This is a genomic window from Variovorax sp. FG153, assembly GCF_057809595.1.
This window is the reverse complement of record NZ_JBMDKG010000042.1, coordinates 1-54419: the sequence shown is the minus strand read 5'-3', so window position 1 is coordinate 54419 and position 54419 is coordinate 1. Positions and strand designations below refer to the sequence as shown.

Below are 54419 nucleotides of genomic sequence, written 5' to 3'. Positions count from 1 at the left end.
GTGCTGAGCCTGGGCCTCGTGGGCCAGACCGCGCCGAGCATCACGATGCTGCCCGAGATGTTCCCGAAGGCGGTGCGCGCCAGCGGCATGTCGCTGGTCTACAGCGTGGGCGTGGCGCTGTTCGGCGGTTTCGCGCCCTTCATCAGCACCTGGCTGCTCGATGCCACCGGCAGCAAGCTCGCGCCGGCCTGGTACCTGGTCGCGATGACCGCGGTCTCCTTGCTGGGGCTGATCTGGCTGCGCGACCATACGGGCCGCGACATCGACGCGGCCGGTGCGCACGCCTGAAAACACTCGCCTCTTCTTCGAAGCTTTCCATGACCATCTCCCATCACGGCAGCGCCGCCACGCGGCATTTCTCGGGCACCTACGTCGAGGCCCGCGCCAAGTTCCTCGAGGCCGCGCACGCTCGCGGCGCTTCGATCGAATCCTTCGTCAATGAAGCCCATCGCGGCGCGCTCGGCGAGGAACTCGCGACCGACGTCGCGCTGCTGGGCACCATCGACGCCAAGAAGCTGCTGCTCGTGACTTCGGGAACGCACGGCCCCGAGGGCTTCTGCGGCTCGGGCACGCAGGTCGCGACCCTGCATGACGACGACCTGCTCGCGCGCCTGCAGCAGGCCGGCGTGGCGCTGCTGCTGGTGCATGCCGTCAATCCGCACGGCTTCTCGCACCTGCACCGCACCAACGAGGACAACATCGACCTCAACCGCAACCACATCGACTTCGGCGCGCCGCTGCCGGTGAACGCCGAGTACACCGACGTCGAACCGCTGGTGCTGCCCGCGAGCTGGCCGCCGACGCCGGCCGACGAGGCGGCCGTGGCCGCCTACATCGACAAGCACGGCATGCGCGCCTTCCGCGCCGCCGTCACCAAGGGCCAGTACGTCTCGCCCGACGGCCTGTTCTACGGCGGCACCGCGCCCTCGTGGAGCAACAGGACCATCCGTTCGATCCTGCGCAAGTACGCGGCCTCGGCCACCCACATCGGCTGGATCGACGTGCACACGGGCCTGGGCCCCTATGGCCATGGCGAGAAGGTATACCCGGGCCGCAACGCGCCCGAGGACCTCGCGCTCGCGCGCGCCTGGTGGGGTGCCGACGTCTTCGCGCTGTTCGGCGAGGACTCCGTGTCCGCGCATGTGTCGGGGCCGGTGGTTTCCGCCGCCTACGACGAATGCCCACGGGCGCGCATCGCGCCCATGGGCCTCGAGTTCGGCACCATCCCCGTCGACGACATGCTGTTGCGGTTGAGCGCCGATACCTGGCTGCGCCGCCATCCGGAAGCGCCCGAGTCGCAGCGGCGCGAGATCCGCCAGCAGCTGCGCGATGCCTTCTACTGCGACAACGACGAGTGGAAGGGCATGGTGCTTGGGCAGACGCGCGTGGTGCTGCTGCAGACCTTGCAGGGCTTGCGCGAGGCCTGACCGTTCAGGCCGTCCGCAGCCGCTCCAGGTCGGCGATCAACGCCGGCCCCGTCGGCTGCCATCCCAGGGTCTCGCGCGTCCACGCGCTGGAGGCGGGCAGGTCCATCCCCGCGAACATCGCGAGCCAGCCGAAGAAGCCCGGTGCTTCGTCGGCCGTGAGGGAGCGGACCGGCAGTTGCAGCCGACGCCCGAGCGCCTCGGCGATCTCGCGCATCGCCACGCCTTCCTCGGCCACCGCGTGGTACTTCGCGCCCGGCGCCGCCTTCTCGACCGCGAGCCTGAAGAGCCGCGCCACGTCGAGCACATGCGCCGCGGGCCAGCGGTTGAGGCCATCGTCGACATAGGCGCAGGCGCCCTTGTCGCGGTACATCTCGATCAGCGGGCTGATCAGGCCCTGGCGCGCCGTGTCGTGCACCTGCGGCAGCCGCACGATCGACACGTTCACGCCATGCGCCTTGGCGGCGGCATTGGCCGCTTCCTCCGAGGCCGCGCGCGGATGCGTGTCGGCGCCCACGGTCGGATGGTCTTCCTTCGCCGGCTGGCCCGCCACCGTGTTGGCGATGCCGGTGCCGGAGGTGACGACCAGCGGCCGATCGGAGCCCGCGAGCGCCGCGGCCAGCGCATCGATGACCCGGCGGTCGTCCTCGCAGTTCTGCACGAAGCGCGAGAAGTCGTGGTTGAAGGCCAGGTGGATCACACCGTCGGCGCGCTCCACGCCGGCGCGCAGGCTGCCGGCGTCCTCCAGGGTGCCGTGCAGCACCTCGGCGCCGGCGGCCTTCAAGGCGGCGGCCTTCTCCTGTGAACGGCTCAGGCCGATCACCTGGTGGCCGGCCGCCACCAGTTCCTTGACGACGGGCAGGCCGATGAAACCGGTCGCGCCGGTGACGAACACTCGCATGGGAAAGATCTCCAGGTTGGGTTGGCGGCCAGTCTCCGACCGCGAGCCATCCCGGTAAAGTAGTGACGTTATCGTGGTATGGCGGCTAACAGCATGAGCGCAATGGCAAACGGCAATCCGGCGGACGGCAATGCCCTGGGCAACTACCTGAAGGATCGCCGCGCCCGGCTCGATCCCGCGGCCTTCGGCTATTCGCCGGATCGGCGTCGAACGCCCGGCCTGCGCCGCGAGGAGGTCGCGCAGCGCGCCCACATCAGCGCCACCTGGTACACCTGGCTCGAGCAGGGCCGTGGCGGCGCGCCCTCGGCCGAGGTGCTCGAGCGCATCGCCCGGGCGCTGGTGCTCACCGAGATCGAGCGCGAGCACCTCTACCTGCTGGGCCTGGGCCGCCCGCCCGAGGTGCGCTATCGCCAGCCCGAGGGCGTCACGCCGCGGCTGCAGCGCGTGCTCGATGCGCTCCATCCCTGTCCCGCGCTGATGCGCACCGCGACCTGGGACGTGGTGGCATGGAACCGCGCCTCGAGCGTGATGCTGGTGGACTACGGCCTGCTGCCGCCCGGGCAGCGCAACATCCTGCGCTTCATCTTCCTCGACCCGCGCGCACGCGCCGCGCAGTACGACTGGCAGAGCGTGGCGCGCTTCGCGCTCGGTGCCTTCCGCGCCGACGCCACCCGCGCCGGCGCCGCGGCGCTGGTGCAGCCGCTGGTCGACGAGCTGTGCCGGCTGAGCCCCGAGTTCGACGCCATGTGGCGCGACAACGACGTGGTCGGCGTGCACGGAGAAGCGGTCAAGCACATCCGCCATCCGGTGCTCGGGCCGCTGGCCTTCGAGTACTCGTCGTTCACGGTCGATGGGCGGCCGGACCTCAGCCTGGTGGTCTACAACCCGACGACGCCGGGGGATGCGCAGAGGATCGGGGCGTTGGTGTGAAGTGGCTCTTCATCGCGCGGCTGCCGCGCGAGCCTTCCTGCGCGGCGGCTGCGTGTCCTGCAAGGCCTGCTCGACGGCCTCGCGCACGAAGGCCGTGAAGCTGCGCACCAGGGGCCGGATCATGCTGCGGTGGGGCAGCACCGCGTAGATCGTCTTGGCGCGCAGCGGGTTCCGGGGCAGCACCTCCACGAGCGTGCCGCGCGCCAGGTGCTCGGCCACATGGAAACGGTAGAAGTTGCCGATGCCCGCCCCCGCCACGCAGGCGCTGCGCAGCGCGTCTCCGTTGTCCGATAACAGCACGGCCTGCGGCCGGATCGATTGCCACTGGCCCTTGACCTCCAGGTGCCAGGTCTCGGCAACCTCCGAGAAGCGCGGGCACAGGCAGCGATGCCGCGCGAGATCATCGACCGAGCGCGGCGTGCCGTGCGACTTGAGGTAGTGGGGCGATGCGCACAGCACCTGCGGGCTCTGGGCCAGCACCAGCTGCGCCTGCTTGGTCGGCAGCTCCTCGCCGATGAACAGCGCGAGGTCGACCCGTTCGCGCACGAGATCGGGCACGTTGCTGTTCACCACGAGGTCCACGGTGGCACCGGGATGGCTCTCGAGGAATTTAGGCAGGGCCGGCGCGACGACCGCGGAGGCAAAGGAGGGCGGCGCCGTCACGCGCAGGTGGCCGCCGGCGGCCTGCTCGCCCGCGATGCCGGCCACGGCGCCCTCGAGCTGCTCGAGGATGTCCACGCAGCGCGCGTAGAAGGCCTCGCCCGCATCGGTGACGCTGATGCGCCGCGTGGTGCGGTGAACCAGCGCGGCGCCGGTCGCGCGCTCGAGCAGTTGCAGGTGCTTGGTGACCGAGGACGGCGCCATGCGCAGCTGGCGTGCGGCGGTCGTGAAGCTGTTGGCGTTCACCACCGCCACGAAGCAGCGCAGCGACAGCACGCTGGCCTGGTTCAGGAAGTCGGGCATGACCGATCATTGCATCGAATCTGGAAAAAGTATCTTCTTTCGTTTCCATATTGTGTGTAGCGAGCTCGATGCCGATCATTGCGCCAGCTTCCCCGCGACACCGAAGGAGACAAGAGATTGAACCCCCACCGCGCATGCGCGCCCGGCCGATGAGCCGCTCGATCACGCTCACGTTCGACAACGGCCCCACCTCGGCCGTGACGCCGCACGTGCTCGATGTGCTGGCGCGCCATGGCATCCGCGCGACCTTCTTCGTGCTCGGCCAGAACCTGGCCTCGAAGGAAGGCCTTGCACTCGCCTGCCGGGCGAGGGAGGAAGGCCACTGGATCGGCAACCACACCTACACGCACGACGTACCGCTCGGCGCCTCGTCCGACCCGTTCGCGCCGCAGCAGGAGATCGGCCGCACGCAGGCCCTGATCGGCGAGCTCTCGCATCCCGACAGGCTGTTCCGGCCCTTCGGTGGCGGTGGCGTCCTCGGTCCCCATCTGCTGAGCCGCGAGGCGCTCGCGTTCCTGCGCGAGGGGCGATTCACCTGCGTGCTCTGGAACTCGATCCCGCGCGACTGGGACGACCCCGAGGGCTGGCCGCGGACGGCCCTCGCGCAGGCACGCGGGCAGGACTGGACCCTCAGCGTGCTGCACGACTACGAGACGGGCGCGATGGCGCGGCTGGAGCCGTACATCGAGCAGGCCCTGGCCGAAGGCTTCCGCTTCCGGCAGGAGTTCCCGCCGGACTGCGTGCCGCTGGTGCGGGGCGTGCCCGTGCGTCCCATGGAGGCCTTCGTGTCGAACGGCCAGCCCTCTTCATTTCCCCAGGAGACATGACATGCAGAACGAACCCTCGAAGACCGGCGCGGTCATCGTCACGCCCGAGGAGGCCGAGGCGATCCGGCCCTTCGGCCTCGACATGCAGGTGCTGCTCGGCAGCGAACAGACGGGTGGCAGGCTCTCGGTGATCATGGCCTGCCACCGGCCCGGCGAGGGGCCGCCCGACCATCTGCACTTCACGCAGGAAGAATGCTTCTTCATCGTCGAAGGCACTTATGAAGTGACCGCGGGCGATACCACGCGCACGGTGGGCGCCGGCACCATCGTCTATCTGCCGCGCGGCGTCGTCCATCGCTTCCGGAACGTCGGCACCACCACGGCGCGCATGCTCGACTGGAGCGTGCCGGGCGGGCAGGACCGCTACTTCAGGGAGATCTCCGCGCTGGCGGGCCCCGGCTTCTCGGGCGAGAAGGTCGCGCTGATCAGCGAGAAGCACGACACCAACTTCCCCGCGCCGCACTGACGCTACCCGCGTCGTCCATGCAGTGATTGCAGCGATGCCGGGCCTCGCGCCGGCGCCGCGGGGACACGCACGCCCCGAGAAAAGGACTACCGATGATCGTCGAACAACGCACCTACCGCGTGCGCGCGGGCACCGTGCGCGACTACCTCCACACCTACGAGCACGAGGGTGGACTGGCGCTGCAGCGCCAGCACCTGGGCCGCATGGTCGGCTACTTCCACACCGAGTTCGGACCGCTCAACGAGATCGTCCACCTGTGGGCCTACGACGACCTCGCGGATCGCGACCGGCGTCGCGCCGCCCTGTCGGCCGATCCGCAGTGGCAGGCGTACGCGCCGAAGATCTTCCGCTTCATCGAGACGCAGGAGTCGAAGCTCCTGAAACCCGCGGCATTCAGCCCGAGCTATTGAGCGGCCGCCAGAGCCCAGGAGACATACATGAGCCATTCCTATTCCCATCCTCTTTCCATTCGCCGGCTGTTGGCCGCGAGCGTGCTCGCGCTGGCGAGCGTCGCGGCCACCGCCCAGGCGAACTGGCCGACGCGGCCCATCCGCATCGTCATCGGCCTGCCCGCCGGCCTGGCCGCGGACGTCATCGCGCGCATGTACGGCGAGAAGCTGTCGAAGGCGCTCGGCCAGCCGGTGGTCGTCGACAACAAGCCCGGCGCCACCGGCAACATCGCGCAGGACACGGTGGCCAAGGCGCCGGCCGACGGCTACACGCTGCTCTACGCAGTCTCGAATTCCTTCGTGAGCAACCCCCACGCCTTCGCCAGGCTGCCCTTCGATGTCGACAAGGATTTCGCGCCCGTCGCGCAGACGGTGCGCAACGGCCTGTACCTCGTGACCGCGAGGGACTTCCCGGCCAGGACGCTGCAGGAAGCGATGGCGCTGGCGCGCGCGGCGCCCGGCAGATACAGCTATGCCTCGTACGGGCTCGGTGGCTTTCCGCACCTGGTCATGGAGCTGGTCCTGGCGCAGGAGAAGGTCGAGATGCTCCACGTGCCCTACAAGGGCGGCGCGCTGACCGACGTGGCGGCCGGCACCGTTCCGCTGGTCTGGGCGCCCGCGAAGACGCCGCGCGAGATCGTCGTTCGCCTGAACGAGGAGATCACCCGTGCGAGCCGCGATCCCGCGCTGATCGAGAAACTGCGGCTCGCCTATGCCGAGCCCGTGGTCTCGACGCCCGATCAGATGGCGGCGGAGGTCCGGCGCGAGTCGGTGCGCTGGCGCCAGCTGATCCGCGACAAGAACATCCGCCTCGATTAAGCGAGCGGCCCGGTCGCTAGGTCTGCACGTACCCCACGCCCTTCGCGCTCGGCGCCGGCAGCGTCTCGCCCATCATCTCGCGCACGCTCGCCTCGATGGTGTGCGACATCGCATCGAGCGCGAGGTCGTTGGGCTCCATGCCGAAGGGTTCCTCGATCTCCGCGCCGAGCGCCTCGAGCGCGAAGAAGGTGTAGGCGATGAAGGCCACCACCACCGGCGTCATCGCGCCGATCGCATCGACCAGCCCGAAGGGCAGCAGCACGCAATAGAGGTAGATGGTGCGGTGGATGATGACCGCGTAGGTGAACGGGATCGGCGTACCCGCGATGCGCTCGCAGCCGCCGAGTGCCTCGGTGAGCCGGCCCAGCGGCAGCTCGATGGCCTGCGCGAGTTCGGGCGCGAGCCGGCCCTGCAGGCGCTGCGCCTGCAGCCATTCGCCGACCATCAGCAGCAGTACCGCGGGCTTGAAGCGCACGGACCGAAGCCGCGAGCAGTCCTCTTCCGGCAGCAGGCGCGCGAGGTCGGCCGCGGCATCGGTGCCGCGCAGTTGATGCCGCAAGGCATGCACGAAGGCGATGAGTCGCGCGACCGGCAGCTCGATGCCCTCGCGCGAGGGCAGCAGCGTGATCAGCTGGCGCACCAGCGTGCGCGTCTCGTTGAGCAGCGTGCCCCAGAGCGTGCGCGCCTCCCAGTAGCGCGCGTAGCTCGTGCCATTGCGAAAGCCCAGAAAGATGGCGAGCGTGAGGCCGATCAGCGAGAAGGGCACGAAGTTCAGCGGCACCTTCCACTGGAACAGCCGGCCGTGCAGCACGGTCACGAGGACCGCGAAGCCGGTGGTCCACAACAGCTGCGGCACGATCGACGACAGCACCGAGCCGTGCCAGACGAACAGCATGCGCAGCCAGTGGGGACGGGGGCGGACGATCATGGGGCGGCCATTATCGCCAGCGCCGCGGCCGGTGCGTCGTCGGCCTACAGGCGGCCCGCGCGGCGTTTGCAAGAATGCACCCGGCGATCTGTTCGTCGACCGATGAATGAACCAGGAGGAAGATACGCATGCAACACCGTCTCTCATGGCCGGTTTCCGGCCTCGCCCTGCTCGGCGCTCTCGTGGCCTTCCAGGCCCGTGCGCAAAGCGATGCCCAGGTCTATGACAACGCGATCGAGCAGGCGGCGCTCGTGTGTCCGGGCCACTCCGCCGAGCGCACCCGGCCCGGCATCCGCGCCGTGGGCGTCGGTGCCCTGCGCGTGCTCGCGCAGCGCCGCATCACCATGTGCCCCGACCGCCGCCTCGACGCCGCCACGCCGGTGGTCTGGTATGGCCGCGCGGGTGTCTTCGCGTGGAATCCCGAGGTCAAGGAGGCCGTGGCGCTGGTCGCGTCCAGGGTCGATGCGATGACGCGCAAGGACGAGTTCCCGGCCGACACGCTGGTGTGGAAGGCCGACGGCAGCGAGGCCAAGGGCGTGACCGTGCCGATGTTCGAGCGCAGGGCGCGGCCCGCTGGCGGCTGAGGAACCGGTCGCTCCCGACGCGCTTCACTTCGTGCGGCGGCGGTCGAAAAAGGCCTGCCGCCAGGGCATGACGCGCACCGAGGCGAACAGGCCGCCTTGCGCGAAGGGGTCGTCGCCGATGAAGCGTTCCGCGTCCGCGCGGTCGTCGGCGTCCACGATGATCAGCGCGCCGATCGCGCGGCCGTGCTCGTCGAGCACCGCGCCGCCGGCCAGCATGCGTTCCTGCCGCTCGCTCAGGTAGTCGAGGTGCGCCGGCTTGAGCGATTCGCGCAGCGCCTGTGCGTCGGGCTGGTCGAGCGCGAGGATGACGTAGGGCATGCGGCGCTCGGCTCAGCTCGGCGTGATGCCGGCCTTGGCGATGATCTCGCCCCAGGTCTTCATCTCGCGCGCGATGAAGGCCTGGAACTCCGCCGGCGTGCTGCCCACTGGCTCGGCGCCGTTCACCGTCAGCGCCTCGCGCGTGGCGCGCGTCTGCAGGGCCTTGCGCACCTCGGCGCTCAGGCGTTCCACGATGGCCGCGTCGGTGCCCGCTGGCGCGAGCACGCCGGTCCAGGCGCTGACGTCGAAGGGCTTGCCCGTGGCCTCGGCGACGGTGCGCACCTCGGGCAGCGAGGGCGAACGCCGCGCGGTCGACGCGGCCAGCGCGCGCAGCTTGCCCGACTTCACGAGCGGTGCCGCCGCGACCACGTTCGCGAACATCAGGTCGACGTGGCCGCCCATCAGGTCGGCCAGCGCGGGGCCGGTGCCCTTGTAGGGCACGTGCGTCATCGTCACGCCCGACTGCAGCGCCAGCAGCTCCATCGACAGGTGGTCGGCCGTGCCGCTGCCGGTGGATGCGAAGGACAGCCGCTTCGAGCGTGCCGCCGCGAGCGCGTCCTCGAAGGACTGGATCGACGAGGTGGACGAGGCCACCATGATGAACGGCGACTGCACCGCGAGGCCGATCGGCGCGAAGGCCTTCGCGGTGTCGAAGGGCATGGTCTTCATCATCCACGGGTTGGTGGCATGCGGCACGCTCGCGACCAGCAGCGTGTAGCCGTCGGGCGCCGCCTTGGCCACCAGTTCCGAGCCGATCAAGGTGCTGGCACCGGGCTTGTTGTCGACGAAGAAGGACTGGCCCATCGACTCCGACAGCCCCATCGCGATCGCGCGCGCCACCACGTCGGTGCCGCCACCCGCGGTGAAGGGCACGACCACGCGCACCTGCCGGCTCGGATAGGGCGCCGCGGCGCGTGCCGGCGGCAGGGCGGCAGCAGCGCAGGCGCCGGCCAGGGTGGCGATGAATTCGCGGCGGATCATGGGTGTCTCCAAGGGTGTTCCAGTGCGCGTGCCTCGGGGCTACGCGTTGAAATGCAGCCGCAGGCCCGGCTCGGGCCAGGGCAGCGAGGCGAGCTGCCCCGTGCCCGACAGCGTGACGTAGGCGGTCTGCATGGCCGGCCCGCCGAAGCAGAGATTGGTGACGTAGCTGTCGGGGAAGACCACCTGCCGCAGCAGCGTGCCGTCGGGCGCGATGACAGAGACCGCGCCGGTGATCAGCGTGGCCACGCAGATGTTGCCGCCGGCCTCGAGCGCGAGGCTGTCGAAGCGCTGGAAGCCCGGCAGTCCGCAGACGATGCGCCCGCCATGCGGCGAGGGAAAGGGATGCTTGCGCACCACGCCGGGCTCGACGATGTCGAAGGCCCACAGCCGCGCCGTCTCGGTCTCGGCCACGTAGAGCACGCGCGCGTCGGGCGAGAGGCCGATGCCGTTCGGCGACAGCAGCGGATAGGCCACCTCGACGATGCGCGAGCCGTCGGGCAGCGCGTAGTAGACGCCGCCGTAGTCGCGCAGCCGCGCATGCTTCTTGCCGAAGTCGGTGAGATAGAAGCCGCCGTTCGCATCGAAGACGAGGTCGTTCGGCGACGACAGCCGATGGTCGTCGCAATGCGTGTAGAGCAGTGTGTGCTCGCCCGTGCGCAGGTCGAAGCGGCGGATGCTGCCGCCTTCGTAATCGGCCGCGGGCCCGGTCGAGGTGAAGCGGCCCGGCACATAGGCGCTGCCGCCGTTGTCGCAGACGTAGAGCGCGCCGTCGGGTCCGATCGCCGCGCCGTTCGGACCGCCGCCGCAGTCGGCGACGACGTGGCGCTCGCCATCGGGCGAGATCCGCACGACGAGGCCCGCGCGCATCTCGACCAGCAGCACCGAGCCGTCGCCCAGCGCCACCGGCCCTTCAGGAAATTGCAGACCCTCGGCCAGAATTCTCATGCGTTCCTTCGTGCCGCCTTCGATGCCATGCGGCTCGAAAAGGGCTTGTCTCTCGATGATTCGAGCGCTGAAGATACGTGAGGGGCCGTGGCGGCTCAATCACAATTAACTCATGCGAGAAATGATCAAAAGTCATTGCTCGCGGGCGCGAGCCGGGGCTCAGACGGCGCGCTCGGACGGCGCGTTCAGGCGGCGCGTTCAGGCGGCGCGGATCCAGCGACCGGACGCGGGGTCCGGCGTCGCCGCTTCGCCGTTCACCAGCACCTGTTCTTCCGTCAGCCGCGATGCGCTCGAGGGATCGACGTCGAAGCGGATCCCCATCGCGCGGACCAGCGCCTCGTCCTCGATCGGCAGCTCCCAGGTCAGGAACACCTGCAGGGTGTCGCGCTCCGCGCCGAAGTCCTTGGCATCGAAGCCCTCGCCATCGCGCCGAATGACGGCATGCGGCTGGCAGGTGTCGAACAGCATCACCGTGCCGCGCGCGAGCGGAATGCGCACGCCGGCCGATGGAAAGTGCACGTCGAGGCCGAGGTCCTCGCCGAGGAAGAGGTTGCAGAAGAGCGCGCCGCCGTACTGCGCGCCGTCGTGGTGATAGCGCGCGCCGCGGCAGGCCATCAGCGCCACGTCGGCGTCGCCTGGCAAGCCGGGCAGTCCTCGTGATCGGGCCCAGTCGGCCACCGCCTGCACGCAGCGGCCGTAGTCGGGCCAGCGCGTTCTCGCGCGCGCCAGCGACAGGGGCTCGACGTCGCCGGGCTCGAGCATCAGCTGCGTGATCGCGTCGCGCCGCCAGTCGACCACCAGACGCGCCGGCGGCTCGGGAATCTCCAGCCGCGACGTGAGCACGACATCGCTCACGCTGCGGCTGCGCAAGGCATCGCCGTGCCAGAAGCAGCAGGTCAGGCGCTCAGGCATGGCGAGGTGGGAAAGGGACGGGAGCCATCGGCCGGCAGTGTAGGGCTCGATGGATGGCGAGGCCGCTCCTTCAAGGTCGCTCGGCGCGCCACCAGGCCAGCACGGCGCCGAGCAGCACCAGCACGGCCAGCACCGCGGGCACGGCGGCGATCGCGCCGTGAAAGGCCTCGGCCGCCTCCGCGCCGCCCGAGGCCAGCGCGCCGAACTGTCCGGCCGCCACGGCGTTGAGCATCTCGCGCGTCACGGGCTCGCCACTGGCGGCCGCGAGCCGCGGCGCCAGGGCCTGCACCAGCACCGCGCCCGGCACGATGGCGCCGAGCGCATCGCCGAGCAGCCGCAGCACGTTGAAGGTGGCCGAGCCGGTGCCGGCCAGCGCGTTCGGCAGGCTGGCCATCGCAAGGTAGTCGAGCAGGCCGTAGAGGCAGCCGGCGCCGCTGCCGCAGAGGGCTAGTGCCAGCCATTCGAGCGCGGCGGGACGCGAGAGATCGGCCCACGCTGCGTAGAGCAAGCCCAGGCCGATCGCCATCGCGAGGCAGCCGCCGACCAGCACGGCTCGCGTGCCGGTGTGCACGGCCAGGCGCGAGGCGAGGGCCGGCATCACCATCGCGGGCATCAGCAGCGCGAGCAGGGTGCGTCCCGCATGGTCCGCGTCGTGGCCGCGCGCTGCCTGCTGGTGCAGCGGCACGTAGATGAACATCGCGACCCACACCGTGGTGAACAGCAACGTGAGCAGGCAGGCGAACACGAAGCCGCGGTTGCGCAGCAGGGCGGGTGGCAGCAGTGGTGCCGGGTGCCGGCGTTGCGAGCGCGCGAACAACGATCCCGCGACGAGCGCGATCGCCAGGCAGGCGAGCACGGCGCTCGCGCCCCAGCCACGCTCGGCGCCGAGGATGCCGAAGGCCATCGCGGCCGCAATGGTCACGAAGCCCAGCACGGCGCCCACGAGATCGAAGCGCGCGCCCGCCGCCCGGCCCGCATGGCCGCGGAAATTCCACAGCGCCAGCGCAAGCGCGGCCAGCACCAGCGGCAGATGGATCGCGAGCGCCGCGCGCCAGCCGCCTTGCGCGGCCGCGGCGCCCGAGAACAGCGCGCCCAGCGTGAGCCCGACGCCACCGCAGCTGCCGAGCCAGCCGAAGGCACGCTTGCGTTCGGCCTCGCCATGGAACACGGCCGTGAGCGCGGCCGGACCGCTGGCCGCGAGCAGCGCGCCACCGGCACCCTGCAGGAAGCGCGCGGCCAGCAGCCATTCGGTGCGCGTGGCCAGCACGGCCATCAGCGTGAAGGCGCTGAAGATCGCGCAGCCCGCGATGAAGCTGCTGCGCTGGCCGATGCGGTCGGCGAGCGCGCCGGCCGGCAGCAGGAAGGCGGCGAAGCTCAGCACGAAGAGGTTGAGCACCCATTGCAGCGCGCCGAAGCCGATGCCGAAGGCCGCGCCGATCGGCACCAGCGCCACGCCCGCAGCGGTGATCGACATCGCGATCGCGGCCATCGAGAGGCAGGCGGCGGCCAGGGTGGCGCCACGTGTGGCGGCATCGGCCGGGGCCGGCGTCGGGGTGGTGAGAATGGAGGTCGGCATCGGCGGGCGGATCGTCAAACCGCGCAGGCTACGCATTCGCGGCGGCGGCCGCGATACCGGCACTGGCACGCCGCGTTGCAGCCGTGGAACGCGCCGCCGCGCCACGCTCGAGGGAAACGCAAGAAAGGCATCGACAGCATGGTGGAAGACCTCAACGACCTGCTCCTGTTCGCCCGCGTGGTCGAGGCGGGTGGCTTCTCGGCGGCCGAGCGCGAGACCGGCACGCCCAAGTCGCGCCTGAGCCGGCGCGTGGGCGCGCTCGAGAAGCAGCTCGGCGTGCGGCTGATCCAGCGCTCGGCGCACCGCTTCCAGGTCACCGACGTGGGCGAGCGCGTCTACCGCCACGCGCGCAGCATGGCCGACGAGGCGCAGGCGGTGCGCGCCACCGTCGACGAGACGCTGGGCGAGCCCGCTGGGCCGGTGCGCATCAGCGCTTCGCCGGTGTCGGGCGAGCTGCTGCTCGGCGGCTGGCTCGGCGAATTCAGCCTGCGGCATCCGAAGGTGCGCATCACGCTCGACCTGTCGAACCGCTTCGTCGATCTGCTGGGCGAACGCATCGACCTCGCGATCCGCTATGCGAGCCAGCCGCTGGCCTCGGCCGACATCGTCGCGCGGCCGATCGGCGTGGGGCGCATGGAGCTGGTGGGCGCGCCCTCGCTGCTGGCGGCGCATGGCGAACCCACCGAGCCGGCCGACCTGCATCGCTTTCCGGCGCTGGGCCAGGGCGGCGGGCCCGACAGCGTGCGGCCCTGGGCGCTGGTCGATGCCGACGGCCAGGCGCTGCTGCACCATCCGCAGCCGCTCTTGATTAGCGACAACTACCAGGCCCTGCGCGAGGCCGCATTGCGCGGCGCGGGCCTGGTGCAACTGCCGCTCGAGGCCTGCCGCGATGCGCTGGCCGATGGCCGGCTGCGCCGCGTGCTGCCGGCCTGGCCCTCGCTGGCCACGCAGGCCTACGTGCTGTACCCGAGCCGCAAGGGCATGAGCTCCGCGGTGCGCGCGGTGCTGGCCTTGCTCGAGCAGAAGTACCGCGAACTCGAGCCGCCCGGCGCGGCCTGAGAGGGCGCGCGCCGCCGCTGGCGTTGCAGCGGCGGCAACGCCCCGTTGCGTCCGCATGGCTCGTGCAACGCGCCGCGCGGCCCTACCTTCGAAGCTTCCTTGTCATCCCTCTTCGCGAAGAAAGAAGCTTCCTCATGAACACACAGAACCAGAAGATCGCCGTCGTCTCCGGCGGCTCGCGCGGCATCGGCGCCGCCGTGGCGCGCCGCCTCGCGCGCGACGGCATCACCGTCGCGCTGCTGCACCGGAGCAATGCCGCCGCGGCCGAGGCCGTGGTGCGCGGCATCGTCGCCGAGGGCGGCCGCGCATCCGCGTTCCAGGCCGACGTCACCGACGAGGCCGCGGCGAACGCCGCCGTGGCCGCCATTGTCGAGACCTACGGCCACATCGACATCCTCGTGCATGCGGCCGGCACCTTCGTCGCGGCGCCGTTGGGCGAGCTCACGCGCGCCATGTTCGTCGAGCAGATGGACACCCATGCGTGGAGCACCATCGTTCTGACGCAGGCCGTGCTGCCGCACATCCCGAAGGCGGGCGGCGCCATCGTCAACGTGTCGACCGACCTGGTCCACATCCCCGGTGGCGGCACCGCGCTGTATTCCGCGGCCAAGGGCGCGGTCGAAGTGCTCACCAAGGGCTTCGCGATGGAGCTCGGCGCGCGCAACATCCGCGTCAACGCGGTGGCGCCCGCCATCACGCGCACCGACATGACCTCGGGCATCCCGGCCGATCACCTGCGCGAGGAGACCGCGCTCACGCCGCTGGGCCGGCTGGCCGAGCCCGAGGACATCGCCGACGTGGTGGCGTTCCTCGCGTCGAACGATGCGCGCTGGGTGACGGGGCGCACGGTGCTGACGGACGGCGGGCGGATCTAGGTGCGTAGGCCCGACAGGTTGTTTCGGCGCCAGGTCGGGTCTCGAATGACCACAAGTTGGTCCGCCCTTCGTGCAGATGCTTTGCGCAAATCGTTGCGACGCGGGTGCCGTTAGCCTGAGTGCCACCTGACGGTTCGCGGCGGAGAAGGAAAGAACCGCGTTGGCGAGAAATTCTCTTCGCTGCTGTCAGCGCCGATTTCTCGGTGCCCGTTAGGTTCTTCCTGTGCTGCGGCGCACGCAGATCCGGAAGAGCAATGAGCAAGAGATCTTCATTCTTCGTTGTCGAAATTTCGGCGATGACGTTGGCACTCCTGGCCGCAGGTTGTGTCGTGCAGCCACCGCTGGTGTCCCATGCGACGGTCCAACCCGTGCCTGTCGCCGCCGTTGCTCCGCGTGTCGTGAGCGTGTATGTCGATCCGCCGCTGTATCAGCCCCCGCCGATTGCGGTGGCATGGGCCCCGCCGCCCATGTTGGTGGAGAGACCGCCGTCACCTCCCTTCGCGGGAGCGGTCTGGACTGGCGGCTATTGGACATGGCAGGGCAACTGGGTATGGGCCGCGGGACGTTGGGCCATGCCGCCCGAACCAGGCTATGCCTGGGTACAGCCGTACTACGAGCATCGCGATGGAGTCGTGGTCTTCATCACCGGCCACTGGTCGGGACCGGGCGTCGCGTTCATTCCGCCGCCGCCGGGTGTCAGTCTGGTGGTTTCAGCCGCGGCGGCAGGCGTGGTGGCCGGGCTCGCACCCATCGGACCGCAGGGCGTATTCGTTCCCGCACCGCCCGGCTCGCGGCTCGGCTTGATCGTGCCGGCACCCGTGGGAACTCCACCCGCGGTGGTCGTCAGCGCGCCGCCGGTGACCAACGTCGGCATGCGCGTGCAGAACACGACCATCTACAACGTGACGAACACGACGACGAACGTCACCAATGTCACGAACATCAACAACACGCGCACGGTCACAGTGGTGGCGCCCGCCAGCGCAACGGCCAGTGGCCGCTCCTTTGAAGCAGCAGTTTCGGCAAGTGCCCATCTGGCCGCCGCGTTGCCCTCGGTGGTGCATGCGGTGGCCCCCGTCCCGGAGAGCGCGAAGCCGGTCGCGGCACTTGTGCCTGGTCATCCGCCCGCCGCGGCCCGGCCTGTCGAGCCCGCGCGACAGACAGTCGCGGTGCCGCCGCAGATTCCCGCTGCGCCCGTTGAGGCGCATCCTCGGGTCGCGCCACCCCCTGTTGCGGCCAAGGCGGCCGAGCCCGCGGTGCCGGCCGCGGCCTCCGCTCGGCTGGCACCTGAAGCACCGCGAAGGGCGGAACCCGTGATCGGCGGACAGCAGCGCCCGCAGTCTGTTGCCCCCGCATCGATCGAGAGCGCGCGCCAGGTCAATGCATCGCGCCGATCGGATGAGCAACAGGCCTTGCGCATGCGTGAGTCGACGCCCAGAGAGCATCCGGCATCTCCTCCGCACGTCCAGGCGGGGCGCCCGGCGGCTTCGCCCGAGCATGTCGAGCAGCCCAGGAAGGAAGAGCACCGAGAGTAGGACAGCGGTACCGCGCGGGGCTGTTTGCCCGTCCGGTGGGCGCAAAAAGCTGCGTGACATGGTTTCTTGCGTTGCATGGCTCTCGTGCATGCATGCTGCGAGCAACGGACCCGAGCCATTGCGCGCACCTGCCGCGAAGAAGGCCATGCAAGTCGATGCCCGGCAGCACGAAAGCACGGCTGCGAGGCCACGTCGCATGGTCAAAGCAATTCGCCGTTGACGCTGTGCGCTTCGATCGCCCACCCACTGTCCGTGGCGAGCGGAGAGGCCGGGCCTTGCGCCTGTACCTGATCTCCGGGCTTCAGTTGCAGGCGCTCCATTCCCTGCGGACGGAGGTGAACGAAATCGCCGCTGTCCAGAACAACGCCATTGGCGGCGCCATGCTTGGCAAAGTTCAGGCGCACGACCTTCCCATGCACCTGCGTTTGCGGTTCGGCCGTTCTGGTCGCGCGACCGTCGACGGCCGCCAATCGCTCGAAGTGGTAGACGAAGTGTTCGCCGTCGCCCTTCGGCGAAGGTCCGGTTTCGCGGCCTTCGACGACCAGCGCCTGGTCGCGACGAAGGCTCAGCAACAGGGTGACGCTCGAGCTGTCGTGGGGATCGACCACGAACTGCGTGACGATGCCTTCCGTGTCGATCAACAGCCCTTCGATGCCGCCTTTGGGGCTGTAAAGCAGGTGCTGGAAGCGGCCCTCCACGGACCAGATGTCGTCGTGCTCGGCGGGATGATGGTGTGGCATTTGGAGGTTCTCGAAGCTCTTGTGTCGTGGGAAAGGTGCTGGCAGCTCTTTCAGGAGGCTGGTCGCACCATCGGGCGCGGCAGATGCGGTACGCGCTGCCGCCTTTCGCAGTAGCGCGCAACGTGCCAGCACCGGAATCCTTTGAAATCAACGACTTGAGACCGCCGTTGCTGCGACATCCGGATGATTCGGGGACAGCGGGCGTCCGTTTCCCGGACACCGGCAGCACCGCGCATCCTCGCATCGATGGCGCGGGCCGCGCGTGCATGGCCCGGGCGCCGCAAGGATGTCATCCCCGCTTCATGCGCACTTTCCACGATCCCTGCTTTTCATAAGAGGGGATCAGTCTTGAAACGCATTCTGAGCGCGTCCGCATTGGCGGCCGCGATGTTGCTCGCCGCCTGCGGCGGCGGTGGTGGTTCGTCGGTGGCCTTCATTCCGCCGCCCGCATCGGGTGGCGGCGGCGATACGCCCGCCACGCCCACGGCCCAGCCGATGGATCTGACGATCCTGCACATCAACGACCACCATTCGAACCTCGACAGCAAGACCAAGACCTTGCAGCTGCGCAGCGCCAGCGGCGGCGCGCCCGGTCCGGTGCAGGTCGACGCGGGCGGCTTCCCGCGCGTCGCCGCCGCCATCGAGGCACTGGCCGCGAAATCGACCAACGTGCTGAAGCTGCACGCGGGCGACGCGCAGACCGGCACGCTCTACTTCAACCGCGCGGGTGCGGATGGCGAGGCCGATGCCGCGCTGATGAACACGGTCTGCTTCGATGCCTTCACGCTCGGCAACCACGAGTTCGACAAGGGCGACAGCGGCCTGAAGAAGTTCATCGACTTCCTGCACAAGGGCGCGTGCAAGACGCCGGTGCTGAGCGCCAACGTCAACTTCGGTGCGAAATCCGCGCTCCATCCCTCGAAGGCGCCGGGCTACGTCGACAAGTCCATCGTCGTGCAGCGCGGCGGCCAGTCGATCGGCCTCGTGGGCCTGACGATCGCGGCCAAGACCAAGGCTTCGTCGAGCCCCGACCCCGACACCACCTTCGAGGACGAGGCCGTCGCGGCCCAGCGCGAGATCGATGCGCTGAAGGCGCGCGGCGTGAACAAGATCATCGTGATGAGCCACATCGGCTACGAGTACGACAAGACCGTGATCGCCAAGCTCAGCGGCGTGGACGTCGTGGTCGGCGGCGACTCGCACACGCTGGTCGGTCCTGCCGCGCTGACGGCCTATGGCGTGGGCTCGCCCGCGGGTGCCTATCCCACGCGCGCGACCGACAAGGACGGCAAGCCCGTCTGCCTGGTGCAGGCCTGGGAATACAGCCAGGTGGTGGGCGAGCTCAAGGTGTCCTTCGACGCCCAGGGCAACGTGACGAACTGCGCCGGCACGCCGCACGTACTGATCGGCGACGAGTTCAGGGTCGGCACTTCGTCCACCTCCACGCCGCCGCCGCTGGCCACGCCCGAACAGAAGACCGCGATCCTAGCCGACATCGCGGCGAGCGGCTTCCTGCGCATGACCACGCCCAGCGTGGCGGCCACGGCGGTGCTCAAGCCCTTCAAGGACAAGGTGGATGCGTTCACGAAGAGCGAGGTGGCCACGGTGCCGGTCGAGCTCTGCTCGCGCCGCGTGCCGGGTGGCGTCGGCAGCACCGACTACAGCCGCTCGAGCGCGGCCTGCAATGCACTGGGCGAGGTCAGCCTGCGCGGCGGCGACATCCAGCAGCTGGTGGCCCAGGCCTATGTCGACGTGGCCAATGCCGAGTACGGCGGCGCCGACATCTCGCTGCAGAGCGGCGGCGGCGTGCGCGTGCCGCTCAACGGCCGCGTGACCGCGGCGAACGTGATCGAGGTGCTGCCCTTCGGCAACATGCTGTTCCGCCTCGACGTTACCGGCCAGGAGGTCAAGAACATGCTCGAGGACGGCATGCAGGCGGTCTACGGTCCCAACGGTTCGACCGGCCCGTATCCCTACACCGGCAACCTCCGCTTCGACGTGAACGCGACCAGGGCCGAGGGCAGCCGCGTCACCAACATCGAGGTGCGCAATGCCGCCGCCAACACCTGGGGCCCGCTGGACCTGACGAAGACCTACAAGCTCTTCGTGCTGAGCTTCAATGCCACGGGCGGCGATGGCTACAAGACCCTGGCGGCCATTCCCGCGGCGCGCCGTCTCGACATTGGCGTGCTCGACGCGGACGTGTTCCAGACCTACATCGACCGTCAGGCCAAGGACGCCGGAACGGGGCTGCCGCAGCTGCGCAAGCTCGACGGGGCGCTGTACAGCACCAAGTCGTACGTGCAGCCCTGACGGGCCGAACCGGCGGGCCGCGTCGTGCGGCTCGCCGCTCCAGCTTCGCCGCCACCGGACAGACATCCGCTGGCGGCGAATTCCTTTTCAATCCAAGTTGGTGCAGATTCGAACCTTATCCCTACGAATTTCATTACTTTGGTGCATAACTTTGAGCCATTCGTGCATGAGAATGCACGATTTTGGTCATACCGCACCTTTTTGGAGATAGAGGAATGAAGCACGCCAGCGCCCAAGACTTCCTGGCCAATGTGGCCCAGCGCAATCCCGGGCAGCCCGAATACCTGCAGGCCGTGACGGAGGTCATCCAGAGCCTGTGGCCCTTCATCGCTCAGCATCCGCGCTACCAGACGCAGGCGCTGCTGGAGCGGCTGGTGGAGCCCGAGCGCGTGATCACCTTCCGTGTCTGCTGGACTGACGATCACGGCGACGTGCAGGTCAACCGCGGCTACCGCATCCAGCACAGCCTGGCCATCGGCCCGTACAAGGGCGGCCTGCGTTTCCATCCGTCGGTGAACCTGTCGATCCTCAAGTTCCTGGCCTTCGAGCAGACCTTCAAGAACGCGCTGACCACGCTGCCGATGGGCGGCGGCAAGGGCGGCTCCGACTTCAATCCCAAGGGCCGCAGCCAGGGCGAGGTCATGCGCTTCTGCCAGGCCTTCGCCACCGAGCTGTTCCGCCACGTGGGCGCCTACACCGACGTGCCCGCGGGCGACATCGGCGTGGGCGGGCGCGAGGTGGGCTACCTCACCGGCATGGTCAAGAAGCTCACCAACCGCGCCGACTGCGTGTTCACCGGCAAGGGCCTCTCGTTCGGCGGCTCGCTGATCCGGCCCGAGGCCACGGGCTACGGCAACGTCTATTTCGCGCAGGAGATGCTGCAGACGCGCGGGCTCGGCTTCGAGGGGCTGCGCGTGTCGGTCTCGGGTGCGGGCAACGTCGCCCAGTACACGATCGAGAAGGCCATGGCGCTCGGGGCCAAGGTGGTCACGGTGTCCGACTCCAGCGGCACGGTGGTCGACGAGTCGGGCTTCACCGCCGAGAAGCTCGCGGTGCTGATGGACGTGAAGAACCACCACTACGGCCGCGTGAGCGACTACGCCGAGCGCGTCGGTGCGAAGTTCGTCGCCGGTGCCACGCCGTGGCATGTGCCGGTCGACGTCGCGCTGCCCAGCGCGACCCAGAACGAGCTCGACGTCGAGGATGCGAAGACGCTGGTGAAGAACGGCGTGGTCTGCGTGGCCGAGGGCGCGAACATGCCGTCCACCATCGAGGCGGTCAAGGTGTTCGAGGCGGCCAACGTGCTGTATGCGCCGGGCAAGGCCAGCAACGCCGGCGGCGTGGCCACCTCGGGCCTGGAGATGAGCCAGAACGCAGCGCGCCTGTCATGGCCGCGCGAGGAGGTCGATGCGCGCCTGCTGCAGATCATGCGCAGCATCCACGAGGCCTGCCTGGCCCACGGGCGCCGCGAGGACGGCCGCGTGAGCTATGTCGACGGGGCGAACGTGGCGGGCTTCGTCAAGGTGGCGGATGCGATGCTGGCGCAAGGCGTCGTTTGAGAGACAGGGTCGAGAGACTTCATTCAGTTCAGAATGGATCCTTCGTGTTCGCGGAAGGGCCACTCCGATGAAGTTCTCGACCCAAGTCAAACCCATCAGCTATCTCAAGGACCACGCAACGGATATCGTCAAGGACATCTCGGTGAGTCGCGAACCGCTGCTGATCACGCAAGACGGGGAAGCGAAGCTCGTGGTGATGGATGTCCGCAGCTATGAGGAGCGCGAAAAGACGATCGCGTTGCTGAAGCTCCTGGCATTGGGACATCGCGAGATCGAGCAAGGGCGGTTTCGCGATGCTGACGAAGTGTTCGCTGATCTGGCTGGAGACAACCAAGGACAAGGCCTCTTTTCGTGAGCCCTCGAAGTTTGGCCGTCCTTGTCGATCGGAACGCCGCGCCGCTTGACCATCAAGTCTTCAAAGCACCAGCGAACCTGTAGCTGCCGAGCACCAGCCCCGACGGCGTCGTCTTGCTTCTGACCAGCTCGAAGGCGCGCGCCGGCAATCCCTGCGCGAACAGGCGCTTGCCTGTGCCCAGCAGCACCGGATAGACGATCAGCATCATCTCGTCGACCAGCCCGTGCTCGAGCAGCGTCGATGTCAGCGTGGAGCTGCCCCAGAGCACGAGGTCCGGGCCGGCGCTCGACTTGAGGCGGCCGACGCTCTCGGCGATGTCCGGCCCGAGGCCTTCGAACGGACCCCAGGCCAGGCTGTCGGGGCGATGCGTCACGACGTACTTGGTCGCCGCATTCAGGCCGTCCGCCATCGGCCCGCCCGGCGCCTTGGGCCAGTAGTCCGACCACAGGTCGTAGGTGCGACGGCCCAGCAGCAGGTCGAAGCGTTCGCCATGCGCGGTGAGGACTTGATCGCGGCCCTCGGGCGTGCGGTAGGGCGCGGTCCAGTCGCCGTGCGGGAAGCCGTCCTCGCTGGAGGACTGGATCACGCCGTCTAGCGATACGTGCTCCATGATCTTGAGCTTTCTCATGCGGGTCTCCTTGCTGGTGTGGGTGGTTTGGGAGTGGCGGGACCTTGATGGTGTCCGGTGTGGAGGCTCGTGATCGAGGAGGGATGCGCCGCCTTCCAGAACGCCTCGACCGCCGTGCCCATCGGCTCGCGCCCGCGGTACAGCCGCACCTGCAGCGGCACGACCCATTCCTCGCCACCGGCCGGCACCAGCGTTCCCGCCGCGATGTCCTCGTCGATCAATGTCCTCGGCAGCCACGCAATCCCCCGCCCATCGAGCGCCATGGTCCGCAGCACCGAGGCCAGGTGCGCGGTGAACACCACCTTCGGTGCCAGCGCATCGAGCCTGCGGCCCAGCACGGCCTGCGCGATGCGCCCCAGCCCCGATTCCTGGCTGTAGGCGAGCAGCGGCACGGGCGCGGCGGCGCTCTTGCCCAGCACATGCCGCGCGCGGCCCCTGGCACCGCGCGCGCTTACTGGCACCAGCGCATCGGCGCCAACCTGCGTCGACAGCGCTCCCGAGTTATCGAGAGAGTTCGCGGCCTCGGGATGCGCATGGCTCAGCACGAACTGCACCTTGCCCTGCGACAGCAGCAGCTCGCAGCGCGGCAACAGGTCCGACATGAGCTGCACCGGGCCCAGTGCCACGCGCGATTCGAGCGTGCGCAGCCAGCGCGGCAGGAAGGTGAACGAGAGCGCATGCGTGGCGGCGAGCCGCAGGGTCGCGGCATCGGCTTCGTTGACGGCGCGCGCATCGGCGGGAATGCGGTCGACTCGCGCGCGCAGTTCACGCGCGACCGTGCCGAACCATTCGCCCGCGGGCGTGAGCGTGGCGGGCTGGCCGCTGCGGTCGAACAGCTCGGTGCCCAGCCATTCCTCGAGCGCGCGCACGCGGCGGCTGAAGGCCGGCTGGGTCAGGTGGCGCTCCTCGGCCGCGCGCGAGAAGTTGCCCGTTTCGGCCAGCACCAGGAAGTCGTCGAGCCAGAGGAAATTCATGGCGGTGCTTTCAAGGCATCGAAGTCTAGAAAAAGGGCATTGGCCGGATCGGCGCCACGCGGCCACCATCGGGTCTTCCTCAGCTCCTGGAGACCTCCCGTGAAGATCGTCGAGATCCGCGAACAGACCCTTCCGATCAGTTCGCCCATCCGCAATGCGTACATCGACTTTAGCAAGATGACCCTGAGCCTCGTGGCGGTGATCACCGACGTGGTCCGCGACGGCAAGCCGGTGGTCGGCTACGGCTTCAATTCCAATGGCCGCTACGGCCAGGGCACGCTGATGCGCGAGCGCTTCATTCCGCGCATCCTCGAGGCCGAGCCCGACACGCTGCTCGACGCGAGCGGCCGCAACCTCGATCCGCACAAGGTGTGGGACACGATGTTCAAGAACGAGAAGCCCGGCGGCCATGGCGAGCGCTCGGTCGCCATCGGCACCATCGACATGGCGGTGTGGGACGCGGTGGCGAAGATCGAGGGCAAGCCGCTGTTTCAGCTGCTGGCCGAGCGCTACGGCAACGGCACGCCGAACCCGAAGGTCTTCGTCTATGCGGCCGGCGGCTACTACTACCCGGGCCAGGACCACGGCAAGCTCAAGGACGAGATGCGCAGCTACATCGACCGCGGCTACACGGTGGTCAAGAAGAAGATCGGCGGCGATTCGCTGGACGAGGACCTGCGCCGCATCGACTCGATCTTGAGCGTGCTGCAGGACGGCCAGAAGCTCTGCGTGGATGCGAACGGCCGCTTCGACCTCGACACGGCGATCGCCTATGCCAAGGCGCTGTCGCAGTACGACCTGTTCTGGTACGAGGAAGCCGGCGATCCACTCGACTTCGAGCTGCAGGCCACGCTGCGCAACTACTACGCCAACCCGATGGCCACGGGCGAGAACCTGTTCTCGATGCAGGATGCGCGCAACCTGATCCGCCATGGCGGCATGCGGCCCGACCGCGACTGGCTGCAGTTCGACTGCGCGCTCAGCTACGGCCTGGTCGAGTACCTGCGCACGCTCGACATGCTCAAGCAGCACGGCTGGTCCGCGAGCCGCTGCATCCCGCATGGCGGCCACCAGATGTCGCTCAACATCGCGGCCGGGCTGGGGCTCGGCGGCAACGAGTCCTACCCCGACCTGTTCCAGCCCTTCGGCGGCTTCCCCGACGGCGTGCAGGTGGAGAACGGCCACGTCACGCTGCCGCCGCTGCCGGGCATCGGCTTCGAGGGCAAGGCCGACCTGTACGCGCGGATGCGGGCACTGTCGGACTGAAGGGGCGATCGAGCGCGCGACCCGTGCGTCCGCTATATTCCGCCGGCCCCATCGCGGCCGGCGGGAGCGCAAGCCGTTGCGTCTCGCAACCCCTCAGGAGATCGAAGTGCATCCAAAGTTTTGCGGCCTCGTGGCCATCGTCGTGGCGCTGTCGGGCTGCAGCCTGTGGCCGAAGTCCGGCCCGTCCAAGGATGCGCCGAAGGCCGCGGCACCGAGCGAGACCTACCACTCGGACCGGCCCAAGTCCTTCACCAACACCGCGGGCGTGTCGGTGCCCGAGAACCTGATGCTGCTGTGCCAGTACCGCGTGGGCAAGACGCTGGCGGAACAGGACGAGAAGAACCGGCAGTCGACCACGCCGCAGCGGCTCGAGTACGGCACGGGCGCGAGCGCGCCGCTGAAGGCTTGTTTGTCGGCCTACGGTTACCTCGAGCGCTGAGCGCGGGACTCATCCCGCGCCGGGGCGCAGTTCGGCCGGTGAATCGGACAGCTCGCCGACCAGGAAGTCCCTGAAGCTCTCGGCCGCCGGCGACAGTGCGCGGGCCCGCGCGCAGAACAGCGACAGGTGGCGATCCACCGTCGGTGAGGTCAGCGGCCGCGACACCAGGCCGAAGGATTCGAGCATCGGCAGCACGCGGCTGGGCTGGGCCGTGATGCCGAAGCCGCCGCGCACCATGCCGAGCGCGGTGGTGATGAACGACACCTCGTGCGCCGGATGCAGCGCCAGCGCATCCGAGTGCTTGAACAGATCGGCCTGCAGCCGGTTCGTGAAGTCGGGCGTGAGGCTCACGAACGGATGCTGCAGCGCCTGCGCCCAGCTCACGCGGGCGCGCGCGGCCAGCGCATGGTCGCCCGGGCACACCAGCCGGATGCGATCGCGCATCAGGCTTTGCTGCAGCAATTCGGGCGGCGTCGGGCGCTGCGGCGCGATGCAGAGGTCGGCCTCGCCGCTCACGACCCGCGCGGTGGCCTGCTGGTTCAGCGAATCGAGCACGTAGACCGCGATCGCCGGATACCGGCGGCGGTAGCGATGGATCATTTCGGGCAGCGTCGTCGCCGCATAGAGCGGCGTGCAGGCGATGCGCACCGTGCCGCGCTTCTTCTGCTCGAGGTCCTGCGTGCTCTCGAGCGCGCGAGAGAGATCGTCGAGCACCTGCCGCGCGAGCGGATAGAACTCGCTGCCCGCCAGCGCGAGGGCGGTCGACCGCGTCGTGCGGTCGAACAGCCGCACTCCCACGTTGCGTTCGAGATCGCGGATCAAGAGGCTCAGCGCCGAAGGCGTGAGATGGAGCCGGCGCGCCGCCGCGGCAAAGCTGCCGGCATCGGCGATGGCGACGAAGGCGCGCAACTGGCGCAGGGACACGTTTCCGATATTCATAAGACAAGCTCAACAGGGCCTAAAAAAGTCTAGCTTGTCTTAGCAATACCCGCTACCTACGATGCCCTTCATCCGAGACCAACACGAAGCGATTCCACGATGCTGCGATTCGATCCCAACCTGCGGTGGCTGTTCACCGAATACCCGATGCTCGAGCGTTACGAGGCGGCCGCCAGGGCCGGCTTCCGCGGCGTGGAGGTGGCCTTTCCCTACGAATACCCGGCACGCGAGATCGCGGCCCGGCTCGAGGCCAACGGGCTTGCGCTGGTGCAGATCCTCTCGCCCTTCGACTGGGACGCCGGCGAGCGCGGCTACGCGGCGCTGCCGGGACTCGAGGCGCGCTTCCGGCAGAGCATCCACACCGCGATCGACTACGCGGCGCAGGTGGGCGGTGCGATGATCCACGTGATGCCCGGCAACATCGGGCGGGACATGGACCGCGCGCGCTGCATGGACCTGTTCAAGGAGAACATCGCCTGGGCCGCCGACCAGGCCCGCGCCAGCGGGCTCACGCTGATCCTCGAGCCCTGCTGCCGCGCGCGCTTTCCCGACTTCCTCTATCACCGCATCGAGGAGGGCGTGGCGGTGGTCGAGGCGCTGGGCCGCGGCAACGTGAAGCTGTGCTTCGACACCTTCCACATCCAGACCGAGCAAGGTGCCATAGCCGAACGCCTGAAGGCCGCATGGCCTCACATCGGGCACATCCAGGTCGGCAGCGTGCCGGGCCGCAACGAACCGGGCACCGGCGAGATCCGTTTCCCCTACCTGTTCGAACTGATCGAGCAGATGGGTTGGGAGGGATGGATCGGCTGCGAGTACGCGCCTTCAGGCCACACGCTCGACACGCTGCAATGGGCCGCCGATCACGGCATCCGCGATCCGCGCACGCCAGCGGCCGCGCACTGAACACAACCACGAGGAGACGACCGCGATGCTCAGCGCCGCCGACAACGACATGCTCACCCGCACCGGGGCCCAGACACCGATGGGCCAGTTCTTTCGCCGCTTCTGGCAGCCCGTGGCGCTGTCGCGCGAACTGCCGGAGCGCGACGGCGCGCCGATGCGCGTGAACATCATGGGCGAGAGGCTGGTGGTCTTCCGCAACAGCGAGGGCGTGGTCGGACTGGTCGACGCGCGCTGCCCGCACCGCGGCGCGGACTTGTACTTCGGACGCAACGAGAACTGCGCGATCCGCTGCGTGTTCCATGGCTGGCAGTTCGACCTGCAGGGGCGCCCGGTGGAGCTGCCCAACGTGCCGCCCGGCGCGAGCTACCACCAGACGCTGCGGCTCAAGGCCTACCCGACGCGCGAGCACGGCGGCGTGGTCTGGGCCTACATGGGACCCGATCCGTGGGAGCGCGAACTGCCCGAACTGCCGCAGCTCGAGTTCGCGGCCTTGCCGGAGTCGCACCGCTACGTCACCAAGAAGCTGCAGGAATGCAATTGGGCGCAATCGATCGAGGGCGCGCTCGATACCTCGCACTTCTCGTTCCTGCACATGCCGGCGCCGGGCGTGCCCTCGAACGCGAACCCCGACGCGCCGGCCGACGAGAAGCGCCTGCGCTGGATCCGCGAGGATCCGTTGCCGCTGTTCTCGATCCTCGAGCACGAGGTCGGCTTCGTCGTGGGTGGCGCGCGCCGCGCCGACGATGGCGTGCGCTACTGGCGCAGCGCGCAGTTCGCGCTGCCCTCGCACAGCACCACGCCCTCCACGCTGCCCGGCGAGACCCACTTCGGCTACACCTGGGTGCCGATCGACGACGAGAACTGCTGGATCTACACCTATGCGTGGAATCCGGATCGCCCGCTCGGCGAGGAGGAGGTCGCGAAGTTCAAGGAAGGCCACGGCGTGATCGCGGAGGTGGACGCGGACTTCATTCCGATCCGCAACCGCTCGAACGAATACCTGATCGATCGCGTCCACCAGAAGCACATCAGCTTCACCGGCGTGCGCGGCGTGGCCGAGCAGGACGCGATGATCCAGGACAGCCAGGGCCGCATCGCGGATCGCACGCAGGAGCACCTCTCGGCCTCCGATGCCGCCGTGGTGCGCTTTCGCCGCACCGTGCTCACGGGTGCGAAGGCACTGGCGCGCGGCATCGAGCCCGAGGCGCCGCTGCGGCACGAGGCCTACCGGCTGCGCTCGGGAAGCTGGTTCGCTTCCGAGGGCGTGTCCTTCGAGCAGGTGATGCTCGAGCGCTTCGGCGACACCGTCGGCCGCATCGCGGCGGCGCCGGGCGCACCGAGCGCCGAGGAGGCCGCCAGCGCTCGCTAGCTTTTTCCGCTTCCCCGTTCCCGACAAGAAATCCTGGAGACAAGACACGATGAACCCCCTGAAGAAGTTCCGCTGGTCCGCCGCGCTGGCGTTCGCGGCCTGCGCGCTGGTCGGTGCCGCCACCGTCCATGCGAGCACCTACCCGTCCAAACCCATCAAGCTGATCATTCCCTACGCGGTCGGCGGCTCGACCGACCAGACGGGGCGGCTCATGGCCAAGTCGCTGTCCGAACGGCTCGGGCAGGCCGTGGTGGTCGAGAACCGCGCGGGCGCCGGCGGCACCCTGGGCCAGGACTTCGTGGCCAAGGCATCGGCCGACGGCTACACGCTACTGTTCAGCGCCGCGGGTCCGCTCACGGTGACGCCGCACACCTATGCGAAGCTGAGCTACGACCCGGTCAAGTCCTTCGAGCCGATCGCGCTGGTGGCCACGCAACCGCTGCTGCTGGCCGTGAAGCCTGGCCTCAAGGCCGACAGCGTGGCCGAATTGATCGCGCAGGCCAAGGCCAACCCCGGCAAGCTGTCGTACGGATCCTTCGGCAACGGCAGTGCCGCGCACCTGGCCGGCGAGTACTTCAAGACGCTGTCCGACGTGGACATGGTGCACGTGCCCTACAAGGGCAGCGGGCCCGCGCTGGTCGACCTGGTGGCGGGGCAGATCGACCTGATGTTCGACGTCTTCAGCACCTCGGCGCCGCTGGTCAAGGCCGGCAAGCTGCGCGCGCTCGCGATCACCTCCACCGAGCGCTCGCCGCAGTTCCCGCAGGTACCGACCATGCAGCAGGCCGGGGTCGCGGGCTTCGAGGCCGGCACCTGGTTCGGGCTGCTGGCGCCGGCCGGAACGCCGCGGCCCGTCATCGACAAGCTCTCGGCCGCGGTCAACGCGGCGCTCGGCGAGAAGGAACTGCAGGAGACGCTGGCCTCGCAGGGCGCGAGCGTGCGCGGCGGCACGCCCGAGCAGTTCAGGAGCTACTTCCTGGCCGAGTACGACAAGTGGGGCCGCATCGTGAAGTCGGCCGGCGTCACGGCCGACTGAGCGCGACGCCTCTTCCGTTTTTCTTCCACCCGCCCCTCGTCAGGGGGCCGCTTTCCGTCATGAAACTTCTGAGCTATTCCCACCAGGGACGGGCGCGCTGGGGCGCGCTCGTCGATGAACGCATCGTCGACCTGCAGGCCGCGTCGCAGGGGCGCTGTCCCACGCTGCGCAGCGCGCTCGCCCAACTGGACCTGCCCGCGATCGAGGTCTTGGCCAGGAGCGCCGTCCCCGGCGTCGCGCTCGGCGAGGTGACGCTGCTGCCGGTCGTGCCCGACGCGCCGCGCATCTTCTGCATCGGCCTCAACTACGAGGAGCACCGCGTCGAGGCGCGGCGCGAGAAGACCGGCCAGCCGACCGTGTTCCTGCGCGTGGCGTCCTCCCAGGTCGGCCACGGCCAGCCGATCGTGCTGCCGCGCGAATCCACCTGCCTCGACTACGAGGGCGAGATCGCGATCGTCATCGGCCGCGGCGGCCGGCGCATCCGCGAGCAGGATGCCTGGACGCACGTGGTCGGCTATGCGCCCTACAACGATGCCTCGGTGCGCGACTGGCAGGCCCATACCACGCAGTGGACGCCGGGCAAGAACTTTCCCGCCACGGGAGGCTTCGGGCCCTGGATGGTCACGCGCGGCGAGATCGCCGACGGGCAGGAACTGGGACTGGCCACGCGGCTCAACGGCGAGGTGGTGCAGCAGGCGACGACCGCGCAGCTGATCTTCCCGATGCCCACCCTGATCGCCTACATCTCGACCTTCACCGCGCTCGAGCCGGGCGACGTGATCGTGACCGGCACGCCCGGCGGCGTGGGCTTCAAGCGCCAGCCGCCGCTGTACCTGCGCGCGGGCGACGTGGTGGAGATCGAGGTGGACGGCGTGGGCATCCTGTCGAACGCCGTGCAAGCCGAATGACCGGCACGCGGCCGATCGAGGCGCGCATCGCCGCGCGCGCGAGCGTGGCGCCGGACATCTGCGCCCTCGAGATCGAGGCGCGCGACGGCACGCCGCTGCCGGCCTTCGATGCCGGGGCCCACATCGATGTGCATGTCGATGGCTTCGTGCGGCAGTACTCGCTGCTCGGCGCGCCGTGCGCGGCGCCCGCGCGCTATCGCATCGCGGTGCTGAAGACCGCCGCCTCGCGCGGCGGCTCCGAGGCGGTGCACGCCCGGCTGCAGGCGGGCAGCGCGCTGCGGATCTCGGTACCGAGGAACCTGTTCCCGCTGCAGCCGCAAAGCCCATGGTCGCTGCTCGTCGCGGGCGGCATCGGCATCACGCCGCTGCTGAGCATGGCGGCGGCACTGCATGCGGCGGGCTCGCCATTCGAGCTGCACTACTGCGCGCGCTCGCGCGGCGCCATGGCTTTCGTCGACGAGTTGCTGCGCTCGCCGTTCGCGCGCGCAGTGCACTTGCATCCGGACGACGAGAGGGCGTTCGATGCCGCGCGGGTGCTGGCCGGCCGGCCCGGCGACGCGCGGCTCTATGTCTGCGGCCCGCAGGGCTTCATGGACCATGTGCTGCACACCGCGAAGGCCGCGGGCTGGGACGAGCGCAGGTTGCACCACGAGTCCTTCCAACCGGTGGCAGCGGCCCACGGCGATCGCGGCTTCGAACTGGTCGCGGCGCGCAGCGGCAGGCGCATCGCGGTCGCGGCCAACGAGACGGCGCTGCAGGCGCTGCGGCGCGAGGGCATCGAGATCGCATCGTCCTGCGAGCAAGGGGTCTGCGGAAGCTGCCTCACACCGGTGCTCGAGGGCCGGGTCGAGCACCGCGATGCCTTTCTCACGGCGCAGGAACAGGCGCTGCACGACCAGTTCCTGCCGTGCTGTTCGCGCGCGCTCGGCGAGGTGTTGACGCTCGATCTCTGAGGCCGTCGCGGGCCGGGCTGCGAGGGGCGGCGCGTCGGCTCGCCACCCTAGAATCGCCGCATGGCATCTCCAGCGGCTTCTTCATGATCGGTTCCGGCGGCAGGCCCACCAGCAGGGACGTCGCGCGGCTCGCGGGGGTGTCGCAGGCGACGGTGTCGCGCGTGCTGCAGAACTCGCCGCTGGTGCAGCCGGCCACGCGCCAGGCGGTGCTCGATGCGATCGCGCAATCGGGCTACGCGCCCAACGCGGCCGCGCGCTGGATGCGCACCAGGCGCACCGGCATCATCGCGCTGGTGGTCGCCAACCTCGCGGTCAATCCGCTCTACCCGGCGATGCTGCAGTTGCTCTCCGCGGCGCTGCGCAAGCGCGGCCTCTCGGCCTCGGTCTACGAGGAAGAAGACTTCAGCGACGCGACCATGCGCGTGATGGTCGAGAGCGGCGTGGACGGCGTCATCACCACCACGGCCACCGAGGCCTCGCTGCCGCTGCTCGAGCGCATCGCGCAGAAGGTGCCGCTGGTGCTGCTGCATCGCACCGTGGGCTCGGATGCCTTCGACCAGTTCTCGAGCGACAACCGCGCGAGCGGTGCCTCGACCGCGGGCTTCTTCGTGGACCATGGGCGCACGCGGATCGGCCTGATCTCGGGCCACGACCTGCCGAGCACCTTGCGCGAGCGCGAGCAGGGCTTCGTCGAGGAGCTCGCGCGGCGTGGTGTCGCGCTGAGCCCGGGCGCGGTGACGCGGGTGCCGAAGTTCTCCTATGCCGCGGGCCAGGATGCGGCGCGCGCGATCCTGCAGTCGGGCCGTGTCGATGCGATCTTCGGCGTCAACGACATCGTGGCGATCGGCGCGCTCGACGGCGTGCGCTCGCGGGGGCTCGCGGTGCCGCGCGATGTCTGGGTGGTGGGCCACGACGACGTGCCGATGGCCGCCTGGGACAGCATCGCGCTCACGACGGTCTCGCAGTCGCGCGAGGCGATGGTGGAGGCCGCCGTCGCGCGGCTGTGCGCGCGGCTCGACAACCAGCAGATGGAGCCGGCGCGCGTGGTGCTCCCGCACGCGTTCATCGTGCGGGGCACGGCCGGCTGATCAACGCCTCGCGGCTCAGTCCAACGTGATGTTGTTCTCGTGGGCCACCTTGCCCCACTTCGCGACTTCGTTCTTCAGGTAGCTCGCGAACTCCTCGGGCGTCGAGCCGACGATGTCCGCGCCCATCGACGTGAGCTTGGCGGCCGTCTCCGGCTGCTTGAGGATCTTCACGATCTCGGTGTTGAGCCGCGTGACGATCTCGGGCGGCAGGTTGGCCGGACCCATCACGCCGCCCCACGAGTTGGCCTCGAAGTTCGGGATGCCGCCTTCGGCCACCGTGGGCACGGAGCTCAGCGCCGACGAGCGCTTGGCGCCGGTCACCGCGATCGGCTTGAGCAGCCCGCTCTTGATCTGCGACATGCCGCCGATCACGGTCGGGAAGATCACGCTCACGTTGCCCGCGATGGTGTCTTGCAGGCCGGGCGCATCGCCCTTGTAGGGCACGTGGACCATCTTGAAGTTCGCCATCGACTTCATCATCTCGCCCGCGAGATGGTTGGCCGATCCGTTGCCGGCCGAGGCATAGGTCAGCTTGTCGGGATGGGCCTTGGCATAGGCGATCAGCTCCTTCATCGAGTTCACCGGCATCGACGGCTGCACCAGCACCACCAGCGGCACCACCGAGGTCAGCGTGATCGGCGTGAAGTCCTTGATCGCGTCGTAGGGCAGCTTGCGGTAGACGGCCGGGTTGATCGCGTTGGGCCCAAGGTTGGCCATGAGGATGGTGTAGCCGTCGGGTGCCGACTTGGCGACGTACTCGAGCGCGATCAGGCCGTTGGCACCGGGCCGGTTCTCGACCACGAAGGCCTGGCCCAGCGCCTCGGTGAGCTTCACGCTGAGCAGGCGCGCCGTCACGTCGGAGGCGCCGCCGGGCGGGTAGGGCACGACGAAACGCACGGGCTGCTTGGCCGGCCAGGCCTGGGCCAGCGCGGCGGCCGACACCACCAGCGAGGCCACGCACAGGCCCGCGGCGCGCCACAGGGAGCGGGCCTTCATGCGGCCACCGTCGCGGTCGAGGCCGCGGGCAGCGGCAGGTCCAGCGTCGTGGTGCGCCGCAGCTCGCGCCGGTACTTCTTGTCGTCGAAGGGCCGCGCGCGGTGCATGGTGGTGCGGTTGTCCCAGATCACGAAGTCGTGCACCCGCCATTCGTGTCGGTAGATGAACTGCGGTTGCGTCGCATGCTCGCTGAGGTCGCGCAGGATCAGCCGGCCCTCGGGCACGGCCATGTCGACGATGTGCGAGGCATGCGAGGCGAGGTAGAGCGAGCGTCGCCCGGTGCGCGGCAGGGTGCGCGCCAGCGGATGCACCGCGCCCTTGAGCCGCTGCTTCTCTTCCTCGGAGAACTCGAAGCCCATGATCTGGCGCGAGTAGGCGATCGAATGGAAGACCTGCAGCCCTTCGATGGCGGCCTTCGTCGCGTCGTCGAGCGCGTCGTAGGCGGCGCGCATGTCGGCGAACTCGGTGTCGGCCCGCACCGGCGGCACCACGCGCGCCGACAGCATCGAGTAGCGCCCGGGCGGGTTCTCGAACGAGGCGTCGGTGTGCCACAGCCGATTGCTGATGGTGCTCATGCGCAGCCGGTGGTCGGCCGGCAGGATCTGGCCGTCGGCGCCGACGTTGGAGATGTCGGTCAGGGCCTCGTTGCCGAAGCGGTTCTTGGCGAGCACGGCGACCGAGGTCTTGCTGTGCAGCGTGCCGTCGAAGCGCTCGGCGAAGGCGAGCTGCTCCTCGTTCTCGAGCGGCTGGTCGCGAAAGACCAGCACCGCGTGTTCGTCCATGCCGGCGCGCAGCTGCGCGAGCGTGTCGGGGTCGGTCAGGGTGCGCAGGCTGATGCCGGTCACCTCGGCGCCCAGCACCGAAGGGAGTTTCTGGATGTGTAGTGTCATGGTGGAGTCGTCTTTGGGTACGTATTCATGAATACGTAGTCATTTTTGGCCGCATGGCCGCCGCGGCGCATCGGGGAAAGCCCGCGGCCCGGTCGGAACCCTTGTTTCAGCCTTCGGCGGCCGCCACTTCCTCGGCCATCCAGTGCTCGAAGTCGCGCACCCGCTGCGGCACCGGCCGGTCGGCGCGCCAGGCCATGAAGTAGCCGCCCTCGGTCGGCAGCCGCAGCGCGAGCGGCGCCACCAGCCGGCCGCTCGCGAGGTCGTCGCGCACGAAGGCCAGCAGACCCATCATCACGCCCAGCCCCTCGGCCGCCGCCTGGTAGGCCATTGCGGCGTTCTCGAACTTGAGGCCGCGGTGGGTATCGACGCCGCTCAGGCCCGCGGCCTCGAGCCAGGCCGGCCAGTCCTGCGGCCGGTTCAGCGAACTCAGCAGCGCGTGCTGCGCGAGGTCGGCCGGTTGCGCCAGCGGCGGATCGCGCTGCAGCAGAGCCGGCGCGCACACCGGCAGCAGCGTCTCGCGAAACAGCAGCCGGTAGCCCGGCCCCTCGGGCGGGCTGGGCTCGGAGTGGATGCTCACGTCCACGTCGTCGCGCTCGAAGTCGGTGGGCTTGTGCGAGGTGGTGATCTGCACGTCGATGCGCGGATGCCTGGCGTGGAAGCGCGCCAGCCGCGGAATCAGCCAGCGGATCGCGAAGGTGGGCGGCAGCTTGATGCGCAGCAGCCATTCGTCGGGGCTCTGCTGAAGCTGCCGCGTGCCGAGCTCGATCTGGTCGAAGGCCACCCGCATGCTCGCGTGGTAGCTCTGGCCCGCGGGCGTGAGCCGGATGCCGTGGCGCCCGCGCTCGAACAGCTGCACCTTGAGCCAGTCCTCCAGCGTGGCGATGTGCCGGCTCACCGCGCCCTGGGTCACGCAGAGCTCGTGCGCGGCGCGCGTGAAGTTGCCGCAGCGCGCGGCGGCCTCGAAGGCGCGCAAGGCATTGAGCGGTGGCAGGCGGCGTGTCATGGGGTCTGACTTTAGCTCATGCCTGCATGCGTTAATTGTGATTGCGGCGCCTTCCTCTGCGGGCCTAGGATGCGGCCACTACAAGACAGGAGACGCGCAATGATGAAGAAACTGCATGCCTGCACGATGGCCGCGGTGCTGTTCGCGGGTTTCGGCCCCACGCTGGCGCCGGCCCAGGACGCGGCCGCCAACTACCCCAGCCAGCCGATCAAGCTCATGGTGCCCTGGCCCGCGGGCGGCGGCGTCGACACCACGGCACGCATCGTGTCCGACATGCTCGGCCACCGGCTCGGCCATCCCTTCGTGATCGACAACCGCGCGGGCGCCGGCGGCAACATCGGCACCGAGCTCGCGGCGCGGCAGAAACCCGATGGCTACAACCTGCTGATGTCCTCGATCAGCCCGAACGCGGTCAATGCCAGCCTCTACAGCAAGCTCGGTTTCGATCCGGTCAAGGACTTCGAACCGGTGATCTACGTGTCGGCGGTGCCGAACATCCTGGTGGTGCCCGGCGACTCGCCGTTCAAGACCGCCAAGGACGTGATCGACGCCGCGCGCGCCAATCCCGGCAAGCTCAACTACGCCTCGGGCGGCATCGGTTCCTCGCAGCACCTGGCGGCGGTGCAGTTCGCCAGCGCGGCCAAGATCGACATCGTGCACGTGCCCTACAAGGGCACGGCGCCGGCCGAGGCCGACCTCGCGGCGGGCCATGTCTCGCTGATGCTCGACACCACCACCTGCCTGCCCTTCGTCGCCAGCGGCAAGATGCGCGCGCTCGCGGTGGCCTCGAAGAAGCGCAACCCCGCGCTGCCCGACGTGCCCACCTTCGACGAGGTGGGGCTGCCCGGCGTCTATGCCTCCTCGTGGTATGGCCTGTCGGCGCCGGCCGGCACGCCCAAGGCCATCATCGCCAAGCTCAATGCCGAGGCCAACGCGGTGCTCAAGTCGCCCGAGTTCCAGAAGCGCATGCTGGCCTTCGGCGCCGAGGTCGGCGGCGGCACGCCCGAGGAGTACGGCCGCTTCATGGCCAGCGAGACCAGGCGGTATGCCGAGATCGTGCGCATCTCGGGCGTGAAGCTCGATTGAACCCTGGCCCTGTCCTCTCTTCTTCCCACCCTTCCGACGATCCCATGTCCGCTTCCTCCGCTCCCCGCACCCTGTTCGACAAGATCTGGGAGCCGCATGTCGTGATGCAGCGCGACGACGGCCAGAGCCTGCTGTACGTCGACCGCCACCTGGTGCAGGACGGCTCCGCGCCGGCCTTCGAGATGCTGCGCCAGCGGCAGCTGCCGGTGCGCCGGCCCGAGCGCGCCTTCGCCACGCCCGACCACTACGTGCCCACCGGCTCGCGCGTGCTGGCCGACATCGCCGATGCCGAGAAGCGCGCGATGGCGCAGGCGCTGCACGACGACAGCGCGGCCGCGGGCATCCGCTTCTTCGGCCTCGAAGACATCCGCCAGGGCATCGTGCACGTGGTCGGCCCGGAGCAAGGCCTGAGCCTGCCGGGCAGCGTGATCGTCTGCGGCGACAGCCACACGGCCACGCACGGGGCGCTCGGCGCGCTGGCCTTCGGCATCGGCGCCTCGGAAGTGGCGCACGTGTTGGCCACGCAGACGCTGTGGCAGCGCAGGCCGCGCACGCTGCGCGTGAGCATCGACGGCCGGCTCGGCGAAGGCATGTCGGCCAAGGACGTCATCCTGGCCGTGATCGCGCGCATCGGCGCCGCCGGCGGTACCGGCCACGTGATCGAGTACGCGGGCGAGGCGATCCGCGCGCTCTCGATGGCGGGCCGCATGACGGTGTGCAACATGTCGATCGAGGCCGGCGCGCGCGCGGGCATGGTCGCGCCCGACGACACCACCTTCGAATGGCTGGCCGGCCGTCCCGAGGCGCCGCGCGGTGCTGCCTGGGACGCGGCATTGGCCGCCTGGCGCCGGCTGCCGAGCGACGAGGGCGCGGCCTTCGACAGCGAGGTGCGCCTGTCGGCGGCCGACATCGCCCCCATGGTCACCTGGGGCAACAGCCCCGAGGACGCGTTGCCGATCACCGGCCGCGTGCCCGATCCCGCGCAGGCGGCCAGCGCCGAACGGCGCGAGGCGATGCAGCGCACGCTCGCCTACATGGGCTTGGCACCGGGCCAGGCGCTGACCGATCTCGCGGTCGACCGGGTCTTCATCGGCTCGTGCACCAACGGCCGCATCGAGGACATGCGCAGCGCCGCCGAGGTGGTGCGCGGCCGGCGCGTGGCCGAAGGCGTCGAAGCCTGGGTCGTGCCCGGTTCGGGGCTCGTCAAGCAGCAGGCCGAGGCCGAGGGGCTCGACGCGGTGTTCCGCGACGCCGGCCTGCAATGGCGCCATGCCGGTTGCTCGATGTGCCTGGGCACCAATGGCGACCAGGTGGCCGCGGGCCAGCGCTGCGCCTCGACCTCGAACCGCAACTTCGTCGGCCGCCAGGGGCCGGGCTCGCGCACCCACCTGATGAGCCCGGCGATGGCCGCGGCCGCCGCCATCACCGGCCGGCTGACCGACGTGCGCGCGATCCCGCCGGCGCGCTGAAGCGCCGCTGCCACGAACCCACGCCCCGAACCCATGGAAGCCTTCACCTCCCTCGACGCGGTCGCCGCGCCGCTCGCGCGCATCAATGTCGACACCGACCAGATCGTGCCCGCGCTCTACCTGCAGAAGCCGCGCTCGGACGACTTCGGCGACTACCTGTTCCACGACGTGCGCCACGATGCCGCGGGCGCGCGCCGCGGCGACTTCGTGCTCAACGATCCGGTGTACGCGCGGGCGCGCATCCTGGTCGCGGGCCGCAACTTCGGCTGCGGTTCCTCGCGCGAGCATGCGGTGTGGGCGTTGCACGACGGCGGCTTTCGCACCGTGATCGCGCCGAGCTTCGGCGACATCTTCTTCTCGAACGCGCTCAAGAACGGCCTGTTGCCCGTGCGCCTGCCCGAAGACACGGTGCAGTCGATGCTGGCCGAACTCGCCGCAGCGCCCGGCGCGCGCCTGCGCGTGGACCTGCGCGCGCAGACCGTCACGCGGCCCGGTGGAGAGGTCGAGTCCTTCGCCGTCGATCCCTTCGCGCGGCATTGCCTGCTCGAGGGCCTCGACGAGATCGACTACACGCTGACCCAGCGCGCGCGCATCGAGGACTTCGAGCGGCGCCGCGCCGCCGAGGCCGCGCTGTCCCATTCCTCCCTCTGAACAGCTAGAAAAGGTTCCCAGACATGAAGATCGCAGTGATGCCGGGCGACGGCATTGGCCCCGAGGTGACCGCCCAGGCATTGAAGGTGCTGAAGGCCGTGGTGGGCACGGGCCAGCCGCTGGAACTCGCGCATGCCGCCATTGGCCAGGCCGGCATCGACAGCGCGGGCGACCCGCTGCCCGCGGCCACCAGCGAGATCGCGCGCAAGGCCGACGCCATCCTGTTCGGCTCGGCCGGCATGCCCGGCGACGAGGCCATCCCGTTCATGATGCGGCCCGGCGCGAGCCTGCTGCGCCTGCGCAAGGAACTGGGCCTGTTCGCGAACTTCAGGCCGGCCTTCCTGTTCCCCGAACTGATCGGCGCCTCCACGCTCAAGCCCGAGGTGGTCGAGGGGCTCGATATCCTGATCCTGCGCGAGCTCACGGGCGACGTGTACTTCGGCGAGCCGCGCGGCAGCGGCGTCAATGCCGCGGGCGAGCGCGAGGCCTTCAACACCATGCGCTATTCCGAGCCCGAGGTCGAGCGCATCGCGCACGTGGCCTTCCGCACGGCGCGCGCGCGCAAGGGCCGGCTGTGCTCGGTCGACAAGGCCAACGTGCTCGAGGTGATGCAGTTGTGGCGCGAGGTGGTCACGCGCGTGGGCGCCGAGTATCCCGACGTGGAGCTCACGCACCTGTTCGTCGACGCGACGGCCATGCAGCTGATGCGCGCGCCCAGGCAGTTCGACGTGATCGTCACCGGCAACATCTTCGGCGACATCCTGTCCGACGCGGCCGCGATGCTCACGGGCTCGATCGGCATGCTGCCCTCGGCCTCGATGGCGGCCGGCAGCTTCGGCCTGTACGAGCCGGTGCACGGCACCGCGCCCGACATCGCCGGGCGCAACCTCGCGAACCCGCTGGCCGCGATCCTGTCGATGGCGATGATGCTGCGCTTCTCGTTCGGCCAGGCGGCGAACGCCGATCGCGTGGAGCAGGCGGTGCGCCGCGTGCTGGCCGATGGCCTGCGCACCGGCGACATCTACCAGGCTGGCAGCACGCGCGTGGGCACCGAGGAAATGGGCGACGCGGTGGTCGCGGCCCTGGGAAAGAACTGAAGGAGCCCGATGGACGGCAGGGCGCGCGCCCTGCCTACCAGAGCTTCCACCAGCGCGGTGGCGGCTTGCGGAGTTCGAGCGGGCGGGTGTCGAGCTCCAGGCCCGCCACCGGCATCGAGGGCAGGTGACGGCGCAACGTGCGCTCGAGTTCATGCGCCATGCCGCGTGCGCGCGCGTCGCCGCGCAGGGCGCGACGGCGCCATTCCGCAGCTTCTGCGGCCAGTGCATCCATGTCCATGTTGCTGATCTCCACCATGGCGCGATTGTCTCGTGCCCGGGCGTCGCTCATGTAGGCGCAAGCAGTACGTCGGCGTACGAATGGATACGCAGCGCGGCCTGGATCCCACACCGTGGCAACAAGAAGCCCGCCGCTATGTCAAAAGACATTGCGCGCCGGCGCGAAACCGGGCCCAGTCGAAGATCGCCTCACCCATCCTATATGTGGGATACGACCTACACGAGGATGCGGCATCGCTTGACTGATGCAGCTTCGTCGGCGCGGTCCGCCGACGGCTACGATCCCCGACGCGAACCAAATACTCAAATTAGGGAAGGGAGCCGCCGCGTGCATGATCGAATGCACGGGCGGTCGGTGGTGGGACCGCGAACCGTGCAAATACCGAGAGGAAATCCATGAAGAACGACCATGAAGCGTTGCGCGCGACGCTGCGCGAGGAAGAGAACGACGTCCTCGAGGGCTGGCTGGACGAAGCCCGCGTGAGCGAACCGGGGGCGCGTCGCTCCGCCAAGGCCGAGGGCGGCGAGCTGCTGCGCCAGCTCGACGGCGTTCTGGCCGCGGGCGGCGACGCCGCGCGCTTCGAGGCGGCCGAATGGGCACCGCTGCGCGACACGCTGGCCAACCTCTCGCGTACGCGCGCGGCCAAGGGCGAGTCGGCCGGCGACACCAGCCTGTTCGTGCTGGCGCTCAAGAAGCCGCTGTTCGATGCGCTGCAGCGCCGGCTGGCGAAGGATCCCGCCGCGCTGGCCAGCGCGCTGTGGACCCTGTCGGCCTCGGTCGACAAGCTCGCGCAGCACACGGTGACCACTTTCCAGCAGGCTCGCGAGGACATCATCCGCCGCCAGCAGGAGGAACTGCTCGAACTCTCGACCCCGGTCGTGAAGCTGTGGGAAGGCGTGCTGGCCGTGCCGATGATCGGCGTGCTCGACAGCGGCCGCACGCAGATGGTGATGGAGGCGCTGCTGCAGCGCATCGTCGAGACCGGCTCCGGCATCGCGATCATCGACATCACGGGCGTGCCCACGGTCGACACCCTGGTCGCCCAGCATCTGCTCAAGACCGTGACCGCGATCCGCCTGATGGGCGCCGACTGCATCATCAGTGGCATCCGGCCGCAGATCGCCCAGACCATCGTGCACCTGGGCATCGACCTGCAGGGCGTGCAGACCAAGGCCACGCTGGCCGATGCGCTCGCGCTGGCCCTGAGGCAGACCGGCTGGCGCATCGAGCGCATGGCCTGAGCGGAGCCGCCATGGACCGCATTCCCATCCTGCGCATGGGCGACATCCTTCTGGTGACGATCCAGGTCGACATGCAGGACCAGACCGCGTTGCAGCTGCAGGACGACCTGGCCGGCCAGATCGCCAAGACCGGCGCCTCGGGCGTGATGATCGACATCTCGGCGCTCGAGATCGTCGACTCCTTCGTCGGCCGCATGCTGACCAGCATCTCGGGCATCGCCCGCATCCTCTCGGCCACCACGGTGGTGGTGGGCATGCAGCCGGCGGTGGCGATCACCCTGGTCGAGCTCGGGCTCTCGCTTGAGGGCGTGAAGACGGCGCTCAATGTCGAGCGCGGCATGGAAATGCTGCGCCGCGCGCGCCTGGAGAACACCCTTGGCCGCTGACCCCACGGGCACGCTGCCGCTGCTCTCGGAGCAGAACATCGTGGCCAGCCGCCAGATGGTGCGCACGCTGTGCCAGGAGCTCAAGCTGTCGCTGGTCGACCAGACCAAGATGATCACGGCCGCCAGCGAGTTGTCGCGCAACGCGCTGATCCACGGCGGCGGCGGGCGCATGCGCTGGGAGTTCGTCGAGCGCAACGGCCGGCGCGGGCTGCAGCTGCACTTCGAGGACGAAGGCCGCGGCATCGAGGACATCGCCTTGGCGCTGACCGACGGCTGGACCAGCGGCAGCGGCATGGGCCTGGGCCTGCCGGGCAGCAAGCGGCTGGTGAACGACTTCGAGATCCAGTCGGCACCCGGTGCCGGCACGCGCGTGAGCATCACCAAGTGGAAGTGATCGCGGGCTGGACCCATCGAGCGTTTCCGATCGACGATGCCAGCCGCATCGGCGAGGCCCGGCGCCATGCGGCACTGGCCGTGGCCGAGATGGCCTGGAACGAAGTCGACGCGGGCCGGGTCGCGCTGGTGATCACCGAGCTCGGCACCAACCTGCTGCGGCATGCGCGCAAGGGCCGGCTGCTGATCGCTTCGCGGCCGCAGATGCACGAGCTCGAGATCGTCTCGATCGACGAGGGACCGGGCATCGAGAACCTCGCGCTGTCGATGCAGGACGGCCATTCCTCGGGCAGCACGCCCGGCACCGGCCTGGGTGCGGTGCGGCGGCTGGCCGACGAGTTCGACATCCATTCGTCGGTGCCCGAGGGCACGGTCTGCGTGGCGCGCGTGCGCGAGGCGCGCGGCCGCGGCGCGGCCGAGGTACCGGGCGCGCAGCGGGTGCAGATCGGTGCGCTGTGCCTTCCGGCGCCCTACGAATCCGTCAGCGGCGACGCGTGGGCGGCTTCGGTGTCGCCCGAGGGTGACCACTTCAACCTACTGCTCGTCGACGGGCTGGGCCACGGGCCCGAGGCGGCCAAGGCCGCGCAGGCCGCGACCGAGGCTTTCGCCGAGGCGCCCGGGCGCGAGGTCCGCGACGCGGTGCAGCAACTGCACCAGCGCCTGCAGACCACGCGCGGCGCGGCCGTGTGCGTGCTGAAGCTCGATACCGAGGGCGAGTCCATCGCCTGGTCGGGCGCCGGCAATATCGTCGGGCGCGTGCTCTCGGGCATCTTCGACAAGGGCATCCTGACCCAGCACGGCACCGCCGGCATGCAGATCCGCAAGCCCGAGGCCGCCACCATGGAACTTCCGCCGCATGCGCTGGTGGTGCTGCACAGCGACGGCATCGAGACGCGCTGGCAGGCCGACCGCATCCGGCCATTGCTGCAAAAGGACCCCACGCTGGTGGCGGCCGTGCTTTTGCGCGACCATACGCGTCACCGCGACGATGCGACGGTCGTGGTTCTGCGGCGAAAGGAATGGCGATGAGCAGCAGCGAACTCGACACCGCGCACGACACCGAGGCCTCGGCGCTAGCGCGCCAGCTGGCCGAGAGCCGCCAGGAGAGCGACGAGCTGCGCGCCGAACTCGAGGAAACCAACCGCGGCGTGGTGGCGCTCTATGCCGAGCTCGATGCGCAGGCCGAGCAGCTCAAGAAGGCGACCGAACTCAAGAGCCGCTTCCTCGCCTACATGAGCCACGAGTTCCGCACGCCGATCAATGCGATCCGCAGCATTACGCGCATCCTCAACGACCGCATGGACGGCCCGCTCACGCCCGAGCAGGAGAAGCAGGTCGGTTTCGTCGAGACCATGGCCTCGGAACTCGCCGAGATGGTCGACGACCTGCTCGACCTGGCCAAGATCGAGGCCGGCCGCGTGGAGATCTCGCCGGCCTGGTTTGAGATGGTCGACCTGTTCTCGGCGCTGCGCGGCATGTTCCGCCCGGTGCTCGGCAACCCGGCCACCGCGTTGATCTTCGAGGAGCCCGAGGGCCTGCCCAAGCTCTACACCGACGACCGCAAGCTGTCGCAGATCCTGCGCAACTTCATCTCGAACGCGCTCAAGTTCACGCCCGAGGGTGAGGTGCGCGTGACCGCGATGCGCGTGGGCGAGGATCGCGTGCGCTTCTCGGTGGCCGACACCGGCATCGGCATCGCGCCCGAGCACCATGCGGCCGTGTTCGACGACTACTCGCAGGTCGACTCGCCGGTGCAGAAGCGGCTGCGCGGCACCGGCCTGGGCCTGTCGCTGAGCAAGCAGCTCGCCACGCTGCTTGGTGGCCATGTCGAACTCGAGAGCGAACTCGGCAAGGGCTCGACCTTCTCGGTTACGCTGCCGGTGCAACTGCGGCGCCAGTCTGGCGCCGAGGCGCAGGACGGGGAGCGCGACTGGGGCTGGAACGGGGCGGGCGGCGCCGCGAACGAACAGCACGCGGGGCAGGCATGAACATCGACCCCGTCATCAACATCACCATCGACCGCTCGCAGCACACGGTGCTGGTGGTCGACGACAACCCCACCACCCGCTACGCCACCGCGCGCGTGGTGCGCGCGGCCGGCTTCCAGACCCAGGAAGCGGGCACCGGCGGCGAGGCCGTGCGGCTGGCGCCGAAGAACATCTCGGCCGTCGTGCTCGACGTGCACCTGCCCGATTTCAGTGGTTTCGAGGTCTGCCAGCAGCTGCGGTTGCGCCCCGAGACCTCGACCCTGCCGGTGGTGCACCTGTCGGCGACCTTCGTGCGCAACGAGCACAAGGTGGCCGGACTCAACGCGGGCGCCGACGCCTACCTGGTGCACCCGGTCGAGCCGCCGGTGCTGATCGCCACGCTGCAGGCGCTGATCCGCGCGCGCATGGCCGAGGAGCGGCAGCGCGCGAGCGAGGCGCGCTTTCGCGCCATCTACGACCAGGCGCCGCTGGGCATCGCGCTGGTCGATGCGCGGGGGCGCATCGCCGACGTCAATCCCGCGATGGTCGGCATGCTCGGCCGCGCTCGCGAGATGCTGGTCGGCCAGGCGGTCAGCGCCTTCGCCCCGCCGGACTGGACCGAGTTCGTGCACCAACACACCACGGAGAGCGGCGACCCGCTGCAGCCGGCGGCGACCTGGACCGGCGAGTTCCCGCTGTTGCGGCAGGACGGCACATGGGTCCGCCTCGAATGGACCCTGTCGACGCCGATCGAACCCGGCCTGCGCGTGGGCATCGCGCTCGACGTCTCCGAGCGCTTCGAACTCGAGGCGCGCCGCAGCGAGGTGCTCGAGCGCGAACAGGCGGCGCGCGCCTCGGCCGAGCGCCTGAGTCGCACCAAGGACGACTTCGTGGCCGTGCTCTCGCACGAGCTGCGCAACCCGCTCAATGCCATCGGTGGCTGGGTGCACCTGCTGAAGGTCGGCAACCGCGCGCCCGAGCAGATGGAGAAGGGCCTCAACGCCATCGACCGCAGCGTGAAGGCGCAGGCGCGCCTGATCTCCGACATCCTCGACGTCTCGCGCATCAGCTCGGGCAAGCTGCGGCTGCACCGCGAATGGGTGGACCCGGCCGCGCTGGTGACCGCCTCGATCGAGGCCTCGAACGCCGCCGCGGCCGCGAAGAAACTGGCGATCCGCTTCAACCAGGAAGGCGCCGAGCAGGCGGCCTGGCTCGACGGCACGCGCTTCCAGCAGATCGTGTGGAACCTGCTGTCGAATGCCATCAAGTTCTCCGACGAGGGCGGGCGCATCGTGGTCGACCTGGTGCGCAGCGGCGACCGGCTGCACCTGTCGGTGCAGGACTTCGGCCGCGGTATCGCGAGCGATTTCGTGCCGCACCTGTTCGACCGCTTCTCGCAGAGCGATTCGCCCGACAACCGTTTCCATGGCGGCCTCGGCCTCGGGCTGTCGATCGTGAAGAACCTCGCCGAACTGCATGGCGGGCAGGTCTCGGCGCACAGCGAAGGCGAGGGCAAGGGAGCGACCCTGCGCGTGTCGCTCGGCGTGGTGCCCGACGGCGACGGCGGGATCATCCTGCTCGATGCGCGCCAGGCCGCTGGCGATTCGCTTTCCGACCATCTGCTCGCGGGGCTCGAGGTGCTGGTGGTCGAGGACAACGTGGATGCCAGCGAGATCCTCGCCGTGGTGCTGTCCGACGCGGGCGCGCTGGTGCGCATCGCGCCCGACTTCGACGGCGCGTTGCAGCTGCTCGACCAGAAGTGGCCCGACGTGCTGGTGAGCGACATCGGCCTGCCGGGGCGCGATGGCTACGACCTGATCCGCGAGCTGCGCCAGCTCGAGGTCGCGCGCGGCAAGCCGCGGATCTTCGCGATCGCCCACACGGCCTTCACCCGGCCGCAGGACCACAGCAAGGCGACCGAGGCCGGCTTCGACGCGCACCTGGGCAAGCCGCTGCAGCCGCATGCGCTGATCGCGCTGATCAACCAGCGCCACGGCTGAGCGCAAGCGCCTAGGCGGCCGGGCCCTCCACGAACACGTCGGAATGGAAGTCGGTGGCGTCGAGGCCGCAGCGCGCGAGCGCGGCCTCGCGCACCGCCGCCACCATCGCTGGCGAGCCGCAGCAGTACAGCGCGTGCCCGCGCAGGTCGGGGGAGGCCCGTGCCAGCGCCTCGTCGGCCCGGCCGCGGATGTACTCGGCGCGCAGGCTTTCGTCCACTGTCGCGTCCTCGTCGCTCAGGGCCGCGACGAAGCGCAGCGACGGCCACTGCCGCTGCCAGCGCGCGATCGCCGCGGGCAGGTAGATGTCCTGTGCGCGGCGCGCGCCCCACAGCAGCGTGATCGGCCGATCGGCGCGGCGCTTCATCAGGTCGTCGAGGATGGACTTGACCGGCGCGAAACCCGTGCCGCCGACCACGAAGACCAGCGGCGCGGTGTCGTCGGCTTCACCGGCCAGCGAGAAGGCGCCGAAGGGCAGTTCCACCTCGAGCAGCTCGCCGCTTTCGAGCCGCGGCACGCGCGCGCTGAACGCGCCGCCGGGCACATGGCGCACATGCAGCGTCAGCGTGTCGCTCTCGTGGGGCGGATTGGCCATCGAATAGCAGCGCGTGCTGCCGTCGTCGAGCTTGAGCTGCAGGTACTGGCCGGCCTGGAAGCGCGCGCGCTGGCCCGCGGGCAGCCGAAGCTGCAGCAGCGAGACGTCGGGTGCGACGAGCTGGTGGCGAAACACCTTGGCAGCGAAGCGCTTGCGTGCCGCCGGATCAATGCGCCGCCACGACACCGGCCGGATCTCGAGCGCGGGGCTCGCGGCCGTGCACATGCACAACAGCACCTGGCCCGGCAAGCAGGTCTCGTTGACCATCGCGCCGCGGCCCGTGGGTGCGACCTCGCCTTGCGCGACCGTGCCCGCGCAGTTGCCGCACACGCCCTTGCGGCACGAGTGGGGCAGCTCGATGCCGGCGCGCAATGCGGCGTCGAGCACGGTCTCGCCCTCGTTGCCGTCGAAGGCCAGGTCGCTGTCGGCGATAGCGATGCGGTGGCTCATGGCACCACCTCGCCGGACACGTTCGGCAGACCCGACAGCAGCGCGATGGTGCGCAGCACGGCCTCGGGGCTCGCGATGCCGCGGCCCGCGATGTCCATCGCGCTGCCATGGCCGACGCTCGACAGCAGCGCATCGGCGCCGATGCTCAGGGCGCTCGCTGCGCGCGGCGCCAGCAGCTTGACCGGGATGTGGCCCTGGTCGTGGAACATCGCCACGTAGAGATCGTGCGTGCGCTCCGCGAGCAGCAGGTCGGCACCGACGGGGCCGTCCACGCGCAGGCCCTCGGCGCGCGCGGCCTCGACCGCCGGCGCGACGATCGCGGCATCCTCGGGCCCGAACAGCCCGCCCTCGGAAGCATGCGGGTTGATGCCGAACACGCCGATCGAAGGCCGGTCCACGCCCAGCAGCGCGCAGGCCCGCGCGCCGGCACGGATCGCCTCGGCCACCAGCGCGGGCGTCATGCGGTCGAGCGCGGTGCGCACGCTCTCGTGCAGCGTCGCATGCACGATGCGCAGCCCGCCGCCCACGAGCAGCAGGAACACGCGCTCCTCGGCCATGCCGCACACGCGCGCCACCAGCGAGGGATAGCCGCTGAAGGCGATGCCGGCGCGATGGATCGCGGTCTCGTGGTGCGGGCAGGCGACCACCGCATCGACTTCGCCGCGTCGGCAGGCCTGCAGCGCGGCCGTGGCCGATGCGACGGCGGAGGCGCCCGCTGCGGCGTCGATACGTCCGGGTTGCGCTTCGAGGTCGCCGGTGGCGACCAGCGCCGCATCGCGCAGCAGCGCGTCGAGGCCGAGCTGCGCCGCCGTGCGTTCGAACACGTTTGCCGGTCCGTACAACACGATGCGTTCGCGGTCTTCGCGCGGCAGCGCGGCCAGGGCCTTCAGCGCGATCTCGGGCCCGATGCCGTTGGGATCGCCCGCCGTGAGCGCGAGCCGGCGCGGCGTTCGAAGAGAAGACTCGGCGTTCACAGCGGCAGCGCGAGCAGGGTGTCGGTCACCGTGCTGTCGCACACGGCCACGCGCGATTGCAGCAGCAGGCGGCCGTCGCGGCGCACGAAGCGGTCTTCGTAGCTGCCGGTGGCGAACATCTCGGTCTGTCCCGTGGCCATGATGCGCGCCACCATGAAGGGGGTGCGCGTGCGGGCAGTATCGGCTTCGGCCTCGAGCAGCAGCGGCATGCCCAGCAGGTGGCGGTAGCGCTGCCGCTCGTAGATGTTGGCCTCGCGCAGCGCGGCGATGCGGTCCTCGAGCATCGCGCGCGAGTCGGCGTAGACGATGCCCGCGGGCAGTCCCTCGCGCTCGTTCTCGACGTGGGTGATGCGGTAGTGGCAGTCGTCGGCGAAGAAGTCGGGCCAGCGCTCGAGCGCATCGCTGTCGATGGCATCGGCATAGGCCGCGTTGAAGGCGCACAGCGCCAGCAGGTCGATCATGGGTGTACTTTCCTCGTCGGGTGCTCAAGCGCCCATGTGCTGGCGATACGCCTTCCAGAAGCCGCGCACCGAGGCCTCGGTCGCGCGGCCCTCGCTCGAGACGGCGCCGTCGCCGCCCATCTCGACGATGGCCTCGTGGTCGGCCGCGCCCGCGATGCCGCGCTGCACGAAGCCGCCGACCGCGCCGTCCTCCATCGAGATGAAGCCCGCGGGGCCGACCAGGTTCGACTGCTTGAGCCGCACGCGGCGCTGCGCGGGCGTGTCGTCGACGTAGCCGATGTAGGTCCAGTTGAGCTCGGTGCGCGCGCTGCCCTTGGGCAGTACCTGGCGCACCGCGAGGCAGTTCTGGATCTGCTGCAGCACGAAGCCAGGGAACACCGAGAGGATCTGCAAGGTCACGCCGTCGTCGTACTCCGCGAAGCCCGCGAGCACGCTCGGGTCCTTGAGGCGATAGCGGTCGTTGTCGGAGCGCAGCGCCTGTTCCTTGTACGAGGCATCCTTTTCGGCGGCCGCGTCGATCATCGAATAGCTCACGTGGTGGCCGCCGCTCTCGTCGACGATCACGCCGCCCTTCTGCGACAGCCGGTTGAGCTCGAAGGTGGTGAAGAACAGATGCAATAGGCTCGCGTGGTAACTGTCCTTCACGTTCTCGACGTAGAGCTTCCAGTTGTTGGGCAGCGCCTGCGTGAAGCGGCCGACCACCTCTACCGGCTTGTGCAGCACGCGCTCGATGCGCGCGCAGATGTCGTCGCCGAGGTATTCCTCGATCGAGGGCACGTCCTCCGAGAAGCTGCCGAACACCAGCCCGCAGAAGCGCGCGATGCGCAGCTTGCGCGGCCCGTGCGCTTCCTTGCAGAAGCTCGCGGGCATGCCGCCCTGGCCCTTCACGCCCTTCTCGAAGGCCACGCCCGTGAGGTCGCCCTGGCGGTTGTAGCTCCAGGCGTGGTAGACGCACTGGAAGTTCTCGCTGCGGCCCGACTTCTCGAGCGCGATCAGCGCGCCGCGGTGCGCGCAGCGGTTCTCGAAGGCGTAGATCTCGTCGTCGTCGTCGCGCACCACCACCACCGGCGTCTCGCCCGCGAAGGTGGTGCGGTAGCTGCCGCCCTCGGGCAGCTCGGCCTCGAGGCACAGGTAGTTCCAGGTCTGGCCGCGGAAGATGCGCGCCTGTTCGTCGGCGGCCAGTTGCGTGTCGCTGTAGACGCCGAAGGGAATGCGCGTGAGGCCGGGCCCGGACCAGTGGATCGGTTGCGCGGACGCGGTGGATGAAGCGATGGACATGGCGGGCTTACTCGAGGGTGACGTTGGCGCTCTGGATGACCTTGTGCCACTTGGCGGACTCGGTCTGGATGAACTGGCCGGTGCGGGCACTGTCCCAGCCGCGCGGCTCGGCGCCCTGCTCGGCGAACTTCTGCTTCACGTCGGGCAGCGCGAGGGCGGTGGCGATGGCCTTCTGCGTCGAGGCCACGACCGGTGCCGGCGTGCCCGGCGGCGCGACCACCGCGAACCAGGTCACGGCGTTCATCGCGGGCAGCTTCTGCTCGGCGAAGGTCGGCGCCTCGGGCAGCGCGGGACTGCGGTGCTCGTCGGCCACCGCGAGGATGCGGACCTTGCCGGTGCGCGCGAACTGCAGCGAGGAGGAGATGTTGTCGAAGAACACGTCGACCTGGCCGCCGATCAGGTCCACCAGCGCGGGCGCCGTGCCCTTGTACGGCACGTGCGTCATCTCGGTGCCGGTGAGCTGCATGAACAGGCTGGCCGTGAGGTGCGAGGTGGTGCCGTTGCCCTGCGAGGCGAAGCTCACCTTGCCGGGGTTGGCCTTGAGGTAGGCGATGAACTCGGCCACGTTGTGCACCGGCAGCTTCGGGTTTACCACCAGCACGTTGGGAACCGTCGCGAGCACCGTCACCGGCACCCAGCGCGTGGGGTCGAAGCCCAGCTTCTTGTAGAGGTGCTGGTTGATCGCGATCGGCGCGGGCGGCGAGGCCAGCAGGGTCTTGCCGTCGGGCTCGGCGCGGTAGACCACGTCGGCGCCGATGTTGCCGCCGGCGCCCGTGCGGTTCTCGATCACCAGGCCGCCGGGGAACTGGTCGCGCAGCTTGTCGGCCACCACGCGCGGCAGGATGTCGGCGGTGCCGCCGGCGGGGAAGGGCACGATCATGCGCGCGACCTTCTCGTTGGCGGTCTGCGCCTGCGCGGCGGGCGGCAGCGCGGGCAGCATCAGCGCGGCCAGGGCCGCCAGGCCGAGCGTGCGCGCGGCGAGTCTGTGGAACATCGTGTGTCTCCGTCTTGTTCGTGCATCGAGGGGTTTTCAGTGTCCTTGCGGGCCGGTGCGCGAACAAGCTAGATTTGCGCTATGCGCAAAACCCGGACCGACGCCCCGAGCGAGGAAGAGCCCGCTCCCGACAAGAACTTCGTCGCCTCGCTCGAGAAGGGGCTGGCCGTGCTGACCTGCTTCGGCCGCCAGCACAGCCGGCTCAACGTGTCGGAGGTTGCGCGGCTCACGCTGAGCACACCGGCCTCGGCGCGGCGCTCGCTGCTGACCTTGCGCGCGCTCGGCTATCTCGACAGCGACGGCAAGCGCTTCTGGCTGCTGCCGAAGGCGCTGCTGGTGGCGCATGCCTATCTCGCCTCACGGCCCGAGCCGTCGGTGGCGCAGCCGCTGCTCGATGCGTTGTCGGAGCGCACGCGCGAGTCGGCTTCGCTCGCGCTGCTGCAGGACGACGACGCGATCATCATCGCGCGCTCCACTGCGCGGCGCAGCCTCAGCACCGGCCTGGGCATCGGCTCGCGCCTGCCGGCCTACTGCGCGGCGCTGGGCCGCGTGCTGCTCGCGAGCCTGCCGCCCGAGGAGGCCGAGCGCCGCATCCGCGCCATGCCGCGCCCGCGGCTGTCGCCGCGCACCGTCACCGACGCGGCCGAGGTGCTGGCCATCGTCGCGCGCTGCCGGCGCGAGGGCTACGCCAGCAACGACGGCGAGCTCGAGCTCGGCGTGCGCTCCATGGCCGTGCCGGTGCGCGACCGCGCGCAGCAGGTGGTGGCGGCGATGAGCATTGCGGTGCGTACCGAGCGCATGACCTTGGTCGAGTTTCGCGAGGCTTTTCTGCCGGCACTGCAGAAGGCCAGTGCGAGCCTGAGCGCGCGCCTGTATCCGGGATGACGCGCAGCCGCCAGCAGGAGAGGGCGATGCAGAATGCCCCCGTCGCCAGCGACCACAACCACGACAACAGCCTCATGAACCTCCGCTCCTCTCTTGCCCGCACACTCGTGGCGAGCGCGATCCTCGCCCTGTTGGCCGCCTGCGCCTCGAACCCGCCCGCCGACCCCGGCGAATGGAAGCCCAACCCGCCCAATCCCAACGCGCCGTATCCCGCCGAGTCGCGCACGAATGGCGAGCAGGGCATGGTGATGCTGCGCGTGCGCACCATGCCGGCGGGCAAGCCGGCCGCGATCGAGGTGCAGAAATCGAGTGGTTATCCGCGGCTGGACCGCTCGGCGGTCGAGACGGTGTGGAAGTGGCAGTTCAAGCCCACGCCCGACGACGGCACCGTGGTCTGGCGCGAGGTGCCGATCCGCTTCTTCATCACCTCGCTGCCGCAGCAGCAGAAGCTGGATTGAGACCCACCGCCCTCAGGCGGTCGCCGGCGCATCGTCCGTGAGCTGCCGCAGCGCCTCGCGCAGCTTGTCGAGGTCGGCCGGCTTCGAGAAGTGCGCATCGAAACCGGCCTCGAGCGCCTGGCGCCGATCCGATTCCTGGCCATAGCCGGTCAGCGCGAGCAGCGCGATCCGTCGCGTGCCCGATTCGCGCTCGCGCTCGCGCACGCGCCGCGCGAGCTCATGTCCGCTCATGCCGGGCAGGCCGATGTCGAAGATGCCCGCGTCCACCGGCCCGGCCTCGAGCAGCTGCAGCGCCTCCTCGGCGCTGCCAGCCTTGCGGACATCGTGCCCTTCGAGCGCGAACCACTCGGCCAGCACGTCGAGCGCATCGAAGTTGTCGTCCACCAGCAGCAGGCGCAACGTGGGCGCGCCGATGGCGGCCGCATCGGCGGGCGCCTCGGGCTCGGCGGCCGCGGCACCGGCCAGCGGCAGGCGCACGATGAAGCGGCTGCCCTGTCCTTCGCCGGCGCTCTGTGCCTCGATCAGCCCGCCATGCAGCTTCGCGAGGCTTTGCGCGATGGCCAGGCCCAGGCCCAGGCCGCCGGCCGCGCGCTGCAGCTGCTGCGCGCCCTGCACGAAGCGGTCGAACACATGCGGCAGCAACTCGGGCGCGATGCCGATGCCCTCGTCGCTGATCGACAGCTCGGCCTGGCCACCGGCCATGCGCAGGTCCAGCACGATCTCGTCGGTGGGCTGGGTGAACTTGGCGGCGTTGTTCAGCAGGTTGCACACGATCTGCACCAGCCGCAGCGGATCGCCGAGCACCGGCACCGGCTGATCGGGCAGGCTCAGGCGCGGCATGCGCGCGCGCGGCTGCAGCGCGGGCTGCGTGAGCTCGATCGCCTTGGCGGCCACGTCGCGCAGGTCGACGGGCTCGGGCCGCAGCACGATCTTGCCCGACACGATGCGCGAGATGTCGAGCAGGTCGTCGACCAGCCGCGAGAGATGGCGCACCTGCCGCTCGATGATCTGGCGCTCGCGCGGGAAGGCTTTTTCGTCCTTGCGTTCGATCAGCGTGAGCGCGAGCGAGATCGGCGCCAGCGGATTGCGCAGCTCGTGGCCCAGCATGGCGAGGAATTCGTCCTTGGCCTGGCTCGCCACCTCGGCCTGGGTCTGCGCCTTGCGGGCGCGCGCGAGCAGGCGCACGTTGTCCAGCGCGAGCGCGGCGCGCTGCGCGAGCTCGCCGATCAGGGCGCCGTCGGCGGGCGAGAAGCGCCGCTTCGAGCGGTCCTGCAGGATCGCCATCGCGCCGATGGTGCGCCCGCGCGCCACCAGCGGCACCAAGCAGCCGGCCGTGATGCCCAGCATCTGGACGAAGGCGCGCAGCTGCGGGTCGAGCAGCTCGAAGTCGCCGGGGCTGTCGAGGTTGCCGATGAAGGTCTGGCCGCTGGCGATGGCCCAGGGGAACGAGCCAGGGCCGGTGGTCGGCGCGGCGCTGTTGTCCACGAACCGCGCGATCTCGGCGCTGCGCGCGGGGTCGGCATGGTGGGTGAGCTTGCGCTCGAGCACGTCGTGCTCGTCGAGCAGGTCGATGCGGCAGAGGTCGGCCACGTGCGGCACGATGATGCCGGCGATGGCCTGCAGGGTCGATTCTTCCTCGAGCGAGCGCGACAGCACCGCGCTCGCGCTCACCAGCCGCTCGAGCTGGGTCTGCGCCGCCTGCGCCACGGTGCGGGCCTCGCGCTCGGCGTTCAGCAGGCTGTCGCGCTCGGCTTCGTGCTCGGTGCGCTGCGTGGCGGCATCGGCCAGCGCATGCGCGACGGCGTCGATCTCGGCGATGCCCGAGGCATGGGTCGAGACCGGCAGGCCGTGCCCGAGCGCGTCGGCGCTACGGCGCAGGCGCGCCATCGGCCGCGTGATCGAGCGCGACATCCACCAGGCCACGAGCGCGCCGAGCAGTAGCGACACCAGCAGGCCACCGCCATAGGCGAGCAGGGTGCGGCGCAGTGCGTCGTCGGCCACCGCGGTGGGCGCGCCGAGCGCGACGATCCAGGGTGCGACGTCGATGCGTGCCACCGCCGTCTGCACCTCGGTGCCGTCGACGTTGTGCGTGGTGCCGACGTACTCGCGCCGGTCCTTCATCGTCTGCAGCAGCGCGCGCAGGCTTTCGCTGGGCGGCCGGCCGCGGAAGCGCTCGTCATCGCGCGAGCGCGCCACGCGCGTCAGCGCCGAATCGAAGACCGAGACCGCCCAGCCCTCGGGCACGCGCTGGCGCGCCAGCACAGCACCGATCGCCTCGGGGCGCACGATGGCGGTGAGCACGTAGCGCACCGTGTCGTCGCGCACCACCGGCACCCGCACCGCGAAGGCCAAGTTGCCCCGCGGCCCCGGCGCCAGCACGCCGATGCCGGGCTGGCGCGTGCGGATCACCTCGGCCAGGCTGGCGGCCTCGACCACCTCGCCGTCGGGCCCGGCCACCGAGCCCTCGCTGCTGAAGACCACCTTGCCCGAGGGCGCGATCAGCAGCACGCCTCGCCATTCGGGATGGGTGGCGCGCAGCGCCTTGGCGAGCACGAGCGCGTCGATCAGGCCGCTGTCCTCGTTGGCGCCCAGCGGTTCGGCCAGCGCCAGCGCCTGCAGCGCGGAGATCGTGAGCCGCAGCTCGCTGTCGACCGAGGTGGCGAGCGCGCGCGCCACGCCCATGGTGGAGGTCTGGGTCTGCGCGCGCTGGGCCTGCAGCAGCCCGTTGAGCGCGAAGCCGCAGACGACGGCGAGCGGCAGCAGGGCCGCCGAGGCCACCAGCAGGAGCCGGACCGAGAGGGAGGGAGCGCGCATTCGCCTGAGGTGATCCACCGCAAAAGCATCGATTGTTGCTCAGCCGGCGCGCGCGGCCATCCCGGGTTTTCGGTAGCTAGAAGGTCCAGCGCGCGCTGACCCGCGCGCTGCGCGGCTCCATCGGATGGATG

Annotated in this window: 56 protein-coding genes (1 of these 56 running past the window's edge); 34 read left to right on the top strand and 22 right to left on the bottom strand. The window is 69.8% G+C overall.

Going from position 1 to position 54419, the window contains the following annotated elements; translation table 11 throughout:
• Both ACODT0_RS32480 and ACODT0_RS32475 read left to right on the top strand, forming a co-directional pair.
• Positions 1 to 288, top strand: partial view of an MFS transporter gene (locus ACODT0_RS32480; RefSeq protein ID WP_489043147.1) — the end only. It extends 1017 nt beyond the left edge of the window; the window shows 288 of its 1305 coding nt (coding positions 1018–1305); its start codon lies off the left edge, out of view; it ends in the stop codon at positions 286 to 288.
• 29 nt (positions 289 to 317) lie between these two features.
• Positions 318 to 1427 (top strand): M14 family metallopeptidase, encoded by a 1110-nt coding sequence (locus ACODT0_RS32475; RefSeq protein WP_489043146.1) that lies wholly within the window; start codon positions 318 to 320, stop codon positions 1425 to 1427.
• A gap of 4 nt (positions 1428 to 1431) precedes the next feature.
• Here the strand turns inward: ACODT0_RS32475 and ACODT0_RS32470 are convergent, their stop codons facing one another.
• Complete coding sequence (locus ACODT0_RS32470) at positions 1432 to 2325, bottom strand: SDR family oxidoreductase (RefSeq protein ID WP_296736711.1); 894 nt, start codon at positions 2323 to 2325, stop codon at positions 1432 to 1434.
• 93 nt (positions 2326 to 2418) lie between these two features.
• Between ACODT0_RS32470 and ACODT0_RS32465 the strand changes: the two genes are divergently transcribed.
• Positions 2419 to 3255: a helix-turn-helix transcriptional regulator gene (locus tag ACODT0_RS32465; protein WP_296736714.1), complete on the top strand. Its 837-nt coding sequence runs from the start codon at positions 2419 to 2421 to the stop codon at positions 3253 to 3255.
• 9 nt (positions 3256 to 3264) lie between these two features.
• On the opposite strand, the gene ACODT0_RS32460 is transcribed toward ACODT0_RS32465, so the two are convergent.
• Positions 3265 to 4218 carry a LysR family transcriptional regulator gene (locus ACODT0_RS32460; RefSeq protein ID WP_093353091.1) on the bottom strand — a complete coding sequence of 318 codons (954 nt, stop codon included), beginning with the start codon at positions 4216 to 4218 and terminating at the stop codon, positions 3265 to 3267.
• A gap of 149 nt (positions 4219 to 4367) precedes the next feature.
• On the opposite strand from ACODT0_RS32460, the gene ACODT0_RS32455 reads away from it, so the two are divergent.
• The 4 genes from ACODT0_RS32455 to ACODT0_RS32440 all read left to right on the top strand — a co-directional run bounded on the left by ACODT0_RS32455 (position 4368) and on the right by ACODT0_RS32440 (position 6779).
• Positions 4368 to 5045, top strand: coding sequence for a polysaccharide deacetylase family protein (locus ACODT0_RS32455; protein WP_296736736.1), 678 nt, complete (start codon positions 4368 to 4370; stop codon positions 5043 to 5045).
• A gap of 1 nt (position 5046) precedes the next feature.
• Entirely contained in the window at positions 5047 to 5511 is a 465-nt protein-coding gene (locus ACODT0_RS32450) for a cupin domain-containing protein (RefSeq protein WP_296736738.1), read from the top strand.
• Between the two features lie 92 nt (positions 5512 to 5603).
• A complete protein-coding gene (locus ACODT0_RS32445) occupies positions 5604 to 5921 on the top strand; it encodes an NIPSNAP family protein (RefSeq protein WP_093353100.1) in 318 nt (105 codons plus the stop codon).
• A gap of 27 nt (positions 5922 to 5948) precedes the next feature.
• Entirely contained in the window at positions 5949 to 6779 is an 831-nt protein-coding gene (locus ACODT0_RS32440; protein WP_489043145.1) for a Bug family tripartite tricarboxylate transporter substrate binding protein, read from the top strand.
• A 16-nt stretch (positions 6780 to 6795) separates the two neighbouring features.
• Here ACODT0_RS32440 and ACODT0_RS32435 read toward each other — a convergent pair whose 3' ends face one another.
• Positions 6796 to 7707 carry a bestrophin family protein gene (locus tag ACODT0_RS32435; protein WP_296736746.1) on the bottom strand — a complete coding sequence of 304 codons (912 nt, stop codon included), beginning with the start codon at positions 7705 to 7707 and terminating at the stop codon, positions 6796 to 6798.
• Positions 7708 to 7835: 128 nt separating this feature from the next.
• On the opposite strand from ACODT0_RS32435, the gene ACODT0_RS32430 reads away from it, so the two are divergent.
• Positions 7836 to 8291: a hypothetical protein gene (locus ACODT0_RS32430; RefSeq protein WP_296736749.1), complete on the top strand. Its 456-nt coding sequence runs from the start codon at positions 7836 to 7838 to the stop codon at positions 8289 to 8291.
• 24 nt (positions 8292 to 8315) lie between these two features.
• Here ACODT0_RS32430 and ACODT0_RS32425 read toward each other — a convergent pair whose 3' ends face one another.
• The 5 genes from ACODT0_RS32425 to ACODT0_RS32405 form a co-directional block, all read right to left on the bottom strand.
• Positions 8316 to 8609: a YciI family protein gene (locus ACODT0_RS32425; protein ID WP_413765192.1), complete on the bottom strand. Its 294-nt coding sequence runs from the start codon at positions 8607 to 8609 to the stop codon at positions 8316 to 8318.
• Positions 8610 to 8621: 12 nt separating this feature from the next.
• A complete protein-coding gene (locus ACODT0_RS32420) occupies positions 8622 to 9590 on the bottom strand; it encodes a tripartite tricarboxylate transporter substrate binding protein (protein WP_296736754.1) in 969 nt (322 codons plus the stop codon).
• Between the two features lie 39 nt (positions 9591 to 9629).
• Entirely contained in the window at positions 9630 to 10535 is a 906-nt protein-coding gene (locus ACODT0_RS32415; RefSeq protein ID WP_296736758.1) for an SMP-30/gluconolactonase/LRE family protein, read from the bottom strand.
• A 198-nt stretch (positions 10536 to 10733) separates the two neighbouring features.
• Positions 10734 to 11447, bottom strand: coding sequence for a hypothetical protein (locus ACODT0_RS32410; protein WP_296736761.1), 714 nt, complete (start codon positions 11445 to 11447; stop codon positions 10734 to 10736).
• A 70-nt stretch (positions 11448 to 11517) separates the two neighbouring features.
• Positions 11518 to 13023, bottom strand: coding sequence for an MFS transporter (locus ACODT0_RS32405; RefSeq protein ID WP_296736763.1), 1506 nt, complete (start codon positions 13021 to 13023; stop codon positions 11518 to 11520).
• Between the two features lie 138 nt (positions 13024 to 13161).
• Between ACODT0_RS32405 and ACODT0_RS32400 the strand changes: the two genes are divergently transcribed.
• The 3 genes from ACODT0_RS32400 to ACODT0_RS32390 all read left to right on the top strand — a co-directional run bounded on the left by ACODT0_RS32400 (position 13162) and on the right by ACODT0_RS32390 (position 16492).
• Entirely contained in the window at positions 13162 to 14082 is a 921-nt protein-coding gene (locus tag ACODT0_RS32400; protein ID WP_365958331.1) for a LysR substrate-binding domain-containing protein, read from the top strand.
• 134 nt (positions 14083 to 14216) lie between these two features.
• The gene (locus ACODT0_RS32395; RefSeq protein ID WP_296736766.1) at positions 14217 to 14957 is read left to right on the top strand and encodes an SDR family NAD(P)-dependent oxidoreductase; all 741 of its coding nucleotides are present in this window, start codon (positions 14217 to 14219) and stop codon (positions 14955 to 14957) included.
• A 254-nt stretch (positions 14958 to 15211) separates the two neighbouring features.
• Positions 15212 to 16492 (top strand): hypothetical protein, encoded by a 1281-nt coding sequence (locus ACODT0_RS32390; protein WP_296736769.1) that lies wholly within the window; start codon positions 15212 to 15214, stop codon positions 16490 to 16492.
• A 200-nt stretch (positions 16493 to 16692) separates the two neighbouring features.
• On the opposite strand, the gene ACODT0_RS32385 is transcribed toward ACODT0_RS32390, so the two are convergent.
• The gene (locus ACODT0_RS32385) at positions 16693 to 17232 is read right to left on the bottom strand and encodes a hypothetical protein (RefSeq protein WP_296736772.1); all 540 of its coding nucleotides are present in this window, start codon (positions 17230 to 17232) and stop codon (positions 16693 to 16695) included.
• Positions 17233 to 17619: 387 nt separating this feature from the next.
• Between ACODT0_RS32385 and ACODT0_RS32380 the strand changes: the two genes are divergently transcribed.
• From ACODT0_RS32380 to ACODT0_RS32370, 3 genes are all read left to right on the top strand, one after another.
• On the top strand, positions 17620 to 19545 hold the full coding sequence (locus ACODT0_RS32380) for a bifunctional metallophosphatase/5'-nucleotidase (protein WP_296736880.1): 1926 nt from the start codon (positions 17620 to 17622) through the stop codon (positions 19543 to 19545).
• Positions 19546 to 19760: 215 nt separating this feature from the next.
• The gene (gene gdhA / locus ACODT0_RS32375) at positions 19761 to 21104 is read left to right on the top strand and encodes an NADP-specific glutamate dehydrogenase (RefSeq protein WP_479668962.1); all 1344 of its coding nucleotides are present in this window, start codon (positions 19761 to 19763) and stop codon (positions 21102 to 21104) included.
• A 67-nt stretch (positions 21105 to 21171) separates the two neighbouring features.
• Positions 21172 to 21459 (top strand): type II toxin-antitoxin system Phd/YefM family antitoxin, encoded by a 288-nt coding sequence (locus ACODT0_RS32370; protein WP_296736778.1) that lies wholly within the window; start codon positions 21172 to 21174, stop codon positions 21457 to 21459.
• 52 nt (positions 21460 to 21511) lie between these two features.
• Here ACODT0_RS32370 and ACODT0_RS32365 read toward each other — a convergent pair whose 3' ends face one another.
• Together ACODT0_RS32365 and ACODT0_RS32360 are read right to left on the bottom strand one after the other, a co-directional pair.
• Positions 21512 to 22087, bottom strand: a complete 576-nt coding sequence (locus tag ACODT0_RS32365; RefSeq protein ID WP_057593873.1) for a dihydrofolate reductase family protein — start codon at positions 22085 to 22087, stop codon at positions 21512 to 21514.
• Positions 22084 to 23061 carry a LysR family transcriptional regulator gene (locus ACODT0_RS32360; protein ID WP_064262195.1) on the bottom strand — a complete coding sequence of 326 codons (978 nt, stop codon included), beginning with the start codon at positions 23059 to 23061 and terminating at the stop codon, positions 22084 to 22086. The genes ACODT0_RS32365 and ACODT0_RS32360 overlap by 4 nt, the downstream gene beginning before the upstream one ends.
• A 99-nt stretch (positions 23062 to 23160) precedes the next feature.
• On the opposite strand from ACODT0_RS32360, the gene ACODT0_RS32355 reads away from it, so the two are divergent.
• Together ACODT0_RS32355 and ACODT0_RS32350 are read left to right on the top strand one after the other, a co-directional pair.
• Positions 23161 to 24327, top strand: coding sequence for a mandelate racemase/muconate lactonizing enzyme family protein (locus tag ACODT0_RS32355; protein ID WP_057593874.1), 1167 nt, complete (start codon positions 23161 to 23163; stop codon positions 24325 to 24327).
• A 106-nt stretch (positions 24328 to 24433) separates the two neighbouring features.
• Positions 24434 to 24766, top strand: coding sequence for a hypothetical protein (locus ACODT0_RS32350; RefSeq protein WP_143129319.1), 333 nt, complete (start codon positions 24434 to 24436; stop codon positions 24764 to 24766).
• A gap of 9 nt (positions 24767 to 24775) precedes the next feature.
• On the opposite strand, the gene ACODT0_RS32345 is transcribed toward ACODT0_RS32350, so the two are convergent.
• The gene (locus tag ACODT0_RS32345; RefSeq protein ID WP_261216901.1) at positions 24776 to 25705 is read right to left on the bottom strand and encodes a LysR family transcriptional regulator; all 930 of its coding nucleotides are present in this window, start codon (positions 25703 to 25705) and stop codon (positions 24776 to 24778) included.
• A 99-nt stretch (positions 25706 to 25804) separates the two neighbouring features.
• On the opposite strand from ACODT0_RS32345, the gene ACODT0_RS32340 reads away from it, so the two are divergent.
• From ACODT0_RS32340 to ACODT0_RS32315, 6 genes are all read left to right on the top strand, one after another.
• A complete protein-coding gene (locus ACODT0_RS32340) occupies positions 25805 to 26611 on the top strand; it encodes a hydroxypyruvate isomerase family protein (protein WP_057593877.1) in 807 nt (268 codons plus the stop codon).
• Positions 26612 to 26636: 25 nt separating this feature from the next.
• The gene (locus tag ACODT0_RS32335; protein WP_057593878.1) at positions 26637 to 27980 is read left to right on the top strand and encodes a Rieske 2Fe-2S domain-containing protein; all 1344 of its coding nucleotides are present in this window, start codon (positions 26637 to 26639) and stop codon (positions 27978 to 27980) included.
• A gap of 49 nt (positions 27981 to 28029) precedes the next feature.
• The gene (locus ACODT0_RS32330) at positions 28030 to 29016 is read left to right on the top strand and encodes a Bug family tripartite tricarboxylate transporter substrate binding protein (protein ID WP_057593879.1); all 987 of its coding nucleotides are present in this window, start codon (positions 28030 to 28032) and stop codon (positions 29014 to 29016) included.
• A 59-nt stretch (positions 29017 to 29075) separates the two neighbouring features.
• Positions 29076 to 29924, top strand: coding sequence for a fumarylacetoacetate hydrolase family protein (locus tag ACODT0_RS32325; RefSeq protein WP_057593880.1), 849 nt, complete (start codon positions 29076 to 29078; stop codon positions 29922 to 29924).
• Positions 29921 to 30877 (top strand): PDR/VanB family oxidoreductase, encoded by a 957-nt coding sequence (locus tag ACODT0_RS32320; RefSeq protein WP_057593881.1) that lies wholly within the window; start codon positions 29921 to 29923, stop codon positions 30875 to 30877. Before ACODT0_RS32325 ends, ACODT0_RS32320 begins: the two co-directional genes overlap by 4 nt.
• 83 nt (positions 30878 to 30960) lie before the next feature.
• On the top strand, positions 30961 to 31965 hold the full coding sequence (locus tag ACODT0_RS32315; RefSeq protein WP_057593882.1) for a LacI family DNA-binding transcriptional regulator: 1005 nt from the start codon (positions 30961 to 30963) through the stop codon (positions 31963 to 31965).
• A gap of 15 nt (positions 31966 to 31980) precedes the next feature.
• Here the strand turns inward: ACODT0_RS32315 and ACODT0_RS32310 are convergent, their stop codons facing one another.
• From ACODT0_RS32310 to gcvA, 3 genes are all read right to left on the bottom strand, one after another.
• Positions 31981 to 32961 (bottom strand): Bug family tripartite tricarboxylate transporter substrate binding protein, encoded by a 981-nt coding sequence (locus ACODT0_RS32310; protein ID WP_057593883.1) that lies wholly within the window; start codon positions 32959 to 32961, stop codon positions 31981 to 31983.
• The gene (locus ACODT0_RS32305) at positions 32958 to 33851 is read right to left on the bottom strand and encodes a TauD/TfdA dioxygenase family protein (protein ID WP_093353170.1); all 894 of its coding nucleotides are present in this window, start codon (positions 33849 to 33851) and stop codon (positions 32958 to 32960) included. The genes ACODT0_RS32310 and ACODT0_RS32305 overlap by 4 nt, the downstream gene beginning before the upstream one ends.
• Positions 33852 to 33957: 106 nt before the next feature.
• A complete protein-coding gene (gcvA, locus tag ACODT0_RS32300; RefSeq protein WP_261216887.1) occupies positions 33958 to 34854 on the bottom strand; it encodes a transcriptional regulator GcvA in 897 nt (298 codons plus the stop codon).
• A gap of 99 nt (positions 34855 to 34953) precedes the next feature.
• Between gcvA and ACODT0_RS32295 the strand changes: the two genes are divergently transcribed.
• From ACODT0_RS32295 to leuB, 4 genes are read left to right on the top strand one after another with little or no spacing between them, the layout of a single operon-like run.
• Positions 34954 to 35940 (top strand): Bug family tripartite tricarboxylate transporter substrate binding protein, encoded by a 987-nt coding sequence (locus ACODT0_RS32295; RefSeq protein ID WP_057593886.1) that lies wholly within the window; start codon positions 34954 to 34956, stop codon positions 35938 to 35940.
• Between the two features lie 44 nt (positions 35941 to 35984).
• On the top strand, positions 35985 to 37409 hold the full coding sequence (leuC, locus tag ACODT0_RS32290; RefSeq protein ID WP_057593887.1) for a 3-isopropylmalate dehydratase large subunit: 1425 nt from the start codon (positions 35985 to 35987) through the stop codon (positions 37407 to 37409).
• Positions 37410 to 37442: 33 nt separating this feature from the next.
• A complete protein-coding gene (gene leuD / locus ACODT0_RS32285; protein ID WP_261216875.1) occupies positions 37443 to 38060 on the top strand; it encodes a 3-isopropylmalate dehydratase small subunit in 618 nt (205 codons plus the stop codon).
• Positions 38061 to 38083: 23 nt separating this feature from the next.
• Positions 38084 to 39157, top strand: a complete 1074-nt coding sequence (gene leuB / locus ACODT0_RS32280; RefSeq protein ID WP_489043144.1) for a 3-isopropylmalate dehydrogenase — start codon at positions 38084 to 38086, stop codon at positions 39155 to 39157.
• 34 nt (positions 39158 to 39191) lie between these two features.
• Here leuB and ACODT0_RS32275 read toward each other — a convergent pair whose 3' ends face one another.
• Positions 39192 to 39413, bottom strand: coding sequence for a hypothetical protein (locus ACODT0_RS32275; protein ID WP_208513274.1), 222 nt, complete (start codon positions 39411 to 39413; stop codon positions 39192 to 39194).
• A gap of 377 nt (positions 39414 to 39790) precedes the next feature.
• Between ACODT0_RS32275 and ACODT0_RS32270 the strand changes: the two genes are divergently transcribed.
• From ACODT0_RS32270 to ACODT0_RS32245, 6 genes are read left to right on the top strand one after another with little or no spacing between them, the layout of a single operon-like run.
• Entirely contained in the window at positions 39791 to 40636 is an 846-nt protein-coding gene (locus ACODT0_RS32270) for an STAS domain-containing protein (protein WP_057593891.1), read from the top strand.
• Between the two features lie 11 nt (positions 40637 to 40647).
• Positions 40648 to 41022, top strand: coding sequence for an STAS domain-containing protein (locus ACODT0_RS32265; protein ID WP_057593892.1), 375 nt, complete (start codon positions 40648 to 40650; stop codon positions 41020 to 41022).
• Positions 41012 to 41416: an anti-sigma regulatory factor gene (locus ACODT0_RS32260; protein ID WP_057593893.1), complete on the top strand. Its 405-nt coding sequence runs from the start codon at positions 41012 to 41014 to the stop codon at positions 41414 to 41416. Before ACODT0_RS32265 ends, ACODT0_RS32260 begins: the two co-directional genes overlap by 11 nt.
• Entirely contained in the window at positions 41407 to 42444 is a 1038-nt protein-coding gene (locus ACODT0_RS32255) for an ATP-binding SpoIIE family protein phosphatase (RefSeq protein ID WP_057593894.1), read from the top strand. The genes ACODT0_RS32260 and ACODT0_RS32255 overlap by 10 nt, the downstream gene beginning before the upstream one ends.
• Positions 42441 to 43403: a sensor histidine kinase gene (locus ACODT0_RS32250; RefSeq protein WP_082321685.1), complete on the top strand. Its 963-nt coding sequence runs from the start codon at positions 42441 to 42443 to the stop codon at positions 43401 to 43403. The genes ACODT0_RS32255 and ACODT0_RS32250 overlap by 4 nt, the downstream gene beginning before the upstream one ends.
• The gene (locus tag ACODT0_RS32245; RefSeq protein ID WP_057593895.1) at positions 43400 to 45382 is read left to right on the top strand and encodes a hybrid sensor histidine kinase/response regulator; all 1983 of its coding nucleotides are present in this window, start codon (positions 43400 to 43402) and stop codon (positions 45380 to 45382) included. Before ACODT0_RS32250 ends, ACODT0_RS32245 begins: the two co-directional genes overlap by 4 nt.
• Before the next feature lie 10 nt (positions 45383 to 45392).
• Here the strand turns inward: ACODT0_RS32245 and ACODT0_RS32240 are convergent, their stop codons facing one another.
• The 5 genes from ACODT0_RS32240 to ACODT0_RS32220 are packed head-to-tail and all read right to left on the bottom strand — an operon-like array spanning position 45393 to position 50131.
• The gene (locus tag ACODT0_RS32240) at positions 45393 to 46424 is read right to left on the bottom strand and encodes a 2Fe-2S iron-sulfur cluster-binding protein (RefSeq protein WP_296736841.1); all 1032 of its coding nucleotides are present in this window, start codon (positions 46422 to 46424) and stop codon (positions 45393 to 45395) included.
• Entirely contained in the window at positions 46421 to 47398 is a 978-nt protein-coding gene (locus ACODT0_RS32235) for a PdxA family dehydrogenase (protein ID WP_479668972.1), read from the bottom strand. The genes ACODT0_RS32240 and ACODT0_RS32235 overlap by 4 nt, the downstream gene beginning before the upstream one ends.
• Positions 47395 to 47859: an aromatic-ring-hydroxylating dioxygenase subunit beta gene (locus tag ACODT0_RS32230; protein WP_057593898.1), complete on the bottom strand. Its 465-nt coding sequence runs from the start codon at positions 47857 to 47859 to the stop codon at positions 47395 to 47397. Before ACODT0_RS32230 ends, ACODT0_RS32235 begins: the two co-directional genes overlap by 4 nt.
• Positions 47860 to 47883: 24 nt before the next feature.
• Complete coding sequence (locus ACODT0_RS32225; RefSeq protein WP_489043143.1) at positions 47884 to 49137, bottom strand: aromatic ring-hydroxylating dioxygenase subunit alpha; 1254 nt, start codon at positions 49135 to 49137, stop codon at positions 47884 to 47886.
• A gap of 7 nt (positions 49138 to 49144) precedes the next feature.
• The gene (locus ACODT0_RS32220; RefSeq protein ID WP_489043142.1) at positions 49145 to 50131 is read right to left on the bottom strand and encodes a Bug family tripartite tricarboxylate transporter substrate binding protein; all 987 of its coding nucleotides are present in this window, start codon (positions 50129 to 50131) and stop codon (positions 49145 to 49147) included.
• A gap of 81 nt (positions 50132 to 50212) precedes the next feature.
• Between ACODT0_RS32220 and ACODT0_RS32215 the strand changes: the two genes are divergently transcribed.
• Together ACODT0_RS32215 and ACODT0_RS32210 are read left to right on the top strand one after the other, a co-directional pair.
• Positions 50213 to 51016: an IclR family transcriptional regulator domain-containing protein gene (locus ACODT0_RS32215; RefSeq protein ID WP_057593901.1), complete on the top strand. Its 804-nt coding sequence runs from the start codon at positions 50213 to 50215 to the stop codon at positions 51014 to 51016.
• Positions 51017 to 51042: 26 nt separating this feature from the next.
• On the top strand, positions 51043 to 51474 hold the full coding sequence (locus ACODT0_RS32210; RefSeq protein ID WP_057598619.1) for an energy transducer TonB: 432 nt from the start codon (positions 51043 to 51045) through the stop codon (positions 51472 to 51474).
• A gap of 12 nt (positions 51475 to 51486) precedes the next feature.
• On the opposite strand, the gene ACODT0_RS32205 is transcribed toward ACODT0_RS32210, so the two are convergent.
• Positions 51487 to 54288: a hybrid sensor histidine kinase/response regulator gene (locus ACODT0_RS32205; protein ID WP_489043141.1), complete on the bottom strand. Its 2802-nt coding sequence runs from the start codon at positions 54286 to 54288 to the stop codon at positions 51487 to 51489.
• Positions 54289 to 54419: the final 131 nt, after the last annotated feature.

Bases quoted from the DNA above. Each gene is read 5' to 3' on its own strand.
- ACODT0_RS32295 (WP_057593886.1), top strand. From the start codon at position 34,954: ATGATGAAGAAACTGCATGCCTGCACGATGGCCGCGGTGCTGTTCGCG.
- ACODT0_RS32245 (WP_057593895.1), top strand. From the start codon at position 43,400: ATGAACATCGACCCCGTCATCAACATCACCATCGACCGCTCGCAGCAC.
- leuB (WP_489043144.1), top strand. From the start codon at position 38,084: ATGAAGATCGCAGTGATGCCGGGCGACGGCATTGGCCCCGAGGTGACC.
- ACODT0_RS32460 (WP_093353091.1), bottom strand. From the start codon at position 4,218: ATGCCCGACTTCCTGAACCAGGCCAGCGTGCTGTCGCTGCGCTGCTTC.
- ACODT0_RS32405 (WP_296736763.1), bottom strand. From the start codon at position 13,023: ATGCCGACCTCCATTCTCACCACCCCGACGCCGGCCCCGGCCGATGCC.
- ACODT0_RS32365 (WP_057593873.1), bottom strand. From the start codon at position 22,087: ATGAGAAAGCTCAAGATCATGGAGCACGTATCGCTAGACGGCGTGATC.
- ACODT0_RS32270 (WP_057593891.1), top strand. From the start codon at position 39,791: ATGAAGAACGACCATGAAGCGTTGCGCGCGACGCTGCGCGAGGAAGAG.
- ACODT0_RS32430 (WP_296736749.1), top strand. From the start codon at position 7,836: ATGCAACACCGTCTCTCATGGCCGGTTTCCGGCCTCGCCCTGCTCGGC.
- ACODT0_RS32440 (WP_489043145.1), top strand. From the start codon at position 5,949: ATGAGCCATTCCTATTCCCATCCTCTTTCCATTCGCCGGCTGTTGGCC.
- ACODT0_RS32425 (WP_413765192.1), bottom strand. From the start codon at position 8,609: ATGCCCTACGTCATCCTCGCGCTCGACCAGCCCGACGCACAGGCGCTG.
- ACODT0_RS32265 (WP_057593892.1), top strand. From the start codon at position 40,648: ATGGACCGCATTCCCATCCTGCGCATGGGCGACATCCTTCTGGTGACG.
- ACODT0_RS32335 (WP_057593878.1), top strand. From the start codon at position 26,637: ATGCTCAGCGCCGCCGACAACGACATGCTCACCCGCACCGGGGCCCAG.
- ACODT0_RS32475 (WP_489043146.1), top strand. From the start codon at position 318: ATGACCATCTCCCATCACGGCAGCGCCGCCACGCGGCATTTCTCGGGC.
- ACODT0_RS32435 (WP_296736746.1), bottom strand. From the start codon at position 7,707: ATGATCGTCCGCCCCCGTCCCCACTGGCTGCGCATGCTGTTCGTCTGG.
- ACODT0_RS32400 (WP_365958331.1), top strand. From the start codon at position 13,162: ATGGTGGAAGACCTCAACGACCTGCTCCTGTTCGCCCGCGTGGTCGAG.
- ACODT0_RS32470 (WP_296736711.1), bottom strand. From the start codon at position 2,325: ATGCGAGTGTTCGTCACCGGCGCGACCGGTTTCATCGGCCTGCCCGTC.
- ACODT0_RS32465 (WP_296736714.1), top strand. From the start codon at position 2,419: ATGAGCGCAATGGCAAACGGCAATCCGGCGGACGGCAATGCCCTGGGC.
- ACODT0_RS32315 (WP_057593882.1), top strand. From the start codon at position 30,961: ATGATCGGTTCCGGCGGCAGGCCCACCAGCAGGGACGTCGCGCGGCTC.
- ACODT0_RS32410 (WP_296736761.1), bottom strand. From the start codon at position 11,447: ATGCCTGAGCGCCTGACCTGCTGCTTCTGGCACGGCGATGCCTTGCGC.
- ACODT0_RS32205 (WP_489043141.1), bottom strand. From the start codon at position 54,288: ATGCGCGCTCCCTCCCTCTCGGTCCGGCTCCTGCTGGTGGCCTCGGCG.
- ACODT0_RS32445 (WP_093353100.1), top strand. From the start codon at position 5,604: ATGATCGTCGAACAACGCACCTACCGCGTGCGCGCGGGCACCGTGCGC.
- ACODT0_RS32340 (WP_057593877.1), top strand. From the start codon at position 25,805: ATGCTGCGATTCGATCCCAACCTGCGGTGGCTGTTCACCGAATACCCG.
- ACODT0_RS32345 (WP_261216901.1), bottom strand. From the start codon at position 25,705: ATGAATATCGGAAACGTGTCCCTGCGCCAGTTGCGCGCCTTCGTCGCC.
- ACODT0_RS32330 (WP_057593879.1), top strand. From the start codon at position 28,030: ATGAACCCCCTGAAGAAGTTCCGCTGGTCCGCCGCGCTGGCGTTCGCG.
- ACODT0_RS32250 (WP_082321685.1), top strand. From the start codon at position 42,441: ATGAGCAGCAGCGAACTCGACACCGCGCACGACACCGAGGCCTCGGCG.
- ACODT0_RS32415 (WP_296736758.1), bottom strand. From the start codon at position 10,535: ATGAGAATTCTGGCCGAGGGTCTGCAATTTCCTGAAGGGCCGGTGGCG.
- ACODT0_RS32275 (WP_208513274.1), bottom strand. From the start codon at position 39,413: ATGGTGGAGATCAGCAACATGGACATGGATGCACTGGCCGCAGAAGCT.
- ACODT0_RS32220 (WP_489043142.1), bottom strand. From the start codon at position 50,131: ATGTTCCACAGACTCGCCGCGCGCACGCTCGGCCTGGCGGCCCTGGCC.
- ACODT0_RS32380 (WP_296736880.1), top strand. From the start codon at position 17,620: ATGTTGCTCGCCGCCTGCGGCGGCGGTGGTGGTTCGTCGGTGGCCTTC.
- ACODT0_RS32320 (WP_057593881.1), top strand. From the start codon at position 29,921: ATGACCGGCACGCGGCCGATCGAGGCGCGCATCGCCGCGCGCGCGAGC.
- ACODT0_RS32310 (WP_057593883.1), bottom strand. From the start codon at position 32,961: ATGAAGGCCCGCTCCCTGTGGCGCGCCGCGGGCCTGTGCGTGGCCTCG.
- ACODT0_RS32420 (WP_296736754.1), bottom strand. From the start codon at position 9,590: ATGATCCGCCGCGAATTCATCGCCACCCTGGCCGGCGCCTGCGCTGCT.
- ACODT0_RS32210 (WP_057598619.1), top strand. From the start codon at position 51,043: ATGCAGAATGCCCCCGTCGCCAGCGACCACAACCACGACAACAGCCTC.
- gdhA (WP_479668962.1), top strand. From the start codon at position 19,761: ATGAAGCACGCCAGCGCCCAAGACTTCCTGGCCAATGTGGCCCAGCGC.
- gcvA (WP_261216887.1), bottom strand. From the start codon at position 34,854: ATGACACGCCGCCTGCCACCGCTCAATGCCTTGCGCGCCTTCGAGGCC.
- ACODT0_RS32325 (WP_057593880.1), top strand. From the start codon at position 29,076: ATGAAACTTCTGAGCTATTCCCACCAGGGACGGGCGCGCTGGGGCGCG.
- leuC (WP_057593887.1), top strand. From the start codon at position 35,985: ATGTCCGCTTCCTCCGCTCCCCGCACCCTGTTCGACAAGATCTGGGAG.
- ACODT0_RS32360 (WP_064262195.1), bottom strand. From the start codon at position 23,061: ATGAATTTCCTCTGGCTCGACGACTTCCTGGTGCTGGCCGAAACGGGC.
- ACODT0_RS32240 (WP_296736841.1), bottom strand. From the start codon at position 46,424: ATGAGCCACCGCATCGCTATCGCCGACAGCGACCTGGCCTTCGACGGC.
- ACODT0_RS32390 (WP_296736769.1), top strand. From the start codon at position 15,212: ATGAGCAAGAGATCTTCATTCTTCGTTGTCGAAATTTCGGCGATGACG.
- ACODT0_RS32230 (WP_057593898.1), bottom strand. From the start codon at position 47,859: ATGATCGACCTGCTGGCGCTGTGCGCCTTCAACGCGGCCTATGCCGAT.
- ACODT0_RS32215 (WP_057593901.1), top strand. From the start codon at position 50,213: ATGCGCAAAACCCGGACCGACGCCCCGAGCGAGGAAGAGCCCGCTCCC.
- ACODT0_RS32455 (WP_296736736.1), top strand. From the start codon at position 4,368: ATGAGCCGCTCGATCACGCTCACGTTCGACAACGGCCCCACCTCGGCC.
- ACODT0_RS32385 (WP_296736772.1), bottom strand. From the start codon at position 17,232: ATGCCACACCATCATCCCGCCGAGCACGACGACATCTGGTCCGTGGAG.
- ACODT0_RS32395 (WP_296736766.1), top strand. From the start codon at position 14,217: ATGAACACACAGAACCAGAAGATCGCCGTCGTCTCCGGCGGCTCGCGC.
- leuD (WP_261216875.1), top strand. From the start codon at position 37,443: ATGGAAGCCTTCACCTCCCTCGACGCGGTCGCCGCGCCGCTCGCGCGC.
- ACODT0_RS32305 (WP_093353170.1), bottom strand. From the start codon at position 33,851: ATGACACTACACATCCAGAAACTCCCTTCGGTGCTGGGCGCCGAGGTG.
- ACODT0_RS32450 (WP_296736738.1), top strand. From the start codon at position 5,047: ATGCAGAACGAACCCTCGAAGACCGGCGCGGTCATCGTCACGCCCGAG.
- ACODT0_RS32225 (WP_489043143.1), bottom strand. From the start codon at position 49,137: ATGTCCATCGCTTCATCCACCGCGTCCGCGCAACCGATCCACTGGTCC.
- ACODT0_RS32370 (WP_296736778.1), top strand. From the start codon at position 21,172: ATGAAGTTCTCGACCCAAGTCAAACCCATCAGCTATCTCAAGGACCAC.